Origin of the sequence: Bacillus sp. FSL K6-1033, assembly GCF_038630765.1 — a bacterium.
GTDB classification, from domain to species: Bacteria; Bacillota; Bacilli; order Bacillales; family Bacillaceae; genus Bacillus; species Bacillus altitudinis.
The window spans coordinates 3,646,283-3,703,953 of record NZ_CP152041.1; the positions used below are offsets into that span (position 1 = coordinate 3,646,283).

General features: G+C 40.9%; 55 protein-coding genes, 4 tRNA genes, 1 pseudogene and 1 other annotated feature (1 of these 61 cut by a window edge). Of the genes and pseudogenes, 16 read left to right on the top strand and 44 right to left on the bottom strand.

Annotated features, from left to right (window positions below):
- Positions 1-105: 105 nt before the first annotated feature.
- Together MHH31_RS18680 and MHH31_RS18685 are read right to left on the bottom strand one after the other, a co-directional pair.
- A complete protein-coding gene (locus MHH31_RS18680) occupies positions 106-447 on the bottom strand; it encodes a darcynin family protein (RefSeq protein ID WP_024718485.1) in 342 nt (113 codons plus the stop codon).
- A 71-nt stretch (positions 448-518) separates the two neighbouring features.
- Positions 519-1,109 carry a Crp/Fnr family transcriptional regulator gene (locus tag MHH31_RS18685; protein WP_342495116.1) on the bottom strand — a complete coding sequence of 197 codons (591 nt, stop codon included), beginning with the start codon at positions 1,107-1,109 and terminating at the stop codon, positions 519-521.
- A gap of 100 nt (positions 1,110-1,209) precedes the next feature.
- On the opposite strand from MHH31_RS18685, the gene MHH31_RS18690 reads away from it, so the two are divergent.
- A complete protein-coding gene (locus tag MHH31_RS18690; RefSeq protein WP_144680285.1) occupies positions 1,210-1,458 on the top strand; it encodes a hypothetical protein in 249 nt (82 codons plus the stop codon).
- A gap of 14 nt (positions 1,459-1,472) precedes the next feature.
- Positions 1,473-1,715, top strand: coding sequence for a hypothetical protein (locus MHH31_RS18695; RefSeq protein WP_039164832.1), 243 nt, complete (start codon positions 1,473-1,475; stop codon positions 1,713-1,715).
- A gap of 54 nt (positions 1,716-1,769) precedes the next feature.
- On the opposite strand, the gene MHH31_RS18700 is transcribed toward MHH31_RS18695, so the two are convergent.
- The 7 genes and pseudogenes from MHH31_RS18700 to MHH31_RS18730 all read right to left on the bottom strand — a co-directional run bounded on the left by MHH31_RS18700 (position 1,770) and on the right by MHH31_RS18730 (position 10,311).
- Positions 1,770-3,143 (bottom strand): ATP-binding protein, encoded by a 1,374-nt coding sequence (locus tag MHH31_RS18700; protein ID WP_342495117.1) that lies wholly within the window; start codon positions 3,141-3,143, stop codon positions 1,770-1,772.
- The gene (locus MHH31_RS18705; RefSeq protein WP_159145278.1) at positions 3,140-3,811 is read right to left on the bottom strand and encodes a response regulator transcription factor; all 672 of its coding nucleotides are present in this window, start codon (positions 3,809-3,811) and stop codon (positions 3,140-3,142) included. The genes MHH31_RS18700 and MHH31_RS18705 overlap by 4 nt, the downstream gene beginning before the upstream one ends.
- Complete coding sequence (locus MHH31_RS18710) at positions 3,812-5,926, bottom strand: MMPL family transporter (RefSeq protein ID WP_342495118.1); 2,115 nt, start codon at positions 5,924-5,926, stop codon at positions 3,812-3,814.
- 106 nt (positions 5,927-6,032) lie between these two features.
- Positions 6,033-6,899: pseudogene (locus MHH31_RS18715) on the bottom strand (MBL fold metallo-hydrolase).
- 59 nt (positions 6,900-6,958) lie between these two features.
- A complete protein-coding gene (locus tag MHH31_RS18720) occupies positions 6,959-8,788 on the bottom strand; it encodes a hypothetical protein (RefSeq protein WP_342495119.1) in 1,830 nt (609 codons plus the stop codon).
- Between the two features lie 1,009 nt (positions 8,789-9,797).
- Positions 9,798-9,926, bottom strand: a complete 129-nt coding sequence (locus tag MHH31_RS18725) for a hypothetical protein (protein ID WP_342495120.1) — start codon at positions 9,924-9,926, stop codon at positions 9,798-9,800.
- Between the two features lie 172 nt (positions 9,927-10,098).
- Entirely contained in the window at positions 10,099-10,311 is a 213-nt protein-coding gene (locus MHH31_RS18730) for a pre-toxin TG domain-containing protein (protein ID WP_342495507.1), read from the bottom strand.
- Positions 10,312-10,804: 493 nt separating this feature from the next.
- Here MHH31_RS18730 and MHH31_RS18735 point away from each other — a divergent pair, with 493 nt between their 5' ends.
- Positions 10,805-12,064, top strand: a complete 1,260-nt coding sequence (locus MHH31_RS18735; protein WP_342495121.1) for a DNA cytosine methyltransferase — start codon at positions 10,805-10,807, stop codon at positions 12,062-12,064.
- 27 nt (positions 12,065-12,091) lie between these two features.
- Here the strand turns inward: MHH31_RS18735 and MHH31_RS18740 are convergent, their stop codons facing one another.
- The 7 genes from MHH31_RS18740 to MHH31_RS18770 all read right to left on the bottom strand — a co-directional run bounded on the left by MHH31_RS18740 (position 12,092) and on the right by MHH31_RS18770 (position 18,639).
- Entirely contained in the window at positions 12,092-12,991 is a 900-nt protein-coding gene (locus MHH31_RS18740; protein WP_342495122.1) for a helix-turn-helix transcriptional regulator, read from the bottom strand.
- A 767-nt stretch (positions 12,992-13,758) separates the two neighbouring features.
- The gene (rlmH, locus tag MHH31_RS18745; RefSeq protein ID WP_056766716.1) at positions 13,759-14,238 is read right to left on the bottom strand and encodes a 23S rRNA (pseudouridine(1915)-N(3))-methyltransferase RlmH; all 480 of its coding nucleotides are present in this window, start codon (positions 14,236-14,238) and stop codon (positions 13,759-13,761) included.
- Positions 14,239-14,318: 80 nt separating this feature from the next.
- Entirely contained in the window at positions 14,319-14,489 is a 171-nt protein-coding gene (locus MHH31_RS18750; RefSeq protein WP_008360116.1) for a CxxH/CxxC protein, read from the bottom strand.
- Between the two features lie 164 nt (positions 14,490-14,653).
- Complete coding sequence (locus tag MHH31_RS18755; RefSeq protein ID WP_342495123.1) at positions 14,654-15,481, bottom strand: energy-coupling factor transporter transmembrane component T; 828 nt, start codon at positions 15,479-15,481, stop codon at positions 14,654-14,656.
- On the bottom strand, positions 15,472-17,187 hold the full coding sequence (locus MHH31_RS18760) for an ABC transporter ATP-binding protein (RefSeq protein WP_342495124.1): 1,716 nt from the start codon (positions 17,185-17,187) through the stop codon (positions 15,472-15,474). The genes MHH31_RS18755 and MHH31_RS18760 overlap by 10 nt, the downstream gene beginning before the upstream one ends.
- Positions 17,188-17,206: 19 nt before the next feature.
- Positions 17,207-17,764, bottom strand: coding sequence for an ECF-type riboflavin transporter substrate-binding protein (locus MHH31_RS18765; RefSeq protein ID WP_041508071.1), 558 nt, complete (start codon positions 17,762-17,764; stop codon positions 17,207-17,209).
- Between the two features lie 14 nt (positions 17,765-17,778).
- Entirely contained in the window at positions 17,779-18,639 is an 861-nt protein-coding gene (locus MHH31_RS18770) for an S-adenosyl-l-methionine hydroxide adenosyltransferase family protein (protein ID WP_007497378.1), read from the bottom strand.
- 111 nt (positions 18,640-18,750) lie between these two features.
- Positions 18,751-19,021: a binding site (T-box leader), on the bottom strand.
- A 192-nt stretch (positions 19,022-19,213) separates the two neighbouring features.
- On the opposite strand from MHH31_RS18770, the gene MHH31_RS18775 reads away from it, so the two are divergent.
- Positions 19,214-19,903, top strand: a complete 690-nt coding sequence (locus MHH31_RS18775; RefSeq protein ID WP_342495125.1) for an ABC transporter permease subunit — start codon at positions 19,214-19,216, stop codon at positions 19,901-19,903.
- Entirely contained in the window at positions 19,904-20,785 is an 882-nt protein-coding gene (locus MHH31_RS18780) for an ABC transporter ATP-binding protein (RefSeq protein WP_008347478.1), read from the top strand.
- A 39-nt stretch (positions 20,786-20,824) separates the two neighbouring features.
- Here MHH31_RS18780 and MHH31_RS18785 read toward each other — a convergent pair whose 3' ends face one another.
- The 11 genes from MHH31_RS18785 to MHH31_RS18835 all read right to left on the bottom strand — a co-directional run bounded on the left by MHH31_RS18785 (position 20,825) and on the right by MHH31_RS18835 (position 28,958).
- The gene (locus MHH31_RS18785) at positions 20,825-21,289 is read right to left on the bottom strand and encodes a GNAT family N-acetyltransferase (protein WP_342495126.1); all 465 of its coding nucleotides are present in this window, start codon (positions 21,287-21,289) and stop codon (positions 20,825-20,827) included.
- A gap of 68 nt (positions 21,290-21,357) precedes the next feature.
- Positions 21,358-22,545, bottom strand: coding sequence for a S1C family serine protease (locus MHH31_RS18790; RefSeq protein WP_317328383.1), 1,188 nt, complete (start codon positions 22,543-22,545; stop codon positions 21,358-21,360).
- 81 nt (positions 22,546-22,626) lie between these two features.
- Positions 22,627-23,421: an MBL fold metallo-hydrolase gene (locus tag MHH31_RS18795; protein WP_342495127.1), complete on the bottom strand. Its 795-nt coding sequence runs from the start codon at positions 23,419-23,421 to the stop codon at positions 22,627-22,629.
- Positions 23,422-23,427: 6 nt separating this feature from the next.
- Complete coding sequence (gene yycI, locus MHH31_RS18800; protein WP_017368442.1) at positions 23,428-24,291, bottom strand: two-component system regulatory protein YycI; 864 nt, start codon at positions 24,289-24,291, stop codon at positions 23,428-23,430.
- On the bottom strand, positions 24,278-25,657 hold the full coding sequence (yycH, locus tag MHH31_RS18805) for a two-component system activity regulator YycH (RefSeq protein WP_342495128.1): 1,380 nt from the start codon (positions 25,655-25,657) through the stop codon (positions 24,278-24,280). The genes yycI and yycH overlap by 14 nt, the downstream gene beginning before the upstream one ends.
- Positions 25,647-27,485: a cell wall metabolism sensor histidine kinase WalK gene (gene walK, locus MHH31_RS18810; protein ID WP_024718465.1), complete on the bottom strand. Its 1,839-nt coding sequence runs from the start codon at positions 27,483-27,485 to the stop codon at positions 25,647-25,649. The genes yycH and walK overlap by 11 nt, the downstream gene beginning before the upstream one ends.
- A 7-nt stretch (positions 27,486-27,492) precedes the next feature.
- Positions 27,493-28,200, bottom strand: coding sequence for a response regulator YycF (gene yycF, locus MHH31_RS18815; protein WP_017359978.1), 708 nt, complete (start codon positions 28,198-28,200; stop codon positions 27,493-27,495).
- Positions 28,201-28,547: 347 nt separating this feature from the next.
- Positions 28,548-28,620, bottom strand: a tRNA-Phe gene (locus MHH31_RS18820).
- A 26-nt stretch (positions 28,621-28,646) separates the two neighbouring features.
- Positions 28,647-28,723, bottom strand: a tRNA-Asp gene (locus tag MHH31_RS18825).
- An 81-nt stretch (positions 28,724-28,804) separates the two neighbouring features.
- Positions 28,805-28,876 (bottom strand) — tRNA-Glu (locus MHH31_RS18830).
- A gap of 6 nt (positions 28,877-28,882) precedes the next feature.
- Positions 28,883-28,958, bottom strand: a tRNA-Lys gene (locus MHH31_RS18835).
- Between the two features lie 332 nt (positions 28,959-29,290).
- On the opposite strand from MHH31_RS18835, the gene MHH31_RS18840 reads away from it, so the two are divergent.
- Positions 29,291-29,815, top strand: coding sequence for a peroxiredoxin family protein (locus MHH31_RS18840; protein WP_342495129.1), 525 nt, complete (start codon positions 29,291-29,293; stop codon positions 29,813-29,815).
- Positions 29,816-29,845: 30 nt separating this feature from the next.
- On the opposite strand, the gene MHH31_RS18845 is transcribed toward MHH31_RS18840, so the two are convergent.
- From MHH31_RS18845 to MHH31_RS18860, 4 genes are all read right to left on the bottom strand, one after another.
- Positions 29,846-30,055 (bottom strand): hypothetical protein, encoded by a 210-nt coding sequence (locus MHH31_RS18845; protein WP_024718463.1) that lies wholly within the window; start codon positions 30,053-30,055, stop codon positions 29,846-29,848.
- A 15-nt stretch (positions 30,056-30,070) separates the two neighbouring features.
- Positions 30,071-31,204 (bottom strand): DUF418 domain-containing protein, encoded by a 1,134-nt coding sequence (locus tag MHH31_RS18850; RefSeq protein ID WP_342495130.1) that lies wholly within the window; start codon positions 31,202-31,204, stop codon positions 30,071-30,073.
- 132 nt (positions 31,205-31,336) lie between these two features.
- The gene (locus MHH31_RS18855; RefSeq protein ID WP_007497400.1) at positions 31,337-32,632 is read right to left on the bottom strand and encodes an adenylosuccinate synthase; all 1,296 of its coding nucleotides are present in this window, start codon (positions 32,630-32,632) and stop codon (positions 31,337-31,339) included.
- A 216-nt stretch (positions 32,633-32,848) separates the two neighbouring features.
- Complete coding sequence (locus tag MHH31_RS18860; RefSeq protein ID WP_282746253.1) at positions 32,849-33,430, bottom strand: TetR/AcrR family transcriptional regulator; 582 nt, start codon at positions 33,428-33,430, stop codon at positions 32,849-32,851.
- Between the two features lie 137 nt (positions 33,431-33,567).
- Here MHH31_RS18860 and MHH31_RS18865 point away from each other — a divergent pair, with 137 nt between their 5' ends.
- Positions 33,568-34,773: a cytochrome P450 gene (locus tag MHH31_RS18865; RefSeq protein WP_135009471.1), complete on the top strand. Its 1,206-nt coding sequence runs from the start codon at positions 33,568-33,570 to the stop codon at positions 34,771-34,773.
- A gap of 232 nt (positions 34,774-35,005) precedes the next feature.
- On the opposite strand, the gene MHH31_RS18870 is transcribed toward MHH31_RS18865, so the two are convergent.
- From MHH31_RS18870 to MHH31_RS18880, 3 genes are all read right to left on the bottom strand, one after another.
- Positions 35,006-35,419: a VOC family protein gene (locus tag MHH31_RS18870; RefSeq protein WP_024718459.1), complete on the bottom strand. Its 414-nt coding sequence runs from the start codon at positions 35,417-35,419 to the stop codon at positions 35,006-35,008.
- Between the two features lie 131 nt (positions 35,420-35,550).
- Complete coding sequence (dnaB, locus tag MHH31_RS18875; RefSeq protein ID WP_003214779.1) at positions 35,551-36,915, bottom strand: replicative DNA helicase; 1,365 nt, start codon at positions 36,913-36,915, stop codon at positions 35,551-35,553.
- A 282-nt stretch (positions 36,916-37,197) separates the two neighbouring features.
- The gene (locus MHH31_RS18880; RefSeq protein ID WP_342495131.1) at positions 37,198-38,154 is read right to left on the bottom strand and encodes a DUF4885 family protein; all 957 of its coding nucleotides are present in this window, start codon (positions 38,152-38,154) and stop codon (positions 37,198-37,200) included.
- A 109-nt stretch (positions 38,155-38,263) separates the two neighbouring features.
- Here MHH31_RS18880 and MHH31_RS18885 point away from each other — a divergent pair, with 109 nt between their 5' ends.
- The 7 genes from MHH31_RS18885 (at position 38,264) to MHH31_RS18915 (ending at position 45,677) form a co-directional block, all read left to right on the top strand.
- Positions 38,264-39,121, top strand: a complete 858-nt coding sequence (locus tag MHH31_RS18885; protein WP_342495132.1) for a hypothetical protein — start codon at positions 38,264-38,266, stop codon at positions 39,119-39,121.
- Between the two features lie 498 nt (positions 39,122-39,619).
- Complete coding sequence (locus tag MHH31_RS18890) at positions 39,620-40,501, top strand: alpha/beta hydrolase-fold protein (RefSeq protein WP_274660416.1); 882 nt, start codon at positions 39,620-39,622, stop codon at positions 40,499-40,501.
- 209 nt (positions 40,502-40,710) lie between these two features.
- The gene (locus MHH31_RS18895; RefSeq protein WP_338705907.1) at positions 40,711-42,336 is read left to right on the top strand and encodes a helix-turn-helix domain-containing protein; all 1,626 of its coding nucleotides are present in this window, start codon (positions 40,711-40,713) and stop codon (positions 42,334-42,336) included.
- Positions 42,337-42,434: 98 nt separating this feature from the next.
- A complete protein-coding gene (locus tag MHH31_RS18900) occupies positions 42,435-43,400 on the top strand; it encodes an iron-hydroxamate ABC transporter substrate-binding protein (RefSeq protein ID WP_342495133.1) in 966 nt (321 codons plus the stop codon).
- 89 nt (positions 43,401-43,489) lie between these two features.
- Positions 43,490-44,224 (top strand): alpha/beta hydrolase-fold protein, encoded by a 735-nt coding sequence (locus tag MHH31_RS18905; RefSeq protein ID WP_072368168.1) that lies wholly within the window; start codon positions 43,490-43,492, stop codon positions 44,222-44,224.
- A 72-nt stretch (positions 44,225-44,296) separates the two neighbouring features.
- Positions 44,297-44,440, top strand: a complete 144-nt coding sequence (locus MHH31_RS18910) for a YycC family protein (protein WP_008347524.1) — start codon at positions 44,297-44,299, stop codon at positions 44,438-44,440.
- A 22-nt stretch (positions 44,441-44,462) separates the two neighbouring features.
- A complete protein-coding gene (locus tag MHH31_RS18915; protein WP_243824607.1) occupies positions 44,463-45,677 on the top strand; it encodes an MFS transporter in 1,215 nt (404 codons plus the stop codon).
- A 40-nt stretch (positions 45,678-45,717) separates the two neighbouring features.
- Here MHH31_RS18915 and rplI read toward each other — a convergent pair whose 3' ends face one another.
- The 3 genes from rplI to MHH31_RS18930 are packed head-to-tail and all read right to left on the bottom strand — an operon-like array spanning position 45,718 to position 49,111.
- A complete protein-coding gene (rplI, locus tag MHH31_RS18920) occupies positions 45,718-46,167 on the bottom strand; it encodes a 50S ribosomal protein L9 (RefSeq protein ID WP_274660414.1) in 450 nt (149 codons plus the stop codon).
- Positions 46,164-48,143 carry a DHH family phosphoesterase gene (locus MHH31_RS18925; protein WP_017359884.1) on the bottom strand — a complete coding sequence of 660 codons (1,980 nt, stop codon included), beginning with the start codon at positions 48,141-48,143 and terminating at the stop codon, positions 46,164-46,166. The genes rplI and MHH31_RS18925 overlap by 4 nt, the downstream gene beginning before the upstream one ends.
- A gap of 20 nt (positions 48,144-48,163) precedes the next feature.
- The gene (locus tag MHH31_RS18930; RefSeq protein WP_342495134.1) at positions 48,164-49,111 is read right to left on the bottom strand and encodes a YybS family protein; all 948 of its coding nucleotides are present in this window, start codon (positions 49,109-49,111) and stop codon (positions 48,164-48,166) included.
- Positions 49,112-49,414: 303 nt separating this feature from the next.
- On the opposite strand from MHH31_RS18930, the gene MHH31_RS18935 reads away from it, so the two are divergent.
- Positions 49,415-50,344: a manganese-dependent inorganic pyrophosphatase gene (locus MHH31_RS18935; RefSeq protein WP_008347534.1), complete on the top strand. Its 930-nt coding sequence runs from the start codon at positions 49,415-49,417 to the stop codon at positions 50,342-50,344.
- A gap of 44 nt (positions 50,345-50,388) precedes the next feature.
- Here MHH31_RS18935 and MHH31_RS18940 read toward each other — a convergent pair whose 3' ends face one another.
- The 3 genes from MHH31_RS18940 to MHH31_RS18950 form a co-directional block, all read right to left on the bottom strand.
- Positions 50,389-51,246: a DUF3298 and DUF4163 domain-containing protein gene (locus MHH31_RS18940; RefSeq protein ID WP_017368457.1), complete on the bottom strand. Its 858-nt coding sequence runs from the start codon at positions 51,244-51,246 to the stop codon at positions 50,389-50,391.
- Positions 51,247-51,741 (bottom strand): RNA polymerase sigma factor, encoded by a 495-nt coding sequence (locus MHH31_RS18945; protein ID WP_007497431.1) that lies wholly within the window; start codon positions 51,739-51,741, stop codon positions 51,247-51,249.
- A 151-nt stretch (positions 51,742-51,892) separates the two neighbouring features.
- The gene (locus MHH31_RS18950; protein ID WP_146271915.1) at positions 51,893-52,549 is read right to left on the bottom strand and encodes a hypothetical protein; all 657 of its coding nucleotides are present in this window, start codon (positions 52,547-52,549) and stop codon (positions 51,893-51,895) included.
- 106 nt (positions 52,550-52,655) lie between these two features.
- Between MHH31_RS18950 and katX the strand changes: the two genes are divergently transcribed.
- A complete protein-coding gene (katX, locus tag MHH31_RS18955) occupies positions 52,656-54,245 on the top strand; it encodes a catalase KatX (protein ID WP_008347541.1) in 1,590 nt (529 codons plus the stop codon).
- Positions 54,246-54,293: 48 nt separating this feature from the next.
- Here katX and wrbA read toward each other — a convergent pair whose 3' ends face one another.
- From wrbA to MHH31_RS18975, 4 genes are all read right to left on the bottom strand, one after another.
- The gene (gene wrbA, locus MHH31_RS18960) at positions 54,294-54,917 is read right to left on the bottom strand and encodes an NAD(P)H:quinone oxidoreductase (RefSeq protein WP_045034926.1); all 624 of its coding nucleotides are present in this window, start codon (positions 54,915-54,917) and stop codon (positions 54,294-54,296) included.
- A gap of 59 nt (positions 54,918-54,976) precedes the next feature.
- Positions 54,977-55,588 (bottom strand): alpha/beta hydrolase, encoded by a 612-nt coding sequence (locus MHH31_RS18965; protein WP_024718443.1) that lies wholly within the window; start codon positions 55,586-55,588, stop codon positions 54,977-54,979.
- Positions 55,585-56,535 carry a ring-cleaving dioxygenase gene (locus MHH31_RS18970; RefSeq protein WP_017359878.1) on the bottom strand — a complete coding sequence of 317 codons (951 nt, stop codon included), beginning with the start codon at positions 56,533-56,535 and terminating at the stop codon, positions 55,585-55,587. The genes MHH31_RS18965 and MHH31_RS18970 overlap by 4 nt, the downstream gene beginning before the upstream one ends.
- Positions 56,536-56,746: 211 nt before the next feature.
- Positions 56,747-57,671: the 3' portion of an ABC transporter permease/substrate-binding protein gene (locus tag MHH31_RS18975; RefSeq protein ID WP_342495135.1), read on the bottom strand. The gene runs 593 nt beyond the window's last position; only the last 925 of its 1,518 coding nucleotides appear in the window; the start codon falls outside the window, past its right edge; the stop codon is at positions 56,747-56,749.

Consider the following 57,671-nt stretch of genomic DNA (forward strand, 5'->3'; position numbering starts at 1 on the left):
AAGTACCTCCGATTCAGTTCAAAAATTTATCCGTTCTTACCTTACCCCTGATTATACCAAAAGATAGAATGTGCAAAAAACCACCTGATAGCAGGTGGTTTTCGATTACTGATCCATTTTCAGAGATTCTTTTTCATATGTTTGAAAAGCATCTTCCATTCCCATGATGACCTCTTTCATTTTGACATAACCACTTGTATAAGGAATAGAATCTCTAATCTCTTCCCACATAAAATGATAGAACTTCAGGTCATCTGTTTCACACATCACAAAATCTGTGTAATTCTTACCTGGAAGAGCCTCAGCATCAAAAAAGCGCACCGTCACATGTTCCTCATATTTCTGCATCAACTCTTGCAGCGAAGCCGCATGGGTTCTGCGCTCCTCTCGTGGTAAAGCAAGCCAAGATGGATAGAACTCTAATAAAACAACCATCATATATTTCATCATCAAGCCCCTCGATTCTTCTATGATGTGATGATTGTACGCCAGATCTGGAGAATGTGCATTAACATAGGTTAATGTTCAGCAGGATGCAGCAGCCTGCTCAGCGAAACCGGAGAAATACCGATATATGAGGCAATATGATATTGAGCGATACGCTGATGTAACCCGGGATATTTCAATAAAAACGCCTGATATCGCTCAATGGCTGGCAAATATAGCAGTTCCCTCTCACGCTCTTCCTTTCTCGTATACAGCCTTTCAACACTCACCCGAACAAACCGCTCCCACATATGACTTCTGTCCATCAACATTTGAAGTAGATCATACGGAATTTCAATCACGATAGAATCCTCCATCGCTTCAATCGAATAAGGAGAAGGCTGCCCGTTGATCATGCTTGCATAAGAAGTAGCAAAATCATCTTCCAACGTAAAAGCCACGTTGTACTCCCTTCCATCCGGTAACAAATAGAAGAGACGGAAGAGACCTGTTATGCAGAAATAGGCATGCTTCACTGGATCGCCAGCCTTGATCACGCATGTACCCACTTTTAATTGTTTAATCGTTGTTCCATCTTTAAAGGCTTGCCAATGATTTTGTTCAATTGGATATTTCGATATTTTGATTTTGAACGTGTCGTATGGGTTAGTTATTTTATCCATCTGTAAGTTACCTCTCTAGTAATGGAAGACTTGATAAAAAATTGTATCAGGAAACACTCAAGTTATAATGGAAATATAAGCGATGATGAGGGGAGAAACAATGAAAAAAATCACTTTTTTTGACTGGACCATCCATTTACAAGCGGACTTAACAGCGATTACCGATCATTATGAAAAGAAAATGGTCATTTTAGAGCCATCTGTTGAACTAAATAGCATCATCTGGATGGATGACAACAACGAGCTACAAATCAAACCTACTTGGGATTGTGTCATTTCAATTGATCCAACCAATAAATCACTGACAATCCGGCAAACAAAAGAAGTATTCGGAGATGTGTACGAATGAAAATAGGAGGAACTATGAAGAAAACCGCTTTTTATGATTGGACGATTCACTATCCTGACCATTTAACAGCAGTCAAAGATGATACAGAAAAGAAAATGGTTTTTCTAGAACAAACGGTTGAATTTAAAGGAATGATCCGTATTGATGAGAGTGACGAACTGCAAATAAAGCCGACATGGGATTGTGTCATTATTGTAAATGCAAAACAGATGTCTATGACAGTTCGTGATGCAGAAGACTTTGTAGGTTTACCATAAACATTAAAAAGAAAAGTCTCATTTGACACACGCAAACGAGACTTTTCTCAAATACTATTTCTTTGGAAAAACCGTCGTAAAGGTCGTTCCTTCTTTTTCATTGCTTTTTACTTCAATAGAAGCATTGTGGTACGACAGGACTTCTTGCACGATGGATAATCCAAGACCCATTCCCTCTTTATTTCGTGCCTGATCTACCCGGTAAAAGCGTTCAAATATTTTTTCTAATGTGTGTTGTTCTATGCCAATCCCCGTATCTCTAATCGTCACAACCGCTTTCGATTCATTTTCATTACAATGAATACTGATTTCCCCAAACTCTTTGTTGTACTTAATGGCATTGCCAATTAAATTCTCCCAAACATTGATCAACAAAGTCCGATCCGCATATACCGAAACAGGCTGTAGATCCAACTTAATTTCTAGACCTTTCTCTTCTATCCGCCATAGCATCGAATGGACCACTTGATGAAGCTGCTCATCCACCCTGACGATTTGTTTATTCGTTGGATATGTCCCTTGATCAATAGAGGTTAAAATGAGAAGTTGTTTCGTTAAGTTAGATAATCGCTTTGCTTCTGTTTGAATAATGTGGTTGTATTTTTTCCCTTCGCTTGATGAAATCTCCTCATTTAGTAATTCAGAATACCCTCGTATATTTAATAGTGGTGACTGAAAATCGTGCGAGACGTTATTCACAAATTTCTTCCTTGCTTGATCGGTATTCTCTAATTTCTGCTGCATCATCCGAAAACGATCAGAAAGCTGACCAATTTCATCTTTTCGATTGATCATTAATGGATACTGAAAATTATGGTTTGCCATCTCTTGCGTCGCACTCGTCAATTCTGAAAGAGATTGGGTGACCTTTCGAGACATGAATAAAATGCCAATGATACTGCTCACAAAAACGGCGAAGATAAATCCAAAAATAATCAGATGGAACTCTGTAAAGAAACTGATATTATTCGGGCGTAAAAATAAGCCCCATTCTTCCCCGTCAATTTCTATTTTCGTCCCCACTGTATTTTGTATATCATTTGCGAAATGACTCATGATTAAGTATGAATTTTTAAAGGATTTGATCCCGTTGTACGCTTTACCGCCTTCAAATAAGGCATGCATTTGGCCATTCCATTTTTTCGTTTTAAATGGTTCGCCAAACATCTTCATCTCCCCATCTTCTTTAACCAAAGCGATTTGGTACCCTAGATCGCTCATGGTTTGCAAAAAATCAGAAGAGGCCCGCAAGGTAATTTCATGTTCTTTGATTTGTTTAGATAACTGCTCGGCAATGGCTAAATATCGATCATTCATTTGCTCTTTGACAACATGATTGTAAATCAAGTTAGAACAAATAAATCCAATGAAGATACTAATCAAAACAATCAAACACGTATATAGCATAAAACGTTGTTGTAGTTTCATTCTTTTACCTCAAGTTGATAGCCGAAACCACGTATTGTGACAATTTCAACCGTCGCTTCCGCCCTTTTTAAACGTTCTCGTATGCGGTTAATATGCGTGTTTAATGTGAATTCGGGTTGATCTAACGTATCCCCCCAAATGTCATCAATTAAATCCCAGCGGCTTACATTGCGGTTTGCCCGCTGCAGCAGATAATACAGAATTTCTAATTCCCGCATGGGCCAGATATATTGCTGATTCGCAATCGTTAATTCCCAACGGTTCGTATCAATTTGAACATTTCCCGCAGTCGTTATAGCTTCTATAGATTTACGATATCGTCGTAAAATCGCATTTACACGAAATAGCAGTTCTTTCGTTTCAAATGGTTTGACGATATAATCATCAATCCCTTGTTCAAATCCTTGTTGCTTATCTTCAATCTGCCCTTTCGCTGTCAGCATAATGACAGGCAGTTCATATTGTTTCGTCACAATGTTCGCCAGCTGAAAGCCATCCATCCCAGGCATCATCACATCAATAATCATGAGATCAAATGACTGTTGTTGCAAAAAAGCAAGCGCTGCCTCAGCATTGCTTGCTTTTGTCACTTGGTACCCCGCCTGCTCTAAATGGATGGACACTAATTGCAAAATGGCTTCATCATCATCCACAACCAATACATGCAATTATCCTTCCTCCTTTATTTCCTTAGCTTTGTCTTTTTCAAAGAATAATATGAGTGCCGGCAGCAACATTCCTCGCACGAAAAATGTATCGATGATAATCCCAATAGCGACAATAAATCCAAAGATAAATAAATCCGTAATCGGCATGGTCATTAATGCGGCAAATGTTGCAGCAAGAGTGATCCCCGCTGAAGAAATCACCCCGCCTGTATTTCGTATCGCTACTTCTAATGCAGCTTTGACGTGTAACGTTTGGCGTTCTTCTAAGAAACGGCTCACAAGGATGATGTTATAATCAATTCCTAATGCCACGAGAAAGATAAAGGCATACACAGGGGCGCGAGTTGAAATCGCATCATATCCAAATAACACATCGACTAAGAAAATACCTAAGCCTAATGCAGACACAAATGAGATTAAAATCGTCGCCATCATATAAATCGACATTTTCATGGAACGTGTCAAAACGAGTAACAAGATCAGAATGAGTAATGTTTCCAGTAATACGATCTTTTTAATATCGGATTGATTCACTTGTCGCTCATCCACTAATTTAGCTGTTGTGCCAGCAAAAGATAACTGAACCTTTTGACCATCTGATAATCGATAGGTGGCTTGATTTGTACGGAAATCTCCTAAAAATTCAATAGCCTCTATACTGTATGGATTCACTTTTAATGATATCGTCATTTTGCCATGCTCTCCATCTTTGGTTACCCCCGAAGGACGAGCCGATCCTATCTCTTCATTTTCTGAGAATTGGGCGGAGATTTCTTGTAAATGTTCCTGAGTTAGCTTTTGACCAGTCACAAGTACTGTTGTCTGGGCTAGATCACCTTTATTAAATTTTTCCTCAACGATTTCAAATGCAACACGAGAAGGTAAATCCTTCGGGAAATTTTTTACCGAGTTAAATTCATAATGTAAATTAAAAATATTCGCACCTGTCACAAGTAAAAACAGTAAGACCGCACCACCAATTGATCCTGGTTTTCGAACCACGAATTTGGCAAGAGGTCCCCAAATGCCATGTTTTGCTTCTTTTGCTTCACCATATGTCGGTACTTTCGGCCAAAATGCTTTGCGGCCAAATAATGCAAACAAGGCTGGAATCAGTGTGACAGAAGCCAACATAATGACCACCATCGCAGCACCAAAGATTGGCGCAAAGTTTTGATAATCACGGAAATCCGCCACAAATAAAATGATCATAGCCGCAAATACTGTACCGCCAGCAAATAAGACCGGTTTGGCTGTTGAACGCATCGCTACTTTCATCGCTTCAAATTGATTTTCATGATGTTGTAACTCCTCACGATAACGAGAGAAAACAAACAATGAATAATCAATCACAGCAGCAAATAACAAAATGCTCATAATCGAGGTGGTTGAGTTATTGATTTCAAGTCCACCCACGCCAAGTAAAGCCACAACTTGATTCACCACTTGATAGACAATGACCGTTGCGAACAATGGAATGATCGCTAATAACGGAGAACGGTAAATGACGATCAATAAAACCAAAATGATTGCAACAGTAGCTAATAGCAGTTTCAAGTCGGCAGATTCAAACAGCTTCACCGTATCCCCCGCTATACCTGCTGGACCCGTAATATAAAAATCAGTATCTAGCCCTTTCGCTATGTTTGTACCGACATCCGTTGTCTCATCATTAATCTTTGCATAATCAGCATTGCCTAATCCCGCTTTCAAATTCATTGGCACAATCATGGTCGTTTCATCTTCTGATAAAAAAGCGGATAACGCTTGAGGAGGCAATGCGGACACATCGACAATTTCTTCAATTCCCTCAATCTTTGCCTCTTTGATTCCTTGAATGATCGTTTTTACATCTTGAATAACCAGCTTTCCATTAGGGTTATGGAACACATATAATCCCGGAGTCCCTTTATCATTTGGGAAATACTGATCTAACTTCTTTTGTGTCACGATGGACTGAGCATCACTAGGTAAAGATTGAAAATTGCTCACTTTATGATCGCCCAATTTAGGCCCAGCACTCAACCCGATCATGAAAACAAGCCAAATGATAACAGTCAGCCAAGCCCCTTTTTTTGTAGACATTTTATCAATAAATGATCTGAATCCTTTCATTGATGGTTCTCCTCCTTTTCTCACCGGTTCGAGTATATCGCCTGTATATAAACTTGATATAAACTCAGGGAAAAGGACGAGCCATGAAAATAAAAAAAGCAGAGGTTTATCCCTCTGCTAATCCTTCATAACCATTTACAAAATAAGCGATCGTCTCTAACTCATCTTCTTTTAGTTCTCTGTTCACATGTGTTTGATATTCACTCTTGATTCTCTCCTAATCTCCCCCATAAAGATCAGTGTAATTCGCCATCATCCAAAGCTTGTCTCTTTCCTGACGAAACTCCTCTTTTGTCCACGGTCTTTGGTGCGATGGAATATACGTCTCCGCATCAAAAGCATCTAATTCATCTATAAGACGCAAAATTTCTTTTACCGTATAATGTACTTTTTCTGCATACATTTTCGGATAAATGCAATCACCAAGAAACAGGATTTTTTCCTCTTTCACATACACAATCACTGAATCTGCAGCATGATCGCCCCCAACATGCTGCACAACACAAGTGCCCCCGCCAAGATCAATCTCCATCCGACGATCAAACGTCACATCCGGTAAAACGACCTGAATCTCTCGATGATTCTTATATTCTTCTTTTATCGCCTTCGCGCAAAATTCAATCTCCGTTCCTTCCCTCACCCGCTCATCAATCGCCTCATCTAACCAAGAAAACGGAAGAAGCTTCTCCATTTCCTTTCTGGTTTTTGCAGAAGCAATTGAAACCGCATGAGGCAGCGCCGGTAGACCAAAAATATGATCCCAATGCCAATGCGTAAGGACAACCATATCCGGCGTGGCGTTCTCTTGTTTTAAGGTCTTTTGGATGAAATAGTTCGCATGATCTTCCGAGTTACCAGCATCGATCATTAATGTTTTGTTATTGCCTACGACCATGCCTAGGATAGGGCGGTCGGTGAGTGATACTGGTGTGATGTAGGAGAAGGTTTTGCCTATTTTTTTGATTGTGTGCATGGTGTGCCTGCTTTCTAATATTCAGATTTTATTTTCGTAGTGCGAAGGTAAACCGAATCCTATTTCTTTAATAAGTATTTGGCTAACTTTCGATCTTCTTTATCCTTTGTCTTCACGGCAATATGTTCAATCAATTCCCTTGTGGCCGCTTGCTGCGCATACGAAGGAGGCCATTCCTTTAATACACTTAAAGCATGATACTGTAAATTTCCATCATTTGATCTAAGTGCAGCTTGAATCAATGGTAATCCTACACCGTCGTGTTCATATAAATCTTGCACAATATATTGTAGACAAGCCACTTCATCATCTGAGAGGTTTGATAACGATAAATGTGTTTCTGCAAATGTACAAAGCTCTCTAATATGCTGGTGATGATTTGTGTCCATCACAGCAAAGTATATTTCACTATTTGTCGGATCTTTCTCAAGTAAAGCAAATAGATGATCAATCACATCTAAACGATAAAAGAGAGCGATTTCAAGTGCTTGGGAGCTAAAACCCTGTTGTAACGAATCGGTTGCAAGCTTTGGCCATCTACTGTCATTGATAAACGGTTGAACAGCTTCCTGGATAGCCTTATAATCGTCCTGTTTCCATGAAGCATTCAATCGGTCTTCCCAAATCTCTTGTTCATCATTTAAAAACTCATTTATTTTCAATATTGGATAAAAGTCCTCAATTGTTTGGCAGTGCTTATGAGCATGGTGAATAAATCGGCAGAGAACTGAGCTTGCATTTGAATACTCATCGATTCCGTAGATAGAAACCTCATCTTCTAATAATGCTTGAATGATGAGACTCGCTCCATCGTATAATTCTTTGGAAATTTCATCTTCTGATAAAGCTGTTTCCAGATCACCATTAAGAGCACAAGTATAAGCTAAGTATTCATTCATGATTGTATTTTCGCAGCCCTTTGTTAGTAGCCATCGTTTTATTTCTGGTGTCGAGGCTTCCAATTGCTCAACAGCCGAAATCTTTCCCCATCCATCGACGGACTTTGCAAGACGCCAAACATGTTCGTTTCCTTGAATTGTGCCATTCTTCAATGCAAACACGACATAAGAAGTAAATTCTTCATGCATACCTATTGTGAATAAAAGCTCTTTGTATTTTTCACAGTTCGTACATCCCAGTATCATGACTGCAAATTTGACGACCTCCCGATGTGCCGCATGTTCAAGAAGCCATAACGCTTCTTGCTGTACACGGGATTCATCCCATTGTGTTTGCTGAAATCGTTCAATTAGCTCACTGTTGCGACTCGCCATATTGTTAGAAATGATTTTTTCATATGTTTTTTTTCTAGTTTCGTTTGTAGGATGATTCAGTTGTATTTCAAAAAGCTTCAATAGCTTCTTCACATAAAAAGGGGCAGGTCGTTCATCTACATAATAATCAGATAAACCGGGAGCCAATCGTGGTTCATTTTCGTCAAATAAATAATCTTCATCGGGTAAACGGTCGTCTACTATTTTATGATGTGATTGAATTTGTTGTTGAATAAAGGGAACGATTTTCTCTTTATGATCCCATGGTAGAAATTCTATCTTCATTGAATCATCTAAAACCGTTTCACGATCTACCTTCACCATACAACGAAATCGTACATACCCACCAAGTTTAACGGACACTTTGTGTTGCGTACCATCTTGAAGCTCCAATATCCCTGACAATTTTGAATATGGAATTATATGAGTCAATACACTTTTTCTTTGCTTTTTATCAATTGTCATACCATCAATGATCAGTTGCTCTTCTTTTATTTGGTTTGTAATTTCTATAGAATGCCCTTTATATTCAATTTTCCATGTTTTAGTTATTTCTTTTTCTACGTCTTTTATTACGTTACGTATTTCATGTTTAAAGTCAGCTTTGAAGCTCATGAAAGTCTCCTTTTTTCTATTTATCTATGCTAATCTGCGTGATGAATGCCTAAATTCTAAATAATAGGGTATGGAGGAATAAATAACTCTCCATACCCTTCTACTATATAACTTTGGCGGACACTAAACCTATAAAGTTCAGTACAAATTTTTATTATCCCTAGGGCTATTGCAAATCTCAATTAAACCATTCGATTCTCTTTTATGCAGTTTATTAAAAAAATTCATCAGGGAGAAATACACAGCATCTTCTTTTATTTACTCATTCCTAACTTCTTATTCTAATGACTATTCAGTTAGAGTATGAGATTGATTGCCTTTCATTGAAAACTCTAATCTTTTTATTCACTTCTATTGTTGTAGCCACATATATTCCTCCTTCAGTACTTACAATTCACTATCGGTATATCTTGATAACTACTGCCCCAAATCAGATCAATAATAAGGACTTATTTTCCAAATTAACTGTTAGGGGCTTGATAAATAATCTAATAAATTACTACTATCTTTATACATCCTATATTGGAGGAAGTTAGTTTTATTATATTATAAAATTAATAAAATATACTCTAAAAGCTATTTTTTACACTCATGTATCTCATCTTCCTATTTCTGAATTAAATAAAATTGTGGTTGAACCTTTTTTATGACTCAAAAGCAGTTCTATCTGGAGATACTCCTCTCTCTGATTAGACAAACTGCTAACCTTTGAGCAGCGGGATTATTCTAACCAAGTATAGATTCTATTTCTGAAACTTTTCTCGTCAATTTATTAAATTCAATTTTCCCCATACTATTTTCATTTGGACCAAATCTATATATGACTGCACCTTTACTTTTAAAATTCTTTTAGTAATAAGACGTATGAAGCCTCTTTATTCCTACTTTAATGGATACCAATTGACGACCAGATTCTACTGTCTTATTATGTGTCCTTTAATCATTTTAAAAAATTCCCTCAAACTTTGATTCAAATATTTCATGATTTAATAGTGCAATATCATTCTTATTATAAATTCCTTTTTGTAGCCTGTCCCATGCCTGTTTTCATAATAAGGATTAAAGCGTCCGACGCCACGCTCCATTCTTTTAACCCTTTCGCCCCAATTGATAAAAGCATTCCATCCGCTGCATTCATACTCGATTCCTGCTGTTCTTTAGAGATCTTATTCCCAAACATATCTCGACCTGTAATCGCTTCGCTGAAGCAACTGGTGGCGGTGAGGCCTTATATTAAGGCATCAAAGGACTTTTGCGATGTCTGGTAAATATCGACTGCTCTTACTGCGGCGGACGTGGCTTGAGTCGTTTTATAGACGGCTTTTCTGCCTTTGAAAATACGGGCCGTCCATCCGGCCTGCGGTGAGTTCTTCATCTGTGATCGGATCAACACCCGTTATAGCACGTTTTGCATCGTTCCCGCCATAATCAAGTGCTTTTTCATACCAAGGACAGTTGGCGAGTACTTCTTGTTGCTTTCTATCTTGCGAGCTTCTTCTTGATCTTTTTTGATTTTCAGATATTCAGAAGTTTGCTTCTCAATATCGCTTTTTGCCTAGTAGATTTCGCTATTTTGATACTCCTTCTTATCAAAATTCATAGGCAAAATGGATTTTCCGTCATTTGTCGCATTCATCATTTCTGCGTACAATGCCATTATAGCCTGCTGCTCTGTCTCTGACAAAGCATCTTCATCTTTTAAATTTTAATCAAGCTCTATTAAGCCTTTAACCATTTTCTTCCGACCTTCTTCGGCATCTGCGACTTTATCATCAAAGATTTGGCTATCAAATAACTCTAAAGAAATGAGATCATCAATGTCTTGAAAAATTTTTAAGTACCTATTTTTATCTATTAGAGGTGATTTTTAAAATGATGCTTATTCTGTTTAATATGATAGTTTTCTTGTATAATTGATTGATTAGGGAATCATGTGATGATTTTCAAACTGACTTGTTGTAACATTTGACTTTCTCTTATGAGGAAATTTCAGGGGAAATATTAGGAGTGTTAAGAATGTATTATATAAGTTTATTTTCTGGCGGAGGTATTGGAGACATAGGTTTTAGAAAAGCTGGGTTAAAACCTATCGTCTTAAATGAATTGGAGAATTATAGAGCACAAATTGCGAAGAGGAATTTTCCAGAAGCGAATGTTATTAAAGGGGACATAAAAGATAAGCTAAAAGAAATAGAGATTTTCACAAAAAATTTTTTAGAAACAAAAAATTCTGAGGAACTGTTTCTCATTTCCGCCACACCGCCATGCCAAGGAATGTCAAAAAACGGAATAGGTACTATATTAAAAGCAATGCGAGAAGGAAAAAGACCAAAAGTTGATGAAAGGAACTTACTTTTCACATATTCAATAGAACTGGTTGAGAAGTTAAAACCTCGATACTTCTTCTTTGAAAATGTAGATAGAATGTTAAACACTTATTATATTGATAATGATAAGAAACAAAAAATTTTGATGGTTGACTATTTTGAACAGAAAATGAGTTCCATTGGCTATAAAGGTGAGTTTAGAATAGTAAATTTCGCCGACTATGGATTGCCTCAAAATAGGAGACGTTTAGTAGGGCTATTTTCAAGAAAAGACCTACATTTAGATAAAAGTTTGCTTTTTCCAAAACAAACCCATTCATCTAACCCTAGTCTATTTGAGAAACAACATATTACACTTAGAGAAGCAATAGATTTTTTACCTAAATTAGATAGTAAGTCCGCTGAAAGTGCTCATTCTGATTATCATCCATTACATCAAGTACCTGTTTCTCGACCTGATTTATATTACTGGATTAGTAATACTAAAGAAGGGGACACAGCTTTTAATAATAACAAGTGTCCAATTTGCTCTTTTATCGCAAGTAAAGAAGATTTATACTGTCCTAAGTGTTCCCATCTTTTACCTAAACCAGTTGTTGAAAAAGACGGTATGTTAAGAATGATTAAAGGATATATATCTGCATATAAAAGAATGAAATTTGATGAGCCTGCTCCAACTATTACAACTAGGTCTGCATATGCAGGCTCAGATAATAATGTACATCCTGAACAAAATCGAGTTCTTTCAATATATGAAGTAGCTTTACTTCAAGGGATTTATCCTGAAGAGTTTAAATGGGGACCCATTGTGAAGACTTTACGAGGAAAAGAAGTAATTGAAGAAATAGGAAATATAACTCTTTTAAGAGACATTTTAGGCGAACCAGTTTCTCCTGTTTTTTCTAAGAAAGTTGCAGATCATTTACTTGAAATTAATAAAAAAGTATAAGATAGTATGATAAAACTGTAGGGATTCCTACAGTTTTATTTTGAAAATACTTGTATATTTTTTTTTGTATTCTTCACTATCAAGAATTGCTATCCAACCTTTTCCCATCTTTGCTTTACCTGAAGCCGCCATACCTGTTACTTTAGTGTTTCTACCTGTAATTCCAGATATCTTTCCCCAATCCGTAACATTAAGGTTATTCGCATAAAAGACTCCAGTTATTACAGGGTAATTAGCGTCACTTCCAGTGTCTATAAAATCCCATGTTATCCCCATTAATCTCTCCACCTCTTGATGATGCGCTTGCCAAGTAACTCCTTTTAAATGTTGAATTCTTGTGTCTCCAGCACCTAAATCACTACCTTGTTTAACGTTTCCTGCAGTACATTTCACTTCTAAACCAACAGGATAATGTTTTAATATTGATTCATCCCTTATACCGGCAGCTTCTTTAGGAACGATATCAGGATGCCCCTTTTCTATAGGATTAACTATCCCATCTGTTACATTTTCAATACCTTTACAAAACAAAGCTCCTATCATTCCGCTAGTAGCTTTAAAATCAATACTTTGAAAAACAGTATATGGCAAAGTTAACATAGTTGCATTTGTATGGTGAATCGCCTCCATTACTTCATTGACACCCATATTAAAACCACAATCTTCTTCAAACTGGAAAACTTTATTCTGCACTATATAAACAAAAGGGTCTGCTTTTGAGAAGCTTTCTTCACCTATTACCAAAGATGCTTTTAACACATTGGAAATTATTGACAATTCATTTTCCCTTGGTGAAATCTCACCAGACTCTATTCGAGCAATGGTTGACTGAGGAATTCCTGATTTTGACGCTAGTTCCAATTGACTTAACCCTAACTCTTTACGTCTTTTACGAATTTGAGAACTAATTGAACTTTCCAGTACCATAAATATTGCCCCCTTTATACTATTAGTATTCTATTACTATATATAGAAAGAATCAATTATGAACTTAAATTAATTCTCTCTGGTAAAATCTATTATTTCCCCTTGTTAATTCAACTGATTTTAAAACGACTAATTCCATAATTGAAGTGCTATTATGCAAAGAAATTGCTGAAAGTATTGATTGTGTAGTGAATCCTATCGAAAAAGGACACCCTGATGAGGCACTAGATGATATAGTAAATGAAACAAAACTAGAAAGTATCCTATAGTTTTAGAAGTCAAATTTACAATTGGAGGAGTTATTAAAAGTCGGCAGTACAAAAGTTACCTCTCTTAAAGAAGTAAAGTGACAAACTCATAACAGGGAAATAATAAGAGTTATTAGGTTTTATTTTGGTTGTATTCAATTAGAAGAGGATAATAACGTGTTTGCACAATTACTGCTGGGGTATTTTACTCCCCTAGCCTCAATCGGAAAAATTCGGGGAAAATAAGTGAAGATACAGGAAGAAATACGAAAGTTATCTCTATGTTAGCCTTCGGTAAGATAGAGAAAGCCCCTGTATGGTCAATATCCATGATAATGAACAATATTTAAATAATTACCAGAGTATTTTATTACTTAAGGTTGAGACCTTATTCATATCAGAAGAGAAACAGATAATTGAAGACATAGAGTTTCTGTTAAAAGAAAATATGTAGTAAGCAGCCATGCTCCTAAAGTATTGAGGGCATGGCTTTTTAAAACTTTTCTACAAAAACCTCATCTACTTATGATAAGGCTCCCCCCGAACAATCCGAAACGCCCGATAAACCTGCTCCACCAACACCAACCTCATCAACTGATGCGGAAACGTCATCCTCGAAAACGACAGCTTCTCATTCGCACGCTGCATCACAGCATCACTTAACCCAAGTGACCCACCTATGACAAAACACACCTTACTTTTTCCGTATGTTGCCAGCTTATCTATTGTATCGGCTAATTCTTCGGAAGTTTTCATTTTTCCTTCGATGGCGAGGGCGATGACGTGGGCGTCTGGGTTGATTTTGCTTAGGATGCGTTCTCCTTCTTTGTCTTTGATGATTTTCATGTCTTGATCACTAAGATTCTCGGGTGCTTTTTCGTCTGCGAGCTCAATGATCTCGATTTTTGCGTATGCCTGTAATCGTTTTGTGTATTCGGCTATGCCTTGCTTTAAATATTTCTCTTTTAGTTTTCCTACTGTGATAATTGATATATTCACAGGTCATCCCCACCTTAAGAACAAGTTATTCATATAAGTTATCAACAATTGTGGATAAAATTTGTGTATTTTGTGTCCGATCATTCGTTCCCCACTATATATATTGCAGGTTCATCGCACAATTCACAGGTTGTGGATAAGCTGTGTGTATGTTCGATTTTTCTGAATTCTGGCGGTGTTTCGTGATCATCTATGTACATGTCTAGTACGGTTTCTATATGTTCTGCACAAGCATAAAGTGATTTGTTCATAAGTTTCTAATTCCTCCAATATATTGTCTGGTTATTCACAAGTATTTCGCTCAATGTTCAATATAACCGATTTATTCACATGTTAATAGTCTTTTACCATTTTCCACACCTTTTATCCACAAACCAAATAAAAAAGCCTCCACTCCTGTGAAGGCTTCCTTCTATCAAAACGGATTGTAAAATCTCGTTCCTCTAACAAATGTAATTACTAGCGACACAATCAGTACCGCTCCAACAAAGATTAACGCCGCATAATCTGCTTTTTGAAAGTCTTTCGCTGTAAACCATGTACGCTTTTTATGCTTTCCAAACCCGCGCAATTCCATCGCATTGCTGATCGTTTCAATCCGCTCTAGGCTGGAGAAAATCAGCGGCATCACAATCGACAGCGCATTTTTAATCCGTTTTCCCAGTTTTTCATTCTTCGATAAATCAATGCCTCTTGCTTGCTGAGAAATGGCAATCGTTCGAAAATCACGCTGAATATCTGGGATGTAGCGCAGAGCAATCGCTACCGCATACGAAATCCGGTAGCTGACCCCGATTCTGCTGAGCGATGAGGCGAATTCACTTGGATTTGTTGTCACGATAAATAAAAGCGCCGCTGGCATCACGGTCACGTATTTCAGTGTAATGTTCAATTGATAGAAAAGCTGTTCAAGTGTGACATTGTACCAGCCTGCAATATGAAACAGCTCGTGCTTCGCTCCATAGATGGCGACACCTTGCTGAGGCGCAAAGACGTAAATGGCGATGTTATTGATGACAAGAAAAATCGCCAAGACAATCACTACGAAAGAGATATCACGAAATCGTACGTTTGATAGCTGAAAGAACACGATACTGGCAACTAGCATAAACACTAATACGCCTGTATCATATGTGAGCATCGCTGTGGATGACCAGAGGATAAAGCAAATGAGTTTGGTTGCCCCTGTCAGCCGATGAATTGGTGACGGGCGGTCGATATAGGACATCATGTCTACAGCCATGTCATTCGTTCCTTTCTGTCAACCTCAATGAAGCGATCCACGAGTTCATTTGGATTTGGCCAGTCTGCTTTCAGCGCCAGTTCATACAGCGATGTTTCCTTTAAGCTCGCCTTTTGGACAAGCAGCTGATCTGTCAGCACTTTGGCTGGTGTATCATCTGCGATTTTTTCTCCATCTGAAATGACGATGGTTCTTGTCGTGTATTCGAGCATCAAATGCATATCATGGGTGATCATCAAAATCGTGACGCCCTGCTGATTTAATTGCTCTAAAAACGTCATCATCTCTGTGTAATGTCTAAAATCTTGACCGGCCGTTGGCTCATCTAAAATGATGATTTCTGGCTCTAACACAAGAATGGATGCAATGGTGACACGCTTTTTCTGTCCAAAGCTGAGGGCTGAGATCGGCCAGTTTCGAAATGGATACAGCCCGCACACTTTTAAAACCCGCTCTACACGATCCTTGATGTCGTCTTCCTTTACGCCTCTTAAAACGAGCCCGAGGGCGACTTCATCAAAAATCATTTGTTTCGAAATCATTTGATTTGGGTTTTGCATGACGACACCGATTCGTTCGGAGCGCTGTTTGATGGTGTCTCCTGTGATGTCATTGCCATTTAAAAGGATTGTCCCTTTTGTTGGCTTTTCAAATGCGCAGAGCACCTTGGATAGTGTCGTCTTGCCTGCGCCATTGGCACCGGCGATGCTGATCATTTCTCCTTTTTTGACGGTAAAAGAGATGTTGCTCAGCGTGTTTGGTCTTGTCGGATAATCAAAGCTCAGCTCACGCACTTCTAGTAAATCCGGCGCTGCATTCTGCTCGACTGATGGCTCAGATGCTTCCATCCATTGTTCGATTTTCTCTTTTGCCTCGTCATTTAAGGTGAGATGCTGTAAATTAGCGATCTGATCTCCTGCTGCAATCGGAATGCCTGCATATTTCATCGCTCTCACATATAAAGGCTCACGTAAATATGCCGCTTCTAATACATTTGAGGCGAGCAATTCATCTGGTGTCATATCCGCTGCAATCGTGCCGTCATTGACAACGATGATGCGGTCGACATGGCGGAAGAGGACGTCTTCCAATCGATGTTCCACCATCACGACCGTTTTTTTCGTTTCTTTTTGCAGACGGTCAATGAGATCGATCACTTCTTTACCTGTTGCGGGATCAAGGCTTGCCAGTGGTTCATCAAACAGCAAAATGTCGACATCGTTGACAAGTACGCCTGCAATAGCGACACGTTGTTTTTGACCGCCTGACAGCTCATGCACGGATGATGCCAGTTTGCCGTCTACCTCTGTTAATTTTGCCGCTTTCTCGACACGTGTTTTCATTTCTTCGCGTGTGACTTGATCATTTTCTAGTGTGAACGCGATATCTTCTCCAACGGTCAGCCCGATAAATTGTCCATCAGGATCTTGCAGTACCGTTCCGACGAGCTGTGAAAGAGAGAAAATGTTCTCTTTCTCTGCATTTTTCCCGCCGATGTGAAGACTTCCTTCCATAGAACCTTTATAAGACGCAGGAACTAGCCCATTGATACAATGGGCTAGTGTGCTTTTTCCCGATCCAGACGGGCCTGCGATGAGGACTTTTTCTCCTTCATAGATGGTCAGGTTGATATCTTTCAATGTTGGTTCTGCCTGACTGCGATACTTGAATCCGAAATGTTCGAATTGAATCATCGGTTTCTTCATTTATGTGTTCCACCTTGCTTCATGATGTTTCTTTCGATAGACTGCCGCTTTTGCTTCTTGTTTTCGCATAAGCCGCAATGATGATGGTGCCTAGTACACCGACTGTGATGATGTTTGAGATTCCTGCTACGATGCCTTGAACAAACACTTTATTTGCAGGTTCTGCATAGATCACAATGTCGAGTACCGGCGCAATGACAAACCAGCCTAATGCTTGTGCGCCGGCTTGGACGGCGTTGAAGAGCGTGATTTTTTTCCAGCCAAAGTCGCCCTCTTCTACTTTTAAACGGTTCGAAATGAGGCCGATCAATAAACCAACAACACCCGAAACGATAATCCAGCTCCACCAAGGTCCAAATGTGGTGGCATCTTTAATGAGATGACCAATAAATCCAATCAATGCGCCTGCAACAGGACCAAATAGCACGGCCATTAACGCAAGGAACGCGTACGATGTTTCAATTTGTGTATTCGGAATCCCAGTTGGAATGGAGACGAAGCGTCCTAAAATGACAAAGACGGCTGCGCCAATTCCGATGGCAACGACAGTTTTCGTTGAAAGTTGTTTACCTGCCATGATGTTTCCTCCTCTTATTCATATATAATGCGCGGAGCTTTGCGAATCGAAAGGCGCCAGCCTGTGCCTGTACCGATGTTATAAGCCTTTGCAAATGACCCTTGATTGATCGCCACGCCTAAATGATCGAGTGAATTGACATATACGAGTGGTTCGCCTACCTTTAAATCGGCAAAAGATCGTCCATAGGTCATGATATTTTTATACACATTTTTTGGCCCGTTGGCAATGGTAACTTCTATTGCATCCCCATAATTGATTGAAAGCTGTTCAAATAACGTATGATGAATGTTTGTCCATAGGTTTCCGAACCGCACATCTAAAATATCAATCGTCCCTGTGATCACTTCTTCTTCCGCATAAGCTTGTACGACTGGAAGGTGAATAATGTCCTCTATATTCGCCTTTGGCCCGACCTCTTCAAAAGAAATCACACCTGAAGCAATTCTCGCGCCTGTATAGGCGTAAATGTCTCTACCATGGAATGTATGTGATTTTCCTGACTTCGGCAGACGATTGATGGTTTCATCTAAATACCGAGCCTCCACGATGCCAATATCCTGTGCGACATGCGTAAGTGTCCCATTATCAGGTGTGATGATGTAGTGTGAGCTTGTTGTTTTGACGACAAGGCTCTTTCGCTCTGATCCAACGCCTGGATCAACAACGGAGACAAATACCGTTTCTTCCGGCCAATATGTAACCGTCTGAAGCAAGCGATAAGAAGCTTCCCAAATGTCATATTGGGGAATGTTGTGAGTTAAATCAAAAATGCGGATGCCGCTGCTCACTGTATTGGCTACGCCGTACATTGCGCTGACCGCTCCATCATCAATACCGAAATCTGATTGCAAAACCAATGCATGTTCACTCATGTTAATCTCCCTTTCATTTGAAAAAATGGTTGTGGTGTTTCACGTGGAACATTTGAACATTTGTATGAAAAAAAGTGGACAATAAAAAATACCCCATCCTTATCTATGAATCATAAGGACGAGGTATTTGTCTCGTGGTACCACCTTTATTTACTGTTTGCTCGCGCTAAACAGCCTCTACAAGTACAAAGCTCCAATTTGGCTCATATACTGTGGTTTTGATAACGAGTACCAACTCTCGTCGTCACCTACTAATATCATGGATATGTTCAGCACGAGGCTCAGAGACCATTTTTCGAATCATTATTTTTGCTTCTTTTCAGCTGCCGAAGCTCTCTGTGGAAAAATTGATGATTGTACTTTCTCTCGTCATTGCCTGTTTAACTATCTTGAATTAAAGCTATCATACATGATGTTTTTTAATAAATCAAGATATTTTTCTGAACATTTTTAAAAATGAGTTAACTGTTCTGGAAGAGTCTTCTTTTTTATAAAATTTAAGCAAATGTTAAAGAGCGAGATATGGTGTCTTTCTTTTCTAGCGGTATAATAAAGATGAAGGGAGGTACAGTGTGTGTGGACCATCTGTATGAATGAATTTAAGCAGCTCTTCAAAAGCACAAAATCCATCTTAACTATTGTTATTATTTTCATTTTATCTACTTTTGTATCAAGTCTTCCATTTATAGCTGCTTATCAAGGGAAGTGGGAACAGGCAAAGGACCCGTATTCCATTGGGAATGAACTAGTGATTTCTTTATTTGGTTTCTTCCTTATTTTTTTATTATCTCATGATATTTTGAGCCGCGAAATTCATTTAAAAACCATTCGTTTTCTCGTCAGCAAAACGACCCGTTTAAACATTGTCATCGGGAAATATCTTGGGCTGATGCTGTTTTGGCTCAGTTGCATTATGACCACATATATATTAAATATGATGATTACACATCGTTTTCTGTTCTCTGATGCCTTAAAAATATTAACGTTTATCAGTGTCGGCATCTCCTGTGCTTTGTTTTTGTCCATGCTCTTTCCAACACCACAGAAATCGATGTTTGTTGGCATGTTGTTTTCCTTTCTATTTCCAATCATGAGCATGATGTCTGTTCTTTCTTCAGAACGGTTGATTCACTGGTTCCAATACGTGACGCCTTATTATTATGCGCGCTGGAGTGAACCGCTGACCTATGTGCTGATGAATGCCGCATTGACTGTTGTCTTACTCGTTGGAACTGCACTACTGTTTCAGAGGAGGGATGTCTAAGTGCTTCACACAAAAGGGCTGACAAAAAAATATCGGACAAAAGTCGCAATAGATCATATTGATCTTGATATCCATCAAGGGGATATCTTCGGCCTCATTGGACCGAAGGGTGCTGGTAAGACAACCTTCTTTAATATCATTACAGGGATCTCCCGCCCCACCTCTGGCACGTTTATCATGATGAACATGACGTCGTTAAAAAAAGTACGTCATCATATCGGTGTTCTTCCTGAATATACAGATTTATATGAAGGGCTGACTGCTATTGAGCATATTGCCTATTTATCGAAAATTACGGGTACTCGCCAGAAAACGAGCTATTATGAAGAATTACTCGAATTTGTTGGCTTACATCGTTATCATCAAGAGAAAGTCGGTGCCTTTACACCTGGGATGAAGAAACGGCTCGGAATGGCTCAGGCCATCGCTCATCAGCCTGACTTTATTTTACTTGATGAGCCTTTTGCGGATATTGATGCAGATTCTATCTTACATATCCAGCGGGTGATTGAATCGTTAAAATTTGAAGGAAAAACTGTCTTTTTAACAGCAGACGAGCCAAGGTTCACCCAGCCTATTTGTACCAAAACAGCTTTCATATCTGAAGGAAAAATCGTGTCCTCAAGTACTCATCCTCAAGAGAAAACCATCACGTCCTCAACCATTCGTGCCACCTTCAAGCATGCATGGATTGATGATGAGGTGAAGCCTGTTCTCACGCAGTACTTACAAAGTGTGGGAACAGACCTTGTGATCAGAGATGACGAGACCTCATTGTTGATTCGTTCAGAAGCTCAAGTCCCAGCCATCATCCGTGCGTTTGTGAAATGCAAAGTCGACCTATACCGAGTCACGGCGCAAGATGCCATGATGTCCACATAAAAAAGTACCGTACGCTCTCTGCACGGTACTTCTCTTTTTTTATAAAGGTTTACTCATGTAAATCCCAGTCTCAGCAAATCCCGTTTTCTCATAAAGTGAGCGGGCGATTTGATTATGGGCAAAGACATGCAGCGATAGTTTCTTCACACCTAATGACTTTGCCTGCTCTTCTAATGCCGCCATGGCCTGTTTTGCCAACCCTTTTCCTCGATACGCTTCAAACAAAATAAAATTATAAATAAAGCCTTCATGCTGGGGATGATCTGGATCATAGCAAAGCCATACCCATCCAATGGCTTCGTCTCCATGCATGAAGGTCCACAACTCATGATCTTCTGTCTGAAGTCCTTCAGGAAGCAGCCGGTCAAATTGTTCCTCTGCATTCTTTTGCGCTTCTTCCTGATTCCATGTCCCTGCGTGTACCTTTTCTTCTGCGTACCGCTTAATGTCCTTCTCTATCAAGACGTCATAATCTGTTTGCGACATTGGTAGTAATGTGACCAATCGTATCTCCCCCTTTTCTTTATCATATGCCGGGCATGTAAAAAAAGCCAGTCCCTTATAGGAACTGGCTAGCCACCGAACCGATCGGTTTGGGAGAGTTTGATCTCGACTGATTTTTTCTTTCCGCTTCGGTAAAATTGCACCTTTACCTTGTCGCCTACTTTCTTTTGATAAAGATATTTACGCAGATCGACGATATTTTGTACTTCCTTGCCGTCAAACGACGTCACGACATCCAGCTCTTTTAACCCTGCTTTCCCTGCTGGAGACAAAGGCTCGACACTCATCACGACGACTCCGGTTGTGACCTTTGATGGCAGTTTTAACGTTTCCTGCCAATGATAGCTCGCAATATCTGCTAGTGATTTCATCCCAACACCAAGGTACGGACGCTTCACCTCTCCATAGCGCTCTAAATCCTCTATGACAGGGATCACCAGATTCGCAGGAATAGACAGCCCAATCCCTTCCACCTCTGACTCAGCAATCTTCATTGAATTGATGCCGATCACTTTGCCATCCATATTGATCAAGGCTCCGCCGCTGTTCCCAGGATTAATGGCGGCATCCGTTTGCAAAACTTCCGCATTCCAATCCGTCTGTCCATCACCATTAGAATCAACAGGGATCGCACGCTCCGTTCCAGAAATCACACCTTGTGTGACGGAGCCAGCAAATTCAAGGCCTAATGGATTTCCAATGGCGATGACAGGCTCACCTGGTTTGACATGGTCTGAATTGCCGAAGGCGGCGGTTTTCTTGATCTTATCACTTTTGACCGTGAGTACCGCTAAATCCATAAGCTGATCACTGCCGACAAGATTTGCCCCGATCCTTGTCCCGTCCTGAAGGCTCACTTCAAGCTGGTTTGCGCCTTTGATGACATGATGGTTGGTCACGATATAAAAGGTGTCACCCCTTTTTTTATAAATCACACCTGACCCGCTGCCTGCTTCACCGCCTTCTTCCCAAAAGCTCGACTTTTGAATGTTAATGACGCCGACAACTGTATCCGACATACTCGATACCACTTTTGTGACCGCATCATTCACGTTCACATTGACGGTCTTTAAAGGGCCATCTGATGCCTGCTGATCTCCAGCTGACTGCCAGCCAAAGGGGCTGCCGCTTTGGCCAGACACATAGGGGAAAAAGAATCCCATTAAAAAAGCTCCTACCAATACACCGATCAGACCAGATAGGAAATATCCTTTTCTGCTTCGTCTCGGCTTCCACTCTACATCGCGATAATCCACTATGTTTCCTTCCTTTCAGTGAATAGATGATGTATATAGTGTTGGTAAGAAGCTCTTATCTTAATCATACGATTGTAAAAATCATACGGCGCAAAGCGGGGTTGCTTTTTTCGGATCCGTATCATATAAATCAAAGCCGTCCCCTACAACAAAGCCCTTCATTTCAACCGTCTGCTGGACCGCCATACGGGCTAAGTCCTTCATGTTGTTGTCTTGACTCAAGTGGGCCAAATAAATGCGTGAGGTGGCGTCTCCAATCACGTCTGTCATAGCAAGAGCTGCATCTTCATTGGATACGTGTCCGACATCGCTCAAAATTCTGCGTTTAATACTCCAGGGGTAGCGCCCCATTTGCAGCATGCCGACATCATGGTTGCTCTCAAATACGAACGTATTGGCTGATTTAATAATCCCTTTCATCCGGTCACTCACATAGCCTGTATCCGTCATAAGGGCAAGTTTACGCCCGCCATAATGGAATACGTAAAACATGGGCTCTGCCGCATCATGTGATACGCCAAATGATTCAACATCGAGACCGCCGAATGATTGAACCGTCTCCATATCAAAGTGGAATTTCTGCTCCGTATCCACTTTCCCAATATGTGACTCCATCGCCTTCCATGTTTTCGCATTTGCATAGACAGGAAGCTTGTACTTTCTTGCCATCACACCGAGTCCTTTAATATGATCTGAGTGCTCGTGTGTGACAAAAATTCCGTCCAAGTCTTCCGGCTTGCGATCGATCTGACCAAGCAGCTCTACCATCTGTTTGCCGCTTAAACCCGCATCTACTAAAAAAGCATGCTCGTCTGTTTCTAAATAAAAAGCGTTCCCCGTACTTCCGCTCGCTAGTACACTGAACTGCAAGCTCATGTTCTCTCACTCCAATGAAGATTTGTCTTCTTTCTCTATATGATCAAGTGTTGAGCCATCAATGGCATTGATCAAATATTCTTCTTCTGTCTTTTTCTTTGAACCAGCTGCCACGCCTTCAATCTCTACTCGCCATACAGGAACCATTACTTGAGTGCTTGCACCTGGGTATTGCGTGTAGTAGCCAAGCTCCACTTTTTTCACTGTCGTGTTTTGGCTCAGCATATTTTGTGTATATAGGTCCTTCACCGTTTCAAGCGCTGGGACAAGGGTTTCTTTTCTCACTTCATTAATCGATGTCACCATCGACTGCCGATACGAGACGACCTCGTTTTGATCGTTCACATCCAATGTGATCTTCCCGATGGTTTCGGTGTCATCAAGACCTTCTTGGAAGATGTATTTTCCTTTATACGTTTGGAAAAAGACGATTTCACCTGTTTCTTCATCGATGCTCCAGAGCTTATAATTCTTGCCATCCAGTAAACGCTGGCTCACAAGATTGGTCGCTGCTGTTTTCATATCTTTTTTCGGCAATGCAACTGGTTTATTGAAAGTCATTTCAAGCAGGGTGACAGGATCATCTTTCTCGGTTTTCGGGAATGTGCTTTTCGTCTTTTGATCAGCTAATCCGTCGACATCCTTTTTCGTATATTGCTTTTTCTCAGCTGTAATGCGGTATCCAATCTTCGCTTCATCTGATAGATTGCCATATTTGATTCCGTCTGCCTTCATTTCTTCCAGCGTATCTGTTTTTTCGATAATCGCAAAATGATCGGTCGATCGCTTTTCAAAGTATTGAAAACCTAGAAAGATATCGAGAACGAGAAAGGCTAGGATAAAGATCGTTTTGGTCTTATTCCACTCCATGATTCTCGCTCCCCTCTGTCAGCAAATCATTCGATAAAATGACGGTTTTTCCGTTATATTTCATACACCATACCGGCTCTAGCCAGACAAACATCGCTTGATCCTGATCTGATGCCGTGGATGTCGCTTGATAGGCAGGGAAAATCTGTTCAATTTTTTCTAAATCATCATACTTCGTCTGCTTGATGATCAAGTTTTTCAGCTCTGTCCCATTCATCAGTTTGATCTGTTCACTCTGACTCGCTTTGTTGCCGAGAATGTAGTTTGGACGCTTATAACTCAAGATGTCATCATTCGCCCATTGTACTTCAAGTGATGTCATACCAAATGGATGTTTTGTGCTGTTGACGATCGGCAGTCCATCCATAAACATATTAAAGGACAGCTGCTGGTTGCTGTTAATGCCGAAGTATTGATAATTATCGGTAAAACTTCCGGTATCATTGAAATACTTCACGCTTCGCTTGATCAAATCCCCCGTTTGGAATACGGTACTAGAATTGATATTACGATGCTGATATTGGATGCGGTGGTCTTTTTGATTTGCTTCAAGACGACTCGTTCCATCTGTATACACCGTCCGGTTTAAATTAGACTCCTCCCCAACTAGACTTGGGTCTGTAAACAAAGCGTCCTTGAATTTGCTTGTCTTAATTGTTTCGATAAAGAACATTTTCGCTTCAAGCTGCTTTTGCTTCTGCGGCAGAAGGAAATCTCGTTTTGAATTCGTAGAGAAAGTATAAAGATCATAGCGCGGCATCTCGTTTTGAGCGGCTGCAATACTATCCATCAGATTACGATAGTTGGCAGATTCAATCGTTAGCTCAAGCACCGATTCCTTGCTGTATGAAACCAAATAGACTTTCTTATTGGCCTTATCCGGTTGAGCGAACGGCACAATCATCCGGTCAAACGAGTTGTATTCAATGGATTTATTCGGCCATTTAAACAGCGCTTGGAAAATATCAATCGGAATCGGATCATTGAACACAAGATCCAATGTTTTGCCTTGCCCCTCGCGTCCATAGAAGAAATTCTTAAATTTCTGCTCGGAATATTGGTCCGACACATCAGCAATCTCTTTGACATCCCACAGGCTTACATCATTCCAAAAGTTTTGGAAGAGTTCCTTTTGATCCACTTTGAAATGCTCTCCATTGGAATGGATGAACATCTCACGCGGCTTCACGACATCAATGAGACTCCGAGGCTCGTCGCTTGAAATCTTCTTCGTTTCCACGACCTGTGTGCCGGCATCCGCCTGATCCTGCATGACGGGCTGGAACATCCAAATATTCCACGTAAACACAAGACTGATCGCAATTAGGATTGTCAATATAATGGTTTTAAAGGTCTCACGCTTCATCCCAATCATCCTCTTGTTCTTCATTGTACGGAAGGGTAAAGGTTACCGTTGTTCCTTTTCCTTCAATGCTGTCAGCCCAAATATCTCCGCCATGAGCCTGAACCATTTCTTTTGCAATCGCAAGGCCTAGGCCGGTTCCGCCAAGCTTTCTTGTTCTTGCCTTATCCACTCGATAAAAACGTTCAAAGATTTTATCCATATCCTTCTTCGGAATACCGATTCCTTCATCTTTGACACTGAATAACACAAGACTTTGCTCCTCATCCAAATCGACAGTGAACGTAATGTGTCCACCCTCTGGCGAGTATTTCATAGCATTGGAAATGATATTATCGAGCACCTGAGTGATTTTATCTTGATCTATTTCCACATATATTTCACGCTGCGGCAGGTTGCGGATGAAATCGACATGCTGCTCCTTCGTCATTTCAAAACGATCAATGACGAGCGAGATAAACCTGATAAAATTCGTCCACTCACGATTGAATTGATAATCCTTGCTGTCGAACTTAGACAGCTGGAGCAGGTCATTCACAAGTCTAATCATGCGCTCTGTTTCATTTTGCGTGACACTGAGGAACCTTGGCGCAAGCTCTTTATCACCAATCGCACCTTCAGCGAGTGCCTCAAGATAGCTTCGCATCGTCGTAAGCGGTGTGCGCAACTCATGCGATACGTTCGCCACGAATTCACGACGTTCCGCATCAATTTTTTCCTGCTCGGTTACGTCATAAATGACTGCAATTAAACCATCAATTTTCCCATGCTCTTTCTGAATCACTGAGAAATTGACACGCAAAACAGACAGTTGATCTTCGCGTTCAATTTCTAGCAGCATGGAGTCTTGATTTTCGACTAAATCTTCAAATGTATGAGTTTCTTCTAAGCCAAGCAAGGATGTGATCGGCATCTCTAGAGCTGTTTCACGTGAAACATTCAAAAGCTCTAGTGCTGGGCTGTTTAATAGAATAATGGCACCATTTTGATTCGTGGCAATGACGCCATCGGTCATATAGGCGATAACAGAAGAAAGCTTTTTCCTCTCACCCTCTGTCATCAGCTGCGCTTCCTCCAGCTCTCTCGTCAGATGGTTAAATGTCGTCGCTAGCTGACCAATTTCATCATGTCCATACTTCCGAACCTTTCTGGAAAAGTTCCCTTTGGCGAGCTCTATCGCTTGCTTTCTCATATCCGAAATTGGGTGTGTAATGGTTCTGAATATGAATATACCAAGTAGAGCGGTCGTCCCAAGTGCGATGAGTGTACCCGTCGCCAAAATGGTGTTGATCGTTCGCATTTGGTTAAAAACACTTTCCATGGATGAGACCACATAAATGACACCAACGGTTTCTTGGTTCTCATTTTTCACGGCTGTCGCCGATATGCGGACTCGTTTATTTGATTCTGGGTCATAGAATTTTTTCTCGTAGTCTTTGCCAACCGCGAAAATACGGCTAATGATTTGATCTGTGATTTTCTTCCCGGCAATCTCTTGACTGCCGTTATTCACAGAGGCAATGACCTCTCTGCTTTCGTCAATATAGCTGACTTCAGAAATTTCATTAGACTCATCTTTGTTGTTAAAATCGTTTAATATCTTTTGAGCATCCTCTTTTAATTCTGCCTTGCTTTTCGATGAATCTTGTTCTAGGTAATACGATAACGAGTAGATTCGCTGATTCAAGGAATTATCATAGGAATTAATTAAGGACTGCTCTAGCTGCTTCACAAAGTACACGCCAATAATCTGCATGGCGACAATGATCAGCAGCACATAAATCAAGGTCAATTTAAAGTGAATCGAGCGAAAAAAACCTACTTTACTCATAAGAATCTTAGTCCTGCTCTGGGTTTCTTAAATAGTAGCCGACGCCTCGTCTTGTTACGATCCAGCTCGGGTGGCTAGGGTTGTCTTCAATTTTTTCACGAAGACGGCGGACTGTCACGTCTACTGTACGGACATCTCCGAAGTAATCGTAGCCCCAAACCGTTTGCAGTAAGTGCTCACGTGTCATGACTTGTCCAATATGTTTCGCTAAGTAATGAAGCAATTCGAACTCACGATGCGTTAGCTCAATCGTTTCGTCACGCTTAGACACGACATATGCATCTGGGTAGATCACAAGTGAACCAATCTCGATATCATTTGATTCAGATTCTTCCTCTGATTGCGGAGCAGCCGTCTGTCTTCTTAAATTTGCTTTTACACGTGCAAGCAGCTCGCGTGTACTGAATGGCTTTGTGACATAATCGTCTGCGCCAAGCTCAAGACCAATGACTTTATCGATTTCAGAGTCTTTTGCTGTCAGCATGATAATCGGCATATCATATTTCTTTCTCACTTCACGGCATACTTCAACGCCATCTTTGTTCGGCAGCATAATGTCGAGCAAAATAATGTCTGGCTTAATTTCTTCTACCATTTCAAGGGCTTCATTTCCGTCATACGCACAATGAACCTCGTAGCCCTCTTTTCTTAAGTTAAATTCCAATATATCCGCAATCGGCTTTTCATCATCTACGACAAGAATCTTTTTTTCCATTGTGATTTCCTCCTGCATTTTTAGCATCTATGTCATTCCATTTTGCATGTCTCATTACGCCTTCTTCATTTACGAAAAAAAGGCTCACTGTCTATTATAACGTTTTACGAGGCAAAGATAAAAATAATAACGGCTTTCTTTGCTAGTAAACGTTGGATAGAAGAACTTCACCCAAAAGATTTGATGACTTTTTCCTTTTTTATCGAAACTTTTCCAGTCACCAAACGTCTATATACATGTAACGTCTTCTTCTTATGGAGCCGGGCCCTACCTAGGTCCGGCTTCTCCCTTTTTATGCCTTCTTTTCATAATAAAAACGCACCTGCGATTGCAGATGCGTTTGGAAGTGGCTCGGGACGGAATCGAACCGCCGACACACGGATTTTCAGTCCGTTGCTCTACCAACTGAGCTACCGAGCCATCATCAAAAGATGAATATGTATAAATGGCGGTCCGGACGGGACTCGAACCCGCGACCTCCTGCGTGACAGGCAGGCATTCTAACCAACTGAACTACCGGACCTCAGTAACTTGCCCGAAAAAGCAATCGTGGTGCTCCTTCAAGCAAGTGAGGAAAAATTAGCTTAACGCTAAAGTAAATCAATGACCCGTACGGGATTCGAACCCGTGTTACCGCCGTGAAAGGGCGGTGTCTTAACCGCTTGACCAACGGGCCAAAACATGGTGAGCCATGAAGGACTCGAACCTTCGACCCTCTGATTAAAAGTCAGATGCTCTACCAACTGAGCTAATGGCTCTCGGTTTGTGAAAAGTGAATCTGAAGAAGCTGTATTGCGTCAAACCAATCGCTTTAAAAGCTGGAAAATCGCATCTTAACAAGTTTCAGAGACCTTTGCAACAACGAGATTTATAATATCATAGAGTAATTACATATGGCAATACGTTTTTCGACATTTTTTTAAAAAAAGTGTCGGATTTGATATCTTCTGTTACATCGCCTAAATCCGAAAGCGCCTTCATTCAATCAATGGCTACTGCACAATCCAGCACACAGAAACGTTTGATTCCGACCAATATTGGTTATACAAGAAACAAACAGCATGGTGATTGAAAAAGGAGGAAGCATAGGATGAGTTCATTTAAATTAGGAGATAAAATGCCCAATTTTTCACTGCCAACAGTGCAGGGCGATCACATTGAGTTTTACAAACATTTAGAGGAGCATCAAAGCTGGCACCTTATCGTTTTCTTTAGAGGATCATGGTGCCCAGTATGTGTCGAGGAATTAAAAGAGCTGGAAAAACAGCAATCCTATTTTCAAGACAAGGATATTCACTTAATGACGATTTCAACGGATAACCCTGAAGACTTAAAAGAATTTGCAGACAAAGAGGGACTTTCTTTCCCCATCATGTCTGACCAAGACCTCACATCATTGAAAGCCTATGAAGTCTTCTATCACGGGGAAGATGCCCCATATGAAGATCACGGGGTGCACGGAGAACCTGCCTATTTCTTATTAAATGAAAAAGGCCAAGTCCTCTATCAGCAAAGACAAACAAGTCCATTTGGCAGACCGCATGCCAACGAACTGCGCAAAATCATTCAATACATTCGTAAAAATTTAAAAGGCCAATATAAAAGCCTAAAATAAAAAAGAAGCTCTCATCAGAGAGCTTCTTTTTTATGAATGTTTTTTGTTGTATAGCCAATCTGCGGTGAAAAACACAAGAAGACCTGTCATTAAAATCACAAAAGTCACAGGTGTACTCTCACCTTGAAAAAAAGCGTAAGATGCATGTCCTCCTAATGCTAGAAGATAAAAAACAAACGCCGATCCTGCTGCTTTTTGTGCATTGGCTTGTTCTCTTTTCGTCGTTTTTTTGAAAAACATTGTATCTATTCCCCTTTAAGATGCTTTCTTCATTGTCACACGGCGAAGTGCCCGTGATCGGATATACTCCATTGGCCCAATTCGCCAGACGTGTAAGCAAAGGGCTGAAATGGCGATTTGCAGCAGGGAGATCAACAACCATGACAAGACGATAAGGGGGGCGTTGATTTGACCGCCAAGACCCAATCCCCAGCTGTAAAAAAGAAGCGAGCAGATGACATTTTGCAGGATATAGCAGCTAAGCGCCATTTTCCCTACATATTCAAACCAAGTCCACATGAACCATGACTCCGTGCGTGCTAGAAGCTTCGCCACGACAGCAATATAGAAAATAGAAAGGAATGGTGAAAACACATAGCGCACCACAAATTCTACTATGTCATTTGGTACGAAGACGAGCGCATTCAGCGGCAGTCCAATCCACAAACCCATTCGGAACAATATTTTCCGCAGAGATTGCCCACGCTCATTTGCATAAAATACACCAGCTCTCATCATCCGCACACCTAATAAAAACAAAAAGGTATTCATTGGGATAATAAAGATCGCTTCTTCTCGATACATCAAAAAGTGCTGTAATCGGTCTTGAACTTGAGATATCCATGTCTCCGGTAGTTGTTCTTCGTACGCTGGTTCACTGCTCTCGTCATAGGATTCATTTTCCAATTCAGAGAAAGAAAATACAACGAGAAAAGCCGTCACCAACAAATGAATGACACCCGAGACAATCATGCCTTTTTTGATGCGCCGACTTCCTCCACGGACAATAAACGCCACAAGCAAACCCGTGACGGCGTAACTCATGAGCACATCATATTCCATCACTAGCGCAAAATGGACAAAGCCTTCAATCAATAAGAATAAAAGAATCCATAAATATGTACCCGGCCAAGTCATATTTTTTCTTTTCGCCTGCTGGTATTTCAGCTCTAGCCCTACGCCAAACATGATTGTGAGCAGCGATAGCATTTTGCCATAAACGAACATAGAGACAAGACTTTCAAGAAAACTACCATTTTCATATTCATCCGCAATCTGATCTGTCGCAAAGGTATCCCCTGCGTATGCAAAAAACCAGACGTTTGTACCCAATGTACCTAATATCGCAAAACCTCGTAAAATATCTAATAATCGTATTCTTTCTTTCACTAGAACGCTCCTTCCCTTTTATACAGTTATCATATTTTGGTAATATCGGGAAGTCAGTTCCGTAGAAATTAAGGAATATTTAAACAAAAAAAACACCAGTAAAATGTGTGATTTTACTGGTGTCTGATCAGTCTATAATGATGGACGGTACACGCTGCGGACAACGTTCGTTTGGGAACGGTCTGGTCCGACTGAGAAAATAGAAAGTGGAATACCTGTTAATTGTGAAATGCGCTCTAAGTAATGACGGGCATTTGCAGGCAGTTCACTTAAATTCTTCACGCCTGTAATATCCTCTGTCCAACCTGGCATTTCTTCGTAGACAGGTTCACATTTCGCTAATTCATTTAGACTTGCTGGGAATTCTTCAGTGATTTCTCCGTTCAATTTATAAGCAACACAGATTTTCAATTTCTCAATCCCTGTCAGTACATCGATGGAGTTAAGAGATAAATCTGTAATTCCGCTCACACGGCGTGCATGACGGACAACAACACTGTCAAACCAGCCAACACGGCGCGGGCGGCCAGTTGTCGTACCGTATTCACGGCCAACTTCACGGATTTGATCACCAATTTCATCATGAAGTTCTGTCGGGAATGGGCCATCACCTACACGAGTTGTATAAGCTTTTGATACGCCGACCACATGTTGAATTTTCGTAGGACCTACACCAGAACCAATCGTCACGCCTCCAGCCACTGGGTTAGATGACGTCACGAACGGATATGTCCCTTGATCGATATCAAGCATAACGCCTTGTGCCCCTTCAAAAAGAACACGGCGGCCTTCATCTAGAGCATCGTTCAATACAACAGATGTGTCCACGACATATTTTTTCACTTGCTGACCATATTCATAATACTCATCTAAAATATCTTCAATTTTGAAGCCTTCTGTGTCGTACATTTTCTCTAAAAGACGATTTTTCTCTTCTAGATTACGGGCAAGCTTCTCTTCAAATACTTCACGATCTAATAAATCTGCGATACGGATTCCGACGCGGGCAGCTTTGTCCATATAAGCTGGTCCGATTCCTTTTTTCGTCGTACCGATCTTGTTAGCCCCTTTCCGCTCTTCTTCTACCTCGTCCAATTTTAAGTGATAAGGCAGAATGACATGGGCTCTATTGCTGATTCTGAGGTTATCTGTACTCACATTCCGTTCGTGAAGATACGCAAGCTCAGTGACCAACGCTTTAGGATCAACCACCATTCCATTACCGATGACACAAGTTTTCTCTTTGTAAAAAATACCGGACGGAATGAGGTGTAGCTTGTAAGTCACTCCATCAAATTTGATTGTGTGACCTGCATTGTTTCCCCCTTGATAACGGGCAATCACCTCTGCATTTTCTGAAAGGAAATCGGTAATTTTCCCTTTCCCTTCGTCACCCCACTGCGTACCTACTACGACTACTGAAGACATATCGTGCACCTCCGTTAACCTTTCAAAACGTTATCTCTTTCAAACACATTTATTTTATCAATGCACAATGAAAAAGTCAACGTGAAATCCGAACATTAATATCTCGAAATCAAATTTTGTTCGTTTTACATGTGAGGAAAAGCGCTTTAATTGCTCATTCTACGCTTAAACAAGAAGATTTCGATCAAAATTACTGTTTTTCTCATTTCCGTTTGTTCAGTGATTTTCAATCAATTGAATCATCGAACTTGCCATAAAGTCGGGTGAGTATGGTCTGCCTTTTCTCAGCCACCACTCAGCTGTTCCAACATAAGCAGAAATGACAAATTGCTTCTGCATCTCGAGAGGAACGTGTTGTGGATCAGGTGGTGAACCTGTGACTTCTTCTAGCCCTAAAGTAAAGCTTTCTTCAAAAAAAGCACTGGCCGTCTGATGAATATTAAGCTCTCTTCCCCTTTTCAAGAGAATCTGATACTCCTCTTCATGTTCCTGCAAATGCTGATAAAAGCGATAAATATACACATATGCTGCATGATCGCTCTTCCACTCACTTTCATGTACAGGAGCAAAAATAGCGGTTTTCATGACATCAAACATCTCATCCATGACCTGCTGAGCTAAGTCAAACTTATCCTCATAATGCTGATAGAAGGTGGTGCGATGGATTCCTGCCTTGTTCGTCAAATCTTGTACAGAAATCTTCCCCCATTCCTTCTCCTTTAATAACTGAAATAATGCTTTTCTTAATTGTTGCTTTGATTCAGTTGCGCGCTTATCCCCTCTGTAGCAGTCCGCCACAAGCCGCTCTCCCCTTCCCATTTTCTTCAACAGATTTCGCTTTTCTGTTGGTTGAATCCTTTCTCCTGATGAATTACCTTTAAATCTAACACAGTGAAAAAAAGGAATCATCTGACAACCCATAAGGAGTGATGATCATGGAAACAACAACACCTAGTGCCGTTCAGAAAGCGTTATTAAGAGGGAAAAATAAGCAGGACCCGTATCACCCATTTGATTGGTACGCCAAAATGCGTCAAGAATCCCCTGTTCATTTTGATGAACACAGCCAAACATGGAGTGTCTTCACCTATGAAGAAGCAAAGCGCGTCACCATCGATAAAGATACCTTTTCTAGTCAACCTCCTCAAGACCACCGGAAACATTCACTGATGAAAACAATGGTCATGATGGACCCGCCAAAACATACACGAATCCGCTCCATTGTGAGCAAAGCCTTTACACCCCGGGTGATGAAATTGTGGGAACCACGCATTCAAGAGTTAATGGATGATCTCATTGCACAAATAGAAGGTAAGGAAGAGATTGATCTTGTTCAAGACATCTCCTATCCGCTTCCTGTGATTGTCATTGCAGAGCTTTTAGGTGTGCCAACAGAACATAAACAATCCTTTAAAGAATGGTCCGATATTCTCGTCAGCATGCCTAAAAGTGAAGAAGAAAGAGATGTCGTTGAATGGCAGAAAACACGGGATCAAGGCGAAGCGGACATGATGGCGTTTTTTGCTGACATCATTGAAGAGAAGCGGCAGAACCTTAGTGATGATTTGATTTCGCTTTTAATTCAAGCGGAGGAAAATGGAGACAAGCTGTCCGCAGACGAATTAATTCCTTTCTGCAATCTGCTCCTGTTAGCAGGCAACGAAACGACCACCAACCTGATCTCCAATATGATCTTTAGTTTGTTAGAAAATCCGGGGTCGTATGAAGCGCTCGCTCAATCACCTGACCTCATTCCTCGTGCTGTGGAGGAGGCTGTCCGTTTTCGTGCCCCTGCGCCTACCATCGTCCGGTATGTCACAGAAGACACCGAACTTGGAGGGAAAGTCTTGAAAAAGGGAGACAGTGTGATTGTCTTTCTTGCTTCTGCGAACCGGGATGAGCGTCAATTTCCAAACGCACATGAGTACGATATACACCGGCACCCTAATCCTCATATTGGCTTCGGCCACGGCATTCATTTCTGCCTAGGCGCACCACTTGCTCGCCTGGAAGCCTGCACTGCCATCAAAGCCATACAGTCACGATATGAATCACTAGAGCTTCTCTCTTACGTCCCAATGACAAGCAGCGGTATGTATGGACTAAAAGCACTGAAGCTCCGTGTCACGCCTCGTTGCTAACAAAAAAGGCTCCCACGAGATGGGAGTCTCAAATTATTGACAAAGGGCTAAAATGAACTTTATTTTAGCCCTTTGTCTTCTTTTTCAGCGTGATAGAAAACCTTTGCAGCCCTAGGAAGGACGAGTACTGGCGCGGAGCGAATTTATCATTCGTGAGCACCAGCACGCAGGACTGACACCGAATGCGAGGGTTTGTCTACACGCTGGGACTCCCACGAGATGGGAGTCTTTCTTAATCAGGTGTAATTCCTTCTGTATTCATGAGCACCACTCGATATCCATCTGGATCTTCAATCGTCACGCCTCCTCGATCCCAGTACGGGTTTGTAGAGGTGACATGCCGTCCGCCAGATGCGATCAGTCTCTTTTTCATCTGCTGAAATTCTTCTTCATCCGGAATATAGAATACAAGCAGTTGCTCTGGGTGGGGAACAGGCAAGCTTTCGTCTTCTTCATGTTTGGTGATTTCCAGATGAACATGCTGGTGAGGAAGCCCAAGCATGACCCCATCATACCCTTCATGCTGATCAAATGAGCCAATTCGTTTCAGCCCTAAACCTTCTTCATAAAAAGAAACAACCTCTTTCATGTTGACGGTCGGACGTGCGATGCGTAATTGAGCGGCTTCGAATTGTTGAAACTTCATCAGTCATCACTCCTTTTCTCTCCCTTTAGTATACGCTCTCTTTTTCTCCCACTCCTCCTCATTTCGACTGTTTTTCAGTCATTCTTTCGATGTAGATGGATCAAAAAAAGCCCAGCTTCTTGAGCTGGGCTTTAAGCACCGGGCGGAACACCCGCATCGTCAAATCTTCTTTCTAAGTTGACGAATTTGTTATATTCTTTCACGAACGCCAGTGATACCGTTCCAACTGGACCGTTACGCTGTTTCGCAATAATAATTTCAATAATGTTCTTATTCTCTGATTCTTTGTCATAGTAATCATCACGATAAAGGAACGCCACAATATCGGCATCCTGCTCAATACTTCCTGATTCACGAATATCAGACATCATCGGACGCTTGTCCTGACGCTGCTCTACCCCACGAGAAAGCTGTGATAAGGCAATGACCGGCACTTCAAGTTCTCTTGCTAGTGACTTTAAAGCCCTAGAAATTTCAGATACCTCTTGCTGACGGTTATCGCTTGATCGTCCACTCCCTTGGATGAGCTGTAAGTAATCAATCAGGATCATGCCAAGCCCGTTTTCTTGCTTCAAACGGCGGCATTTCGAGCGAATTTCACTGACTCTAATGCCAGGTGTATCATCAATGAAAATCCCACTGTTTGATAGCGAACCCATCGCCATTGTCAGCTTACCCCAGTCCTCTTCTGTGAGGTTACCGGTTCTTAGGTTTTGTGCATTGATATTTCCCTCGGCACAAAGCATACGCATGACCAGCTGCTCAGCGCCCATCTCTAAACTAAAGATGGCGACACTTTCATCTGTCTTGGTCGCAACGTTTTGTGCAATATTTAACGCGAAGGCTGTTTTCCCTACGGACGGACGAGCCGCTACAATAATCAGGTCATTTCGCTGGAAGCCAGCTGTCATCCGGTCAAGCTCTGAGAAACCCGTTGGAATCCCAGTGATATCACCTTTTCGATTATGAAGCTGTTCAATATTATCATATGTCTGAACAAGAACGTCTTTAATGTTTTGGAAAGCTCCTGAGTTTTTACGCTGAGCCACTTCCATAATGGTTTTTTCAGCATCACTCAATAGATCTTCCACTTCATCCTCACGCGTATATCCATCCTGTGCAATGGTTGTCGCTGTACGGATCAGACGTCTTAAAATGGATTTTTCTTCCACGATTTTTGCATAATATTCAATGTTTGCGGCAGTTGGGACAGAGTTCGCAATATCTGTTAAATACGAAATCCCGCCTACCTCTTCTAGTAAGTCTGTATTGGCAAGTTCTGATGTCACCGTGACAAGGTCAACCGGTTCCCCTCTATCACCAAGTACAAGCATCGCATTGTAAATCTTTTGATGCGACATTCTATAGAAATCCTCTGGAATTAATACTTCAGAAGCGAGCGTTAGCGCAGATGGTTCTAAAAAAACAGCACCTAATACGGCCTGCTCGGCTTCTATATTTTGCGGCGGCAGCCGGTCATCGAGAAGTTCCGTCATGCCAAGCACCGTCCTTTCATAAAAAAATACGCTACTCATCATTTTAACATTTTCACCAATAAAAAAGTGAAAAACATCAACTATAGTCAAAATTACCATGTGGTTGTTTCATTGAACAGCGAAACAACACACTTCAAATAGAAAAGACTCTGTAACATAAATTGTTATAGAGTCCTTTGTATCGCTAATGGAATTTGTAGCTGTTGTTCACACATGTGATCGATACTCCAACATGGCATGAACACGCACATGATCAAATATTGAAAATATCAGGTGCGTTTTTTAATTTATCGTTTTCTTAACTCCGTAATTCACCTTTTGTCCAATGTCATATAAAGACCCGTTTTCATACCCAATAGATAACACCAAATCAGGAATAGAATCATACCCGTTCTTCGCTAGATCAAAGAGCTGTGCACCATAATGTGATGCAGCAATGCGGGCATTTTCTGCTGTGTATGGGTTTTTCAGAAGTTCTTCTTTGTAGATATCGAAAATATTCGCTCCGGTGTCCGTTACAAATTGACCGTTTACAATGCTTAAATCTTTTAAATTGTAGCCTGTTACCGTTTTGATTTGATTGACAAGGTGAAACTTTGCAAGTGTATCCGGCGTGAATTGAGTCGAATCATCATTTCTACTTTTCATAATATGAAAAAATAGTTCTCTTGTATTGTTGCTTGTATTCAATATGTCTTCTATTTGTTTGACCAGCGACTCGTCAGTTGATCCACTCACCACTAATTTAAAATGATTCGGATCAATGGTAAAAGTTAAATTAGCATTTTTAGGAATGTTCAAACCATTGGTAGAAAACAAAGCTTGCAGTTGTTCGTTCACCTTCTGACGATTTAATAGTTTCTTTTCTACACTTTCTTGGGTAGGATCGTACCGTTTTTCATTACGGAAAATAGCATCATTGAAGTCATATTGTCCACCTTTATTATTCCTTGCCCAACTCATTTCCATCGTATAAGCAGCTTCTCTCTCCACTTTAGTTAGATCACTTCTGAAATAAGAAGAGTATGGATTTCGATACTTATCATATATATGACTCTGAGGATCTTTGAATCGTTTATTTTGTTCATTTATTTTTTCGTATTTTTCATCTAATATTTTCATTCGTCTATCAGATTCGGTCATCACTTCGTTTGTACTTTTAATAGCTGATTGACCTTTAGCGTCTATTTGGTTCAAATTGTTCGAAGCACGGGCTGTATATGACGTATTAATATTCATTTTGATTCTCCTTTTTTAAGAAAATAGTGATTATTAAATATATCGGCATTTCAGTTAAAATTTGTTAGTTCAATGTCGATATAGTAATTATTACAAGTAGGGTTAATATATGACAAATACTATCTTTAAACGTTTATTATTACCAGCATTATTATTGGCGCTTGTTACTAGTTTTTTTGCACCTACTTCAGCGGAAGCAGCAATTACGGGGAATAACAGCCCTAACACTGCAAGTTCAATGGGATATTGGAAAAATAGTCGTTCAGACACGACAATCTTACCTGAAGGTGAAAATGAAGCGTATTATCAGTTTACGATCAATAAAGGTGAAAGAGTTTATGTCAGAAGTTCATATAATAAGCAATATATAGGGATGAACATCGAGGTGTATAATTCGAAATATTCTAGGACAGGATCCGAAGTTATAAATCCTGATTCAGTAACGCCTTTTATTTTTGCAAATACTGGTGACGTGACTTCAACTTCAGAAACTTATTTTGTGAAAGTAACCCGTGGTACATATACCGGTAACATGTATTTTACTGTTTCCATTGAAGATCGTATTAAATCTGGAAATGGGACATTCAATTTTACAGGGACTGCTACGAACTTGGGGAATTCTTCTTTAAATTTTTTAGGAGTTGACTCTTCAGTCATTACAATGGATTTAACGAATAATTCCACAGTTCCTAAACGCGCTGTAGTTAAATCAATTACGACAACTAGCACTCAAACACCCAACCAAGGGAATGTCACACACAAACTGATGGCTAGTGATAGTAACATTTGGTATCAATCACTTTTCTCCTCTGCAACAAGTGGTTCTTATCGTATATCTCTGGATGATCAATTAAGAGTCGCTCAAAAATGGAGCTTTAAGTACAACGCAAAAGCTACGGCGAGATCTACTATGAGCAATGTCAAAGCCGATATCCGTTACGAATATGATGTCACAGATGGATTTTAAGTGAATGATGTTGACAGATATGTACACCAATTGATCAAAAAGTAAGGGCACATCCCTTACTTTTTTTATTGTCTCATTTTTGATGTTATATGTTATTTCGCCACTTTTAAAACAGCCCCTCCTCTTTCAACACGCTCTCTAGCAGAACCTTGACTGACCATTTCATTTTGTTATGAATGAAAATGTTAAAAAGAAGAGTAGTGTATTTTTGTATGAAAGGACGGTGCTTGGTATGGCGGAACTTCTCGATGACCGGCTGCCGACGCAAAATATAGAAGCAGAGCAGGCCGTATCAATTAATTGGACAAAATTAACATTTATACAACTTTATGAACATTTGACTTTATAATTAATAACTATTATTATTTGGTTTGCTCACATGATAATTGAGAATCATTTTCATTTGAAGTTTTCAGGTAATACTCTCATCCAACCAATATTCACAAGTCTGCTTTTATCACCATATGAGGATCATTTTGAGGAAGGGAATTTTTATATATGTTGAAACGCCCTGAAGGAATGGGTACTGAGAATTCACTTTTCGGAGAAAGCCGTCCCTTTTTTATACCTGGGACGGAGCAACTAGATATCACAGCACACCCATACAGACTTTTTATATTTAAACCGACTACCACTCCTCCCGCAACTGGTTTTCCAGTCATGTACGTGCTTGATGGGAATTCACTTTTTGGCACAATGGTCGAAGCCATCCGTTTACAGTCAAGAAGACCTGAAAAAACAGGTGTCGCACCTGCTATCATTGTTGGAATTGGCTATCAAACAGAAGAACCCTATCATCCGCTTAGGCATTATGATCTCACTCTTACCGCCCCTGATGCTTCCATTGGGAGGAAAAGAAAGGACTTCTCCAACCATACATATGGCGGCGCTTCTACTTTCTTTTCTTTTTTAGAAAAGACGGTAAAGCCCTATATCGAACAACGCTTTCCAATCAACCAAAGTCGTCAAACACTGTTTGGGCATTCTCTTGGCGGTCTTTTTGTATTACACACACTATTTGAGCACCCTGATGCTTATCAGACATATATTGCAGGGAGCCCTTCTATCCACTGGAACAAAAAATTATTTCTAGAAAAAGAACACCAATTCACCAACTATATACGTCAGGTGCCTATGGATGTCAGGCTGCTTGTAGGTGTAGGTGAGTTAGAAAAACATCATCCATGTCAAATGAATGATCATGCCCATTCACTAGCAAATCGAATGTTGCCTTTATCGCCATACGGCTTGCATACGGCCTATCACGAGTTCCCTGAAGAAGGACATACGTCCGTTTTGCCAGTGCTGATGAATTATGCTTTTCGTTTTGCACTCTATCATGATGATCCTTTAACAACCACAGATATGAAAAAAAGCTAGTGAACACACGAAACATAGTGACCTATCTCAAAAGATTGCCCTTATCACAGGCGCAGGACGGACAACGAATACAAGTGTTTCTCTATACCCTACGCACCCTGATCTCCATCAGGGTGCTTTTTTGACAGAATAAACACACCATTTTCCAGCTCTTTCTGATACAATTCAATTGAGAATGTTTATCAATTAATAAGAGATCAGGTGGTTTTATGGGAAACAATCATCAATTATGTACAAAGGTAAATGCTGAACAATGCATTTATCGATTAACATATACTGAAAAAATAAATAATGCAGATCTTCCACATACGGAGCAGCAGTTGTCAGATACATTCTGCCTCCTCTTTAGCATAAGCGGCAATGGTTTACTTACATTGAATGATCAAAGATGGCGATTGAAAAATCTGACACTCTATACGATGATGCCTGGGGAAACATTTATGTTGAAAACAGAGCCTTATCAAAAACACGAGCTCTATCTGTTTCGCTTTCAAATGTACGCGTCACAAGGTCAAAGCATAGAAGAAGTATCAACTGAACAAGCCCGATCTTTACTGAATGTATGGCAATTTATCGATATTAGCTCGATTGAACAAATTCATTCTTTACTGTCCGACATGACAGCAGAATGGCAAAAACCTGAATCCATTAGCTTTTTTAGAAGCCAAACCCTTTTTCAACAGCTCATCCTGCAGCTTTTCACACTGCATAAAGAAGACATTTGTGACACAACACACGCCCTTTTCAAAACAAAACAATATATCGATCAACATTCCGAAGAACCTCTCAGCCTTACAAGTCTATCTCATATGGCTGGTATCAGCGCCAATCATTACAGCGAGCTATTTAAAAAGCATTTTGATGTGAGTGTCACTGATTATATCACCAAGAAAAGACTGGCTAGAGCCAAACAGTTAATGGCGAAAGGTCATGCAAAGCTCAAAGACATTGCACAGGACATTGGCTATCAAGACCCCTATTACTTTAGCCGCATCTTTAAGAAAAAAACGGGTATCACTCCTTCTGCTTATATGAAAAGCCGTCAACGGAAAATGGCTGCCTATGGCCATTCCATACTCGGGCAGCTCACACCTATTCATATCATCCCATATGCTGCCCCTCTTCACCCTAAATGGACAGCACATGATTTTGAGCATTATGCAGAAGAAATTCCGATTCATCTGAGTGCACATCGTATCAACGAGCACGCTGAAGCCAATTTACAGCAATTGAAGGAAGCACAACCTGAGCTGATCATTGCCAATGATCATGTGACAGAGGCAGAAAAACAAGCGTTGAAAACCATCTGTCCTGTACACTTTGTTCCATTCACACAATTGGATTGGCGCACTCAATTCAGACAAACAGCTCTGTTCTTAAACGAAACGAGGGAAGCAGAAGAATGGCTGCTTCATTACGAAGAACTCGTTAATCAAGCGAAAAAGGAATGCGTTATTGATCATCCACCAAGAACCGTCCTGCCTCTTCGTATCTTTCAAGATCAGCTCTACTTATCTGTCAATCGCACCTTGTCAGAAGTAATTTTTCATGACATTGGCCTTCTGCCAGCTTTTCAGAATGATGGCCAGCTCATCGAAAAAAAAATCAGCATTCACTCTATACAGCAGTTAGACCCAGATGCCATCTTCCTTTTGTTGCATAAAGAACCAAAAACTCTTGCTTTTTATCAAAAGTTAAAGCAACAGGAGGCTTGGCAAAATCTCAAGGCTGTGACGCAACAAGCCGTCTATCCACTCGCTTCTGACCCTTGGCGTGAATACACAGCAGCCAGTCATCAACGAGTCATTCAGGACCTTTTATCTTTTTTTCCGTAAAAAGTCCATCACTAGACAGATCATTGTCTATGGATAAAAGGACGAATGACTACTACAATCTTTAATTGAGAACAATTATCAGTTAAAGGAGAAAACAAATGAAAAAATGGTTCGCATTGCTTATCCTTTGTATCATGACGATCATCGCAGCAGCCTGTGGTGCTGCAGAAAATAAACCGGCTTCCAACACAACCAAAAGCAAGTCAGCTGAAGCAGCAGAAACAAACATCAAATACTTAGATCAAACGTACAAACTGAAAACACCAGTGAAACGAATCGTCATTGCTGGAAGCCTAGAATCGATGGAAGATGCAAAACTACTTGGTATCGACCCTATTGGGGCTTCTACTGTAGGCGGCACTTTCCCTGAATTATTTAAAGACATTACAGCAAAAACAGAAGGCATTGGGGAAAAAACAGAACCAAACCTAGAAAAAATCTTAAAACTAAAACCAGACGTGATACTCGGATCAACCAAGTTCCCGCCTGCAACAATTAAAAAACTAGATAAAGTCCAAACGACGATCCCAGTATCACATGTCTCTTCCGACTGGGAAAGCAACCTTTTATTACTCGGTGAACTGACTGGAAAAAGTGAAGAAGCGAAAAGCATCATTTCTGATTATCAGAAAGATCTCAAACAAGCGAAAGAAACCCTGAAAGACAAAAGCAACAACAAAACAGCTGTCATTTTACGCATTAGACAGGGCGACCTGTACGTGTACCCTGAAGACGTATACTTCAACTCTACTTTATATGGGGACTTAGGGTTTACAGCACCAAGTGATATCAAAAAAGCCAAAGCACAAGCAATGATTTCATTGGAACGCCTAGGCGAACTCAATCCTGACTATATCTTTGTTCAGTTCTCCCAAGAGGAAAACTCATCGAATCCAAATGCATTGAAGGACTTAGAGGGAAATAAAATTTGGAACAGCCTAAAAGCTGTGAAAAATGGGCACATCTATGAAAATGTCGTTGATCCTATGCTTCAGGGAGGAACAGCACTAAGCAAAACAACTTTCCTTGATCAGGCTGTCAAATGGCTAGATCAAACCAACTAAAAAGATGCGCATCTTGACAAAGGGCTAAACATTTTAGCCCTTTGTTCTTCTTTTCAGCAGAGCTTGAAAACTTGAAGGAGAGAATACACATGAACGGAACGTTTCTATATGACGAATTGAACGGGCGGCAGCTTGATATTTACCTTCCACCGGACACCTCTATTGATGTTCCAGCTGTCTTTGTACAAGATGGCTCTTCTTTGTTTAGAACCCACCTGCTAGAGATCGAAAGCATGATTGAAGCCAAAACCATCTCGCCAATCATCATCGTCGGTATACACCCATTCAATCGACTTGACGAATATACACCATGGAAAGCATCATCACTGCGTTCTGGATTCCCTGACTTTAAAGGTGAGGCACAGACATATGTGTCATTTTTAGCAAATGACTTGCTTCCATATATCAAAAGAGAATACTCAGTCAAACAGACCGGTCATGAACATAGTCACATAGGTGCTTCATTAGGTGGGCTATTTGCAATTTATACTTTATTGATGTACCCTGCTCTTTTTAAAAACATCGCATCTATCTCTGGGTCATTTTGGTATCAAGATTTTCTACCGTTTGCTAAACAACAAAGCATTCAGTCTGTGGACCACCTTGTCTATTTGTCTGTAGGCAGTGAAGAAGGGAAAGGCAAAACATCTGTCCAACAGCACATGCCTTTATTCAACAAACAACTCCATGATCTTTTATTACAGAAAGGGATGCAGGAACGAAAGCTTCACTTTCACATTGAACAAGGAGAGGGCCACCATCTGAAACAATTTCAAAAAAATTTCTTATCGGCCATCAAGTGGTTTTATAAAAGAAAACCTTAATTTTTTATCAGCAAGTCACAAAGTCGATATGGTATATTGGAACGTATAGATTGAAAGAGGAGGGATTTGCGCATGAGACCTTTACAAATCTCAGCCGATACCGCACAAAAGCTTGCTGCATCACTCAATGTACCGTTAGAGCAAATCATGCATATGCCGCAGCACATCTTATTAGCTAAATTAGCGGAGCTTGAACAAAAGAAAGATCGTTCTTAAAGAAATAAAGGAGTTTACATTCATGGAACAACAACTAGAAAAATCAACATTTCATCCTCGCAGTACAGGGCAAACCATTTTGCTGATTGCTGGGATTTTACTCATTGCCTTTAACCTGAGGCCAGCCATTACGTCTGTTGGTCCTGTGATCGGTGCCATTCGTTCTGATTTACAGCTTTCAAATGGACTGGCTGGTTTCCTCACGACATTACCACTGCTCTCATTCGCATTGCTATCTCCCATTGCACCTAAAATCGGAAAACGTCTTGGGAATGAACGAACACTTTGGCTTGGGCTTGCTGTCCTGCTCTTTGGGATTGTCATTCGTTCATTGGGCAGCATCACCTTTTTAATGATGGGAACAGCGCTAGTCGGCGTCGGGATTGCGATTTGTAATGTGCTTTTACCTGGACTTGTGAAACATAAATTCCCTGCACATGCTGGATTAATGACAAGCGTGTATACGACATCGATGTCCGTTTTTGCTGCACTTGCATCTGGTGTCAGCGTTCCGCTCAGTCATGCAATGCCTGGCGGCTGGAATACATCATTCCTTGTTTGGGCCGGACTTGCCCTTCTTGCAATGATGGTGTGGGCGCCGCAGCTTCTTCATCAGAACACAGCGGCTGCCAAAAGCATTTCGCTCAAAGAACAGCCAATATGGCGTTCACGTGTCGCATGGCAGGTGACCTTTTTTATGGGCTTGCAATCATTCCTTTTCTACAGCAGTATCGCATGGTTTCCTGATATTTTGACATCACATGGCATGAACCTAGCGACAGCGGGATGGATGCTCTCTATTATGCAGTTCACTGGTCTGCCATCCACCTTCTTAACGCCCGTTTTTGCAGAAAAATTAAAAACACAAAGACCGCTTGTCGTCGGCCTTGTCCTTGTGTATTTACTCGGCATGATTGGTCTCCTTCTCGGAGGGTCGACGCCTATTCTTGTTATCTCTGTGCTATTAATCGGCGTCGGACAAGGGGCCAGTATCAGTCTTGCCCTCACATTTATCGGATTAAGAACAACCAATATGGAACAAGCAGCTGCTCTTTCTGGAATGGCGCAGTCACTCGGTTATTTATTAGCCGCTGTTGGTCCATTCATGATCGGTATCCTTTTTGATGTGACACATACATGGACGCCATCTATTATCATCTTTATCATCGTTCTATTTTTCATGTTTTTATCCGGTATGCGTGCTGGACGAAGCATCTATATTTCAGATCCATCATAAGAAAAGAACCCGTCTCACGAGGAGACGGGTTCTTTTCTGTTTATGCTTGTTCTGTGACGTGCACCTTTAATGTTGCTTGTACTTCTGGGTGAAGCTTCACCGGTACATTTGTGTATCCTAGCGCACGGATGGCATCATTCAACTCGATTTTACGCTTATCGAGTTTGATTTGATGTTCTTTTTGCAATTTATCAGCGATCTGTTTGCTGGTAATCGAACCAAATAGACGACCGCCTTCACCTGATTTAGCAGTGAGTTCCACTGTCAGCGCCTCAATTGTTTCTTTTAATTGTTTCGCTTGCTCAAGCTCTTGGATGGCATTCTTTTTCTCTTTGTTTTTCTGCCCTTCCAATGCACTTAGGTTCGTTGGAGTTGCTTCAACAGCTAACCCTTGTTTGATGAGAAAGTTGTGAGCGTATCCGTCAGCTACATTTTTGACTTCGCCTTTTTTCCCTTTGCCTTTTACGTCTTTTAGAAAGATGACTTTCATCTTTGAACCCCTCCTTCGAAATATTCGTCTATGGCAGCTTTTAACTTCTCTACCGCTTCTTCAATGGTTATACCATAAATCTGGGTCGCAGCGTTAGTCAAATGACCGCCGCCATCTAATGCTTCCATAATAATTTGAACGTTGATATCCCCTAACGATCTTGCACTAATACAGACCGTATCGTCATCTCGCCTTGCGACAGCAAATGATGCTTCAACCTCACTCATCGACAAGAGAGAATCAGCCGTCTGTGCGATCGTAATTTGATCATAATACTCAGATCTGTCAGACGGCAAGGAAGCAATCGCTACCTGATTTTGATACAGCTCTGTATGCTGAATGAGCTTTGCCCGTTTAATGTAATGATCGACGGTCTCTTTCAAAAACTTTTGCACAAGGACAGGATCTGCCCCTTTTGCACGAAGGTAGGATGCTGCATCGAACGTTCTTGACCCCGTTCTGAGGGAGAAACTCTTCGTATCCACGATAATCCCAGCAAGAAGTGCTGTGGCTTCAATCATGTTAATCCGCAATTTCTTCGGCTGATACTCTAACAGCTCTGTCACAAGTTCTGCTGTAGATGAAGCATACGGCTCCATATAGACAAGTAAAGGATCACGGATAAATTCCTCACCACGTCTATGGTGGTCAATGACAACGACGTTTTCGATCTTATTTAGCAGTCGTTCTTCCATCACAAGGGACGGTTTATGTGTATCTACGACCACAAGCAATGTGTCATCCTTTGCAAGCTCCATCGCTTCCTCAGGCGTGATAAAACGGGACCAAAGTTCTTCATAATTCTTAATTTCACTAATTAAGCGTTGAACGCTATCCCCAATCTGGTTGGCATCAATGACGATGTAACCTTCTTTTCCATTCGCCTGAGCAACCTTTAAAATCCCGATCGAGGCACCGATAGAGTCCATGTCGGGGAACTTATGCCCCATGATCATGACATTACCGCTTTCAGATACAATTTCTTTTAAAGCATGTGAAATGACCCGTGCGCGTACTCGTGTCCGTTTTTCCATTGGATTGGTTTTTCCACCGTAGAATTTCACTTTCCCATTCGGCTGTTTAATCGCTACCTGATCCCCGCCTCGTCCGAGGGCAAGGTCAAGACTCGACTGCGCAAGTGCGCCAAGTTCTTTTAAAGAAGGAACAGACGCACCGATTCCAATACTAAGGGTAAGTGTGGCGCTATGTGCCCCTGTTTTCTCACGAACCTCGTCTAAAATGGAAAACTTCGACGCTTCAAGCTCTGCTAAGATGCTCTCGTTTAATACAGCCATAAATCGTTCAGATGAAATTCTTTTTAAGAAAATGCCGTATTCTTGTGCCCAATTGTTTAACAGCGATGTGACTTCACTATTTATCGCGCTACGCACCTGATCATCAAGACCCTGCGTCACATCATCATAATTGTCTAAAAAGATATAAGATAACACCGTTCGTTCATTTTCATACTGTCTTTCAATCTGCACTTGTTCCGTGACATCAAAGAAATATAAAAGGCGCTCTGACCGTTTAATAATGACTTTGAATTTCCGGTCATTCAGCGTCACATTTTCTGTCTCAACCTCTTGTTTAATAAGAGGCACAATGGATTCAAATGTATCATACAAGGATCTGCCGACAAGTGTGCTTTCATGGAAGCACGAAGCGAGAAATGGATTGGTCCATTCGATATAATACTGGTCATTAAACAGCATAATACCAATTGGCATCTCCATTAATGCTTCTTCTCCAACCTTTTTGACTCGATAGGATAATGTTGAAATATATGAATCAATCTCTTTTTGCACCTGCGTATCTGCCCACTTTAAAAAGTAGAGCACACCCGCAAGGACTAAAAGACCAACCGCTCCTATGATCCAATTAAAATAAAGGTTGAGGAGGACTGTGATCACCGCAAGAACAATTAACGCGAAGATCGGATACTTGATGACAGGTTTTCGATAGAAGCTTGGCACTGATATCAACTCCTCAACATTCAGAGTGAATTATTTGTTTTTACTTTTTCTCTTAAATCAAAGCCTATGTCAGCAATCCCTATAATACGCACAATCACACCGATTGGCGGAAAGAGAATCGTCAATACGACGGCAAAAATGGGTACCACTTTTGAGATGTTTTTTTCGTGGCAATAATAGAAGATAAAAGAAAAGCCCTGAATAAGCACCAGTATAAATAAAATTTGAAAAGCACTCGTTTGCACGAGCGATAAAAAGCTGCCTTTCTCCGGCTGAATCAGCATCAAAAGCAGTGTGAGTAAATAATACCATACCATGCTTTTTGGCAGCCGCATATCCTTAAATTTCTTAAGAGCTGGCATGTCTGGAACAAACCGTTTAATCAACGGCCGCACAAACCAATGATTGACGAAAGACATGAGCGTGACAAAAATCAAAAGCGCTACAGGTAAAGAATTTAATGCCGTATCCTGCATCTCTCTAAACTGCTTGAGTTGTTTTGCTATCTCCTGATCAGTAGCGCCAGATTGTTTTAAGGTACTCTCTACCATCGGCATGATTTGGTCAATTGATTCCTTTGCGACACCCAGTATATCTACTTGAAACAGCTGGACACTGACAACAAAGTAAATGAGAAAACTGAATAAGTAGATCAGCGCACCCGTAATAATAGCCTGACCTGGCTGCCTCCTGCTGTAGAAAACACCCATACCTACTCCAACAGCAATCAGCATTGGCGCACTTAACAGCCCATTAATAGACCCAATTAAAAAGCTGATCACTATGCCAATAGCGCCAGCCGCAATTCCTTTTTTCAAGCCATGCCTGATTGTATAGAGAATGATCGGAATCGGAGCAGCCATGAAGAAAATAATGGCTAAAAGTGGCACATACAAATAAAACAGCGTCATGACCGCAAAAATACTGATCATGATAGCGCCTTCTACTAACGCTTTTGTTTGTTTCACACCTTCACCTCAATCCAATCATTTTTCTATATCTTGCTCAATGTGTACTTCTATGTATACGTACGATGTACGCTCCGTCATATCTTGACCCAACCTTTATTTTACCATAGCCGTAAATCGCAAGTAAAATGCAGGCTATTCCAAGAACGTTTCACGTGGAACAACTTAGATCGTCTTGTACATGCAACTTTTCAGACAGCATGTTACAATTTTTTAGATTATTCTTAGCTATAAACCCTGAATTCAAGGTCAAAAGCTGTTAGAATAGAAACATCATCAATAAAAGTAAGAAGGAGAATTCACATGGGAAAAACACTCGTATTCGGACACAAAAACCCTGACACAGACACGATTTGCTCTGCTATCGCTTACGCTGATCTGAAAAACAAAATTGGCGTTCAAGCAGAAGCTGTCAGACTTGGAGAAATCAATGGAGAAACACAATACGCATTAGATTTCTTTAAACAAGAAGCACCTCGTTTCATTGAAACGGCTGCAAACGAAACAAAACAAGTCATTCTTGTCGATCATAACGAATTCCAACAAAGTGTAAGCGATATTGATCAAGTACAAGTGACAGAGGTCATTGACCATCACCGTATTGCCAACTTTGAAACAAGTGAACCTCTTTACTATCGTGCTGAGCCAGTTGGCTGCACAGCAACGATCTTAAACAAAATGTACAAAGAGCACCAAGTCACAATTGAAAAAGAAATCGCTGGTTTGCTTTTGTCTGCGATCATTTCTGATTCCTTGCTATTCAAATCCCCAACATGCACACAGCAGGATGTTGATGCTGCGCATGAGCTAGCAAAAATCGCAGGAGTAGACCCTGAAGTATATGGTTTAGATATGCTGAAAGCAGGAGCTGACCTAAGCCAAAAAACAGTTCAAGAATTAATCACACTGGATGCAAAAGAATTTGCACTAGGAAACAGCAAAGTCGAAATTGCACAAGTTAATACAGTTGATATCGCTGAAGTAACAGCAAGACAAGCTGACATCGAAGCAAAAATCAATGAAGTCATCGCAGCGAAAGGTCTTGATCTATTTGTTTTAGTGATCACAGACATTCTAGAAAATGACTCTCTTGCGCTTGCCCTTGGTGCTGAAGCAGCAAAAGTAGAAAAAGCATTTAATGTCACACTTGAAAACAACACTGCTTTACTAAAAGGTGTTGTATCAAGAAAGAAACAAGTCGTGCCTGCACTAACAGACGCACTTTCTTCATAAACATAAAAAGACTGCTGACATCTTCAGCAGTCTTTTTTCTTCTTTTAATGAATGTACATATCGCTGACAAGAATATCCTTTAGCACGCTTGTTGGAATCGTGAATTCAACTACACCCATGTAACCAGGCGCCACATCATATTCGTTGAAGGAAATCACCAGTTTGCCTTTTGAATTGATATAGAAGCTTTGATCTGGCTGAATCTTCTTAAACGGATCAACCGTATCTTGCTTCGTCATCCAGTAAATCTTATTTGAATCCTCTTTCATCTGTTTCTTCATTTGTTCTTTAATATTTTCACTAATCACATCAATATAACGGTCATCTTTAAACAGACTTGGTAATGTAATGAGTACATGGTTTTTCTTATCCACCGTATCATATGTCATTTCCTCTGCCGCAGAAGCCTGAGTCGTCACCTTGTATCGACCTAGTGAAAGAATTTGATCATTATTTGTTCTTACTTCATATCCGCTCTCTACACTCAAATGACCATTTTTATAACCCTTTGTTTCCTTTTCAAAATCTTGATACAGCTTTTTGTTTTCAGCTAAATATTTTTGATTCAGGCTGTCTTGTAATTTTCCGTCCCCAAGCCCTGAAACGTGTGGTGTTTTGAGATCAATATTTGTTCCCTGATCGCTCTTTTTAAATTCTGTGAACGTCACGACTTTCACAAGCTCTCCAATGACGGGTACTTCTGAAATCGCTCTTGCTGCCTGCGGACTGACATTTACAGTGGTGACAAATAAAGCAGCTGCAGCAACAAGTCCGATCGTCCATTTCTGAAAATGAGGTTGCTTGTTTTTTCGTTTTAATGTCCGTTCAACCATAGCATCGTATTCCGGGGGAATAGGGATTTCTAGATATTCCTCTTTTAACTGTTCCAAATGCTTATCCATTTATATTTCCTCCTGCGATAATTCTACTTTTAAAAGCCGCAACGCCTTATATAATCTTGTTTTAATGGTGTTTTCATTTTCTCCAAGAATATGAGCAATGTCCTCTAGCTTTAAATCCTCAAAGAATCTTAATATAATGATGACCCGATACATCTCCGGCAAATCTTCTATTGCCCGTCTGACATCTTGATCCTCATAGACATCCGATTCACCCTGTGATAAAAATTCCAGCGTATCATCGTCTGTCACTTGCACACGCTTCTTCTTTCGTAAAAAGTCGAGGGCAGCGTTTACGACGATTTTATAAAACCAGCTATGCATCTTGGTCGCATCCTCTAATCTGTGAACAGATTTGAGTGCTTTATGAATCGCCTCTTGAACGACATCCATCGCATCTTCTGGGTTTTTGACATAGCTATAGGACAATCGATAAAAACTGTGTTTATGCTCCATTACGTAATCCGCAAATTGATCATCAATCTTTCGTTTCTTCATTTTACAAAGAGCTCCTTTATCTTAAATGCGCATCTGTTATTTCTTACATTGGATAGACGCGCACCTGTTAAAAATAGTTTGCGCTCCATTATTTTTTTAACATGTCATCCCATTTACGTTTCTATACAAAAAGAGCGAACCTGTGGCGGGTTCACTCTTTTAGAGTAGTTATTTTTTGATAAACAAATGGTTTGAGTGGTGATAGCGGATGAATGATGGACACTCCTGTTTCCTGCTCCACCTGCTTTGCAGCGTGAACCATCGAGAGCTGCATCACACAAATATCTCCATGCTGCTTCACAGATTGCCTTAACTGTTCCATAATTCGCTCATGGTAGGCTTGTATATCACCGTTCAAGCAAAGATGAAAGACATCCTCTAGCACAACCACTTCTGCCTTCAACTGCTTTCCCCGCTCTTTTACATATGAAGACAGTCGCTTCATCGTTCCTTCTACTGTATCTGGGTTTGAAAACACTAGCTGAAGCGGACCCTCTCGCTCACAAATCTGCTCAAATAACGGCTCATCTATCGGAACAATTGGTTGTTTGAACAGGTGCTGCTGCTCCCCCAAAGCCGCAATGTATTGTGTACACGTTAATAAAACAAGATCAGCCTCTTCTTCTTGCATGAGTCTGTTGATAGCATAGGTTTGCTGCTGCTCAAGATCAAATGCGGGATCTTGTTTGGCTCGTTCCATAAAGGATGAATCGACGATGTGATGCAGATCAAATCCTGTGTCATAGAAAGCGTCGTCAATGTAAGAAATATTAGATGGATGTGCGTGAAGGCAGTGTAATCGAATCATTAGGTCCGCTCCTCATAAAAGTTTTCACTCATTATATCAATCCTTGTATGAAATAGGGAGCAACATGACCATATTGTTAGGGAGATATTGAAGGAGGGATTCTACCTTGAAAGAAGATCAACAGCCTACATCATCTTCAGAGTCAGAAGAAACCTTGACGAATCGCCAAGGTCACCCGGTAACAGATAATCAAAACATGAGAACCGTTGGGAATAGAGGACCGACTACGCTTGAAAACTACGATTTCCTAGAGAAAATCAGTCATTTTGATCGTGAACGCATCCCTGAACGTGTCGTTCACGCACGAGGTGCTGGCGCACACGGATACTTTGAAGCCTACGGTACATTCGGTGACGAACCCATTTCCACTTATACAAGAGCCAAATTATTTCAAGAGAAAGGAAAAAAGACCCCTGTCTTCGTTCGATTCTCTTCTGTTATTCACGGCGGACATTCACCAGAAACTTTACGCGATCCGCGGGGATTTGCGATCAAATTTTATACAGAAGACGGCAACTGGGATCTCGTTGGGAACAACCTCAAAATTTTCTTTATTCGAGATGCTTTGAAATTCCCTGATTTGGTTCATGCCTTTAAGCCTGACCCTGTCACCAATCGTCAGGATGGTGAGCGCATTTTTGATTTCGTTTCACAATCACCTGAAGCAACACATATGGTGACATTTCTCTTCTCGCCATGGGGTATTCCTGCCACATACCGGCACATGCAAGGCTCTGGCGTCCATGCCTATAAATGGGTGAATCATGAAGGAAAAGCAGTGTTGGTCAAATATCACTTTGAACCAAAGCAAGGAATTCGCAACCTGACACAAGAACAAGCCCAAGCCATTCAAGGGGAAAACTTTAATCATGCCACACAGGATTTATATGAAGCCATTGAACAAGGGGATCATCCTGAATGGGAAGTATACGCGCAAATCATGGAAGATGACACCCACCCCCATCTAGACTTTGATCCACTCGATCCGACAAAGCTCTGGTACAAGGATGACTATCCATGGAAACCGATCGGACGAATGGTGCTAAACAAAAATCCAGAAAATTATTTTGCAGAAGTGGAACAGGTTGCCTTTGGGACGGGGGTTCTTGTAGACGGATTAGATTTCTCAGATGATAAATTGCTGCAAGGACGTACCTTCTCTTACTCTGATACGCAGCGATATAGAGTCGGGCCAAATTATTTACAGCTGCCGATCAATGCACCGAAAAAGCATGTTGCCACCAATCAGCGAGATGGGCAAATGGAATATCATGTGGATCAAGGAAAAGGACAAAACCCCCATGTGAATTATGAACCGTCCATTCTCGGAGGATTAAAAGAAGCACAGCAAGATGGAAAGGATCATACGCCTTTTGTAGAGGGTGAAGTCAAACGAGAAGCCATTGACCGCCCGAACAATTTCGGACAAGCCGGAGAAACCTATCGTCGCTTCAATGATTGGGAACGTGAGGAACTGATTAAAAACTTAGTCAACACCTTAGCTACCTGCCAAAAAGACATCCAAGACCAAATGATCGAAAACTTCACAAAAGCTGATCCTGACTATGGAAAACGTGTGGCCGATGGCTTAAAAGCCTTCAAACAAGAGGAGCCAAGCGGACCCATTGGATCAACAGGCGCGGCACAGGCTGTCAACGATGCGATCAACAACAGCACACCTTCAGATCCTTATTAATGAAAAAAGAATGCAGCGGAGTGGCTGCATTCTTTTTGTATACATCTATTAAGCGTTTTGACCTTTTTTGATCCATTCTGCTACATTTACTGTACGTTTCGCCTGATGTTTTGCGGCTGCTTCTGCATCCTCTTGGATCTTTCCATTTTGGTCAACAGTCACACTCACACCGTAAGGGTTACCCCCTGCGCCGTATAAGGAATCATCCGTGTATCCAGGAGCGGCAATAATGGCTCCCCAGTGGAACATCGTTGTATAAAGGCTCAGAACTGTTTGCTCCTGTCCGCCATTTGGGTTTTGTGCAGATGTCATCGCACTCACTGCTTTGTTTGCTAGTTTCCCTTGGAACCATAAACCGCCTGTTGTGTCTAAGAATTGCTTCATTTGAGCCGGTAAGTTACCGAAACGTGTCGGCATGCTGAAAATAATGGCATCTGCCCACTCTAAGTCACTTAACTGAACCTCAGGGACATCTTTTGTTTCATCTAAATGTGCTTTCCATGCTGGATTTGATGCAACAACGGCTTCTGGTGCCAATTCAGGAACCTTTAAAATTTTGACTTCAGCACCAGCTTCTTTCGCTCCAGCCTCAGCCCATTTTGCCATCTGATAGTTTGTACCTGTTGAACTATAATAAATAATCGCTAGTTTTACGTTTTCCACTTGTTCCATCTCCTTTTGTTTGGTTTGCCCAAATAGCTTCTGTAAAAATCCCACCTGTATTCCCCACCTTATTTAAATTGACGACGATACCACAATGCCGCAGCATCGACTTCTTCTCTCGTTAGCTGATGTCCACGATTTTCCCAATGAAGCGTTACGGATGCTCCCGCCTCCTGAAGCAGTTGCTCCAGTTCCTGAGATTCCTCAGGACGGCACATTGGGTCATTTTCACCAGCTGCTATAAAGACTTGTTTCCCCGCTAATGAAGGTAATGAAACCCCTCGTCTTGGGACCATTGGATGATGCAGGATCGCTCCTTTCAGCGCATCTCCGTAATGGAATAACAGACTTCCAGCAATGTTCGCCCCGTTTGAATAGCCGATGGCTACCACATTGTGACGATCAAATCCATACTTATCTGCTGCTTCCCCGATAAATGTATATAATTCCTCTGTACGCTCAATTAAATCTTGCTCATCAAAAACACCCTCTGCCAAACGCCTGAAAAAACGCGGCATGCCGTTTTCTGATACATTTCCTCTCACACTAAGAACAGATGCTTCAGGGTCTACCACTTCTGCAAGCGGCAATAAGTCTTGCTCTGTCCCGCCAGTTCCATGCAGCATGAGAAGGACAGGTTTTTGTTCATTCTTTCCTTTTTGAAAAAGATGCTTCATCATGAATCTCCTTTCCCTTTGATTTCTCTTACCTCAATCGGCAGCACGATTTGTTCAATTTGACTACGCTGCGCCTCATATTGCGGTGGCAGTTTCAACGCTTCACCCATCGTTTCCACAGATTCATCGTGTGCAAACCCTGGAGGATCGGTCGCAATCTCAAATAATATGCCGCCAAGCTCTCTAAAATAAATCGCATTGAAATAATTTCGATCTTGCACAGGCGTCACTTGATATCCGCTTTGCGCAACATGTCTTTGCCAATCTAATTGATCCTGATCATCTGTTGCTCTCCACGCAATATGATGTACAACACCAACGCCCATACGTCCTCGTGCAACAGGTGTCTTGTTCACATCAATGACATTGCCGATTTCTCCAAACGAACGGAATCTCACATAATCTCCTTCTGTGCCGACTTTTTCAAGTCCCATCGTTTGCTCTAGCAGCTGCATCGTTTGCTCAGGCTGTGAAGTTAATAAAACAGCTCCGCCAAACCCTTTAATCGCTACTTCTGGTGTCACCCCATTAAATGTCCAGTCATTCTGTTTTCCTTCTTCACGCTCTACAAGTTCTATCAATAAACCGTGCGGATCTTCAAATGAGAGAAAGGCCTCACCAAAGCGTTCAATCATTTCATAAGAAACGTCAAACTGCTCAAGGCGTTCCTTCCAAAAAGAGAAGGCACCGGTCGGAACGACATATGTTGTCACACCTACTTGACCTGCTCCAATTTGTCCCTTTTGTGCACCTGGCCAAGGGAAAAACGTAATAATGGTACCTGGAGAACCTCCTTCATTTCCAAAATATAAATGGTATGTGCCTGGATCATCAAAATTGACGGTCTTTTTCACGAGACGCAGACCTAAAACACCTGCATAAAAATCAACGTTCTCCTGAGGATGACCAACAATTGCTGTGATATGGTGAATTCCTTCTGTTTTCTTCACTTCTAATGACCTCCTCTTCATGACGTAACATGTATCTACTCATTATGTCTTGACTGACGCTTTTATATTATCTCGAATTCGAGATATATGACAAAAAATATATTTATCTCGAATTAAGGATATTCTTTTTTGAAATAGATGTCAATGATTTTTGTTTTTTTCTTTTCAAAAAGCAGGCCGCTTTATATATAGCAGACCTGCTTCCCCTTGATTATTGAAGCAATTTTTTCTTTTTTAAATAGGCTTCGGCTACTTGAAATGCATCTTTCCCCTTCACATTGACTTCGTAATTCATTTCTCTCATCTCATCATCTGTGATTTGACCAGCGAGCTTGTTGAGAGAGGCCTCAATCTCAGGATACTCTTTTAATGTCTCCTGTCTTAGCAAGGGCGCTCCTTGATAGGGCGGGAAAACATGCTTGTCATCATCAAGCACCTTCAACTTGTATTGTCTCAATTCACTGTCTGTCGAATACGCATCGACCAACTGAATATTCCCTTTTTGAATGGCTCGATATCGAAGTTTCGGTTCCATCGTGACCACATCGTCAAAAGAAAACTGATAAGCTTTTTGAATGCCTAAATATCCATCCTGACGATCAGAAAACTCTAAAGTAAAGCCAGCACGTATACGATTCTTGATTTGACCCAGATCTGAAATCTTTGATAAATCATATTGATCCGCTAGTGATTGATGCACGGCTAAAGCATATGTATTGTTATAAGCCATCGGCTGAAGAAGCTGAAGCTGAAAGGATGACGCCAAACCTTGGCGCGCTTGCTCATACACTTTTTCCTTATCCGTGCTTTTCGCTGTTTCTTTCAGAAATTCAGAAATCGCTGTCCCTGTAAATTCAGGATAGATGTCAATATCACCAGACCGCAGTGCTTGAAAAACAAAGGACGTCTTACCAAGACCAGGCTTAAGATTGACTTGGATATCTGTATCCTGCTCAATTAAAAGCTTATACATGGAGATCAAAATTTCAGGCTCTGACCCCAGCTTCCCTCCAATGGTGATCTCTTTCTTTTCTTGTTGAAACAGCAATGGGGCAGCGACAACTGCTCCTGCTATTACAGCAAAGACCGTCACAGAGATCACGGTTTTTTTAAAGGAGATTTTCTCAAGTGTCCGC

Excerpts from the sequence above, each read along its gene's own strand:
- MHH31_RS18680 (WP_024718485.1), bottom strand. The coding sequence starts at position 447 with ATGAAATATATGATGGTTGTTTTATTAGAGTTCTATCCATCTTGGCTT.
- MHH31_RS18685 (WP_342495116.1), bottom strand. The coding sequence starts at position 1,109 with ATGGATAAAATAACTAACCCATACGACACGTTCAAAATCAAAATATCG.
- MHH31_RS18690 (WP_144680285.1), top strand. The coding sequence starts at position 1,210 with ATGAAAAAAATCACTTTTTTTGACTGGACCATCCATTTACAAGCGGAC.
- MHH31_RS18695 (WP_039164832.1), top strand. The coding sequence starts at position 1,473 with ATGAAGAAAACCGCTTTTTATGATTGGACGATTCACTATCCTGACCAT.
- MHH31_RS18700 (WP_342495117.1), bottom strand. The coding sequence starts at position 3,143 with ATGAAACTACAACAACGTTTTATGCTATATACGTGTTTGATTGTTTTG.
- MHH31_RS18710 (WP_342495118.1), bottom strand. The coding sequence starts at position 5,926 with ATGAAAGGATTCAGATCATTTATTGATAAAATGTCTACAAAAAAAGGG.
- MHH31_RS18720 (WP_342495119.1), bottom strand. The coding sequence starts at position 8,788 with ATGAGCTTCAAAGCTGACTTTAAACATGAAATACGTAACGTAATAAAA.
- MHH31_RS18725 (WP_342495120.1), bottom strand. The coding sequence starts at position 9,926 with ATGAATGCAGCGGATGGAATGCTTTTATCAATTGGGGCGAAAGGGTTA.
- MHH31_RS18735 (WP_342495121.1), top strand. The coding sequence starts at position 10,805 with ATGTATTATATAAGTTTATTTTCTGGCGGAGGTATTGGAGACATAGGT.
- MHH31_RS18740 (WP_342495122.1), bottom strand. The coding sequence starts at position 12,991 with ATGGTACTGGAAAGTTCAATTAGTTCTCAAATTCGTAAAAGACGTAAA.
- MHH31_RS18750 (WP_008360116.1), bottom strand. The coding sequence starts at position 14,489 with ATGAACAAATCACTTTATGCTTGTGCAGAACATATAGAAACCGTACTA.
- MHH31_RS18755 (WP_342495123.1), bottom strand. The coding sequence starts at position 15,481 with ATGGCTGTAGACATGATGTCCTATATCGACCGCCCGTCACCAATTCAT.
- MHH31_RS18760 (WP_342495124.1), bottom strand. The coding sequence starts at position 17,187 with ATGAAGAAACCGATGATTCAATTCGAACATTTCGGATTCAAGTATCGC.
- MHH31_RS18765 (WP_041508071.1), bottom strand. The coding sequence starts at position 17,764 with ATGGCAGGTAAACAACTTTCAACGAAAACTGTCGTTGCCATCGGAATT.
- MHH31_RS18770 (WP_007497378.1), bottom strand. The coding sequence starts at position 18,639 with ATGAGTGAACATGCATTGGTTTTGCAATCAGATTTCGGTATTGATGAT.
- MHH31_RS18795 (WP_342495127.1), bottom strand. The coding sequence starts at position 23,421 with ATGAGCTTGCAGTTCAGTGTACTAGCGAGCGGAAGTACGGGGAACGCT.
- yycI (WP_017368442.1), bottom strand. The coding sequence starts at position 24,291 with ATGGAGTGGAATAAGACCAAAACGATCTTTATCCTAGCCTTTCTCGTT.
- yycH (WP_342495128.1), bottom strand. The coding sequence starts at position 25,657 with ATGAAGCGTGAGACCTTTAAAACCATTATATTGACAATCCTAATTGCG.
- walK (WP_024718465.1), bottom strand. The coding sequence starts at position 27,485 with ATGAGTAAAGTAGGTTTTTTTCGCTCGATTCACTTTAAATTGACCTTG.
- yycF (WP_017359978.1), bottom strand. The coding sequence starts at position 28,200 with ATGGAAAAAAAGATTCTTGTCGTAGATGATGAAAAGCCGATTGCGGAT.
- MHH31_RS18840 (WP_342495129.1), top strand. The coding sequence starts at position 29,291 with ATGAGTTCATTTAAATTAGGAGATAAAATGCCCAATTTTTCACTGCCA.
- MHH31_RS18845 (WP_024718463.1), bottom strand. The coding sequence starts at position 30,055 with ATGTTTTTCAAAAAAACGACGAAAAGAGAACAAGCCAATGCACAAAAA.
- MHH31_RS18855 (WP_007497400.1), bottom strand. The coding sequence starts at position 32,632 with ATGTCTTCAGTAGTCGTAGTAGGTACGCAGTGGGGTGACGAAGGGAAA.
- MHH31_RS18865 (WP_135009471.1), top strand. The coding sequence starts at position 33,568 with ATGGAAACAACAACACCTAGTGCCGTTCAGAAAGCGTTATTAAGAGGG.
- MHH31_RS18870 (WP_024718459.1), bottom strand. The coding sequence starts at position 35,419 with ATGAAGTTTCAACAATTCGAAGCCGCTCAATTACGCATCGCACGTCCG.
- dnaB (WP_003214779.1), bottom strand. The coding sequence starts at position 36,915 with ATGACGGAACTTCTCGATGACCGGCTGCCGCCGCAAAATATAGAAGCC.
- MHH31_RS18880 (WP_342495131.1), bottom strand. The coding sequence starts at position 38,154 with ATGAATATTAATACGTCATATACAGCCCGTGCTTCGAACAATTTGAAC.
- MHH31_RS18885 (WP_342495132.1), top strand. The coding sequence starts at position 38,264 with ATGACAAATACTATCTTTAAACGTTTATTATTACCAGCATTATTATTG.
- MHH31_RS18890 (WP_274660416.1), top strand. The coding sequence starts at position 39,620 with ATGTTGAAACGCCCTGAAGGAATGGGTACTGAGAATTCACTTTTCGGA.
- MHH31_RS18895 (WP_338705907.1), top strand. The coding sequence starts at position 40,711 with ATGGGAAACAATCATCAATTATGTACAAAGGTAAATGCTGAACAATGC.
- MHH31_RS18900 (WP_342495133.1), top strand. The coding sequence starts at position 42,435 with ATGAAAAAATGGTTCGCATTGCTTATCCTTTGTATCATGACGATCATC.
- MHH31_RS18905 (WP_072368168.1), top strand. The coding sequence starts at position 43,490 with ATGAACGGAACGTTTCTATATGACGAATTGAACGGGCGGCAGCTTGAT.
- MHH31_RS18910 (WP_008347524.1), top strand. The coding sequence starts at position 44,297 with ATGAGACCTTTACAAATCTCAGCCGATACCGCACAAAAGCTTGCTGCA.
- MHH31_RS18915 (WP_243824607.1), top strand. The coding sequence starts at position 44,463 with ATGGAACAACAACTAGAAAAATCAACATTTCATCCTCGCAGTACAGGG.
- rplI (WP_274660414.1), bottom strand. The coding sequence starts at position 46,167 with ATGAAAGTCATCTTTCTAAAAGACGTAAAAGGCAAAGGGAAAAAAGGC.
- MHH31_RS18935 (WP_008347534.1), top strand. The coding sequence starts at position 49,415 with ATGGGAAAAACACTCGTATTCGGACACAAAAACCCTGACACAGACACG.
- MHH31_RS18940 (WP_017368457.1), bottom strand. The coding sequence starts at position 51,246 with ATGGATAAGCATTTGGAACAGTTAAAAGAGGAATATCTAGAAATCCCT.
- MHH31_RS18945 (WP_007497431.1), bottom strand. The coding sequence starts at position 51,741 with ATGAAGAAACGAAAGATTGATGATCAATTTGCGGATTACGTAATGGAG.
- MHH31_RS18950 (WP_146271915.1), bottom strand. The coding sequence starts at position 52,549 with ATGATTCGATTACACTGCCTTCACGCACATCCATCTAATATTTCTTAC.
- wrbA (WP_045034926.1), bottom strand. The coding sequence starts at position 54,917 with ATGGAACAAGTGGAAAACGTAAAACTAGCGATTATTTATTATAGTTCA.
- MHH31_RS18965 (WP_024718443.1), bottom strand. The coding sequence starts at position 55,588 with ATGATGAAGCATCTTTTTCAAAAAGGAAAGAATGAACAAAAACCTGTC.